This window comes from Ureibacillus yapensis (assembly GCF_003515775.1).
In the GTDB taxonomy this organism is placed as follows: Bacteria; Bacillota; Bacilli; order Bacillales_A; family Planococcaceae; genus Ureibacillus; species Ureibacillus yapensis.
This window is the reverse complement of record NZ_QWEI01000001.1, coordinates 230,687-288,357: the sequence shown is the minus strand read 5'-3', so window position 1 is coordinate 288,357 and position 57,671 is coordinate 230,687. Positions and strand designations below refer to the sequence as shown.

The window sequence follows — 57,671 nt, the reverse complement described above, 5'->3', positions numbered from 1 at the left end:
AGTTTCTCAATCTTGCATCGAATATTATATTACTCGGAATGGTTCGGTGGCAAAGAAGTGATGCGATTTGTCGCATTGATGGAGTATTCAAACTTGATTGTCTTGTTTTTTATGTTTTTTTATCCTCTGTATAGCCTATTCATATTGGAACTACAATATAAACTCCTAAAAATACCACTATTAATCATCGGCCTGATTCCGATTTTTTCTACGTTTTCCAGAAGCGGATATATAATTATTTTAATCTATTTACTTTCAATAGCGCTCCTTTATTTTTATAGAAAAATGAATTGTAATTTGTTTATTTCTTTCATTTCCTTTTTGTCTGCATGCTGTATCTTCATTTTTATGTATACAGGCTTTTCGCAGGAACTTTTTTCTGTGTTAAATGAATTATTGAGTGCTCGGGAAGGAAGTAATGATAGCAGAACTTTCTTAATAACAGAAAGTATACGTGTTACAATTGAAAATTCCCCAATTATTGGGATGGGAATAAAAACTACGTCGTCGATTGGCTATCCGCTTGGATCCCATTCAACTTTTGTCGGATTCTTTTATAAAGCTGGAATTATTGGGTTTATTCTGTCCCTTATAATTTTCACAATAATCGCTATAAAACTTTTAATCAGTAAAGGAAATTTAACACACAGTATTATGAAGTTATCATTATTGCTAATGATCCCGATGTTTATTGTTGAAGATATCGATGGATCGAACTGGTTAATTATCTTCTATTTTATATTTGCCTCCATTCTAATAAATAAAAAAAACACACATAAAAATTTTTGATTCGCAGATTTTTCATCTTAAAGAGTGGGGAGGAAGTTCTTGAATAAACGATTTATAGAGAAAGAGCTTTTTTTAGGAACTCAACTCGAGCTGGTTGATCGTATTGTTTCCAATACACAGAAAAAAATAAAAAAAGCCTACTATGCAATTAATGCCGACTGCATGCTTAAATATTGGAGCGACGAAGAATACCAAAAAATTATTAATATGCCAGCTCATATCACTTATGTCGATGGGATGGGTATTATTTTTGCACAGAAGTTTTTAAAACTTCCCATTGCGAGAGAACGCATTGCTACAACGGATTTATTTCCTGCATTAGTTAAACATCTTCAAAATCATAATAGCTTATTGAGGATTTTCTTATTAGGCGGCAAAAACGATACAGCTGAAATCGTCATTAAGAATTTTGGAACCAAATATCCCAATGTCAACTTTGTAGGAAGCCATCATGGCTATTTCGACAAAAATGAAGAAAGCAATCGTGTAATTCAATATATTAATTCCTTGAACGTGGATATTCTCTTTGTTGGATTCGGCAATCCAATACAAGAAAAATGGGTTAATAACTATTTTGATCAATTGAACGTAAGTACCATTATTACTTGTGGCGGGTTGTTTGACTATTACTCGAACAATGTAAAAAGAGCGCCCCTCATTTTGCAAAAAACCGGGCTTGAATGGTTTTATCGATTGCTGCAGGAACCAAAAAGATTATATAAAAGATACCTCTTTGGGAACTTCAATTTTATAAAAAATGTATTTTTAATAAAATTAAAATCTTCTCAAGAAAAAGTTATGGGAGATTATTAATGAAACTTTGTGATGTTCATATTGTCATATTATCAAGTATAAAGTGGGATTTTCTCTGGCAAAGGCATCAAATTTTTGCAAAATACCTGTCTGCTTATACAGAGGTTACCTTTGTAGAAACAACAGGGGTAAGAAATCCTTCTATTGGCAAGGCTCTTGAGCGACTGTCTCAAGGTATAGCAGGCAAGAGCGAATCTCCTGAACAATTTGAAGCAAATTCTTCCTTAAAAATTCTGCCGCCAATCGTTGCACCGCCAACCTTCAAATTTTATCGAAAATTAAATAAGCTAATTTTTATACCCAGGCTAGCAAAAAGAATAAAATCATTTTCCAATAAACCTATTTTGCTCATAACCTATCTACCTACAAGCACAGCATTGGAAATAATCGCACAATTGAAGCCAGTTAGAACTGTATATGATTGTGTCTTGAATTTCGAAAATTTCCCAAACGTCGTACACGATATTCAACAAACTGAAAATCAATTAATTGAAATCGCAGATGGTTTAATTGTAGATTCTATCCATCTTCATAAAAAACATAAAGCCAAGAGGGAAGATATTATCCAAATACCTGCAGCAGTTGATTTTAAGCACTTCAATAAAATTGATCGACAGGAAACATTAAATACAGCTGTTAAAAAAGTTGCCTATTTTGGAGGCATCGATCATTATCGAATGAATTGGGATATCTTAAAGCGAATTCTGTCTGAAAATATAACTGTAGAATTAATTGGTCCTGCCCCCGAAGGATTGCCATTTAAACATCCTAATTTAATTTACAGGGAGCCTATTTCACATAAAAAGCTGCCCTCGGCTTTAGAGAAAAGTGATGTATTAATACTTCCTTATAAAATTACCGAATTTACGAAAGGTACTTTCCCGGCAAAACTTTTTGAATGTTTTGCAACAGGAAAACCAATAGTAGCAACTGCACTCCCAGATATTGAAGTTTTCAAAGATGTGCTGGATATTGGGGAAGATCCGGATTCATTTATTCAAAGAGTGTTAGCCGCTCTACAGCAAGATATTGAAAATCCGAATAGAAAAATCCGGCGTATACAAATTGCGAGAGAGAACTCATGGGAAAACCGTTGCAGCTCATTAAAAATTACATTAGAACAATTTATACAGTAGTGAATAACAAATTTTAATATCGAACATGAAATTAAGAGTTTTTGATTTTTAATTTAAATAAAATAAATAAAAGAATAGATTTAATTAAGTCATAGAGATTCAATGCTTGGTTATTTTTAGCGGTTTTCAAGATTTTTAAAGCTTTTTTAAATTCTTTTTGCCTAAGGTAATAGCCATATAAAATGGTCATTTCAAATCCACAGATAGCTTTTTTAGATAAGAAAGGGCGATTTTCTTCTAACCATTTTAACGAGACATCAATATTCTTATAGCCTGCGCTTATTCGATCCTTGCGATCATCCACTTTCCAGATCGTTAGACTTTCTGGATAGAAGAGAAATTCAGCTTGATTTTTCAGCAATCTAAGACAAAAATCCCAATCTTGATGTTTCGTTAAAGTATTATTAAACAATGTTCTTTTTGCTAAATTTGAAGATACCATGTAGGTGCTTGTTTGAACGATATTCTTTTCGGAAAGTATATAATCCATGACATTTTTCGAAGGTGAAAATAGTTTATTTGTGCAATTCACTAATTTCGTATCCTTCTGCATATAAAGGTTTGTAAAACAAAACGCATGATTAATATTGTTCGCATTTTTTATCATGAATTTTAATTGTTTTTCTAATTTTTCTCTTGCCCATAAATCATCTGAGTCCAGGAAGGCTATGAATTCTCCTGTACTTTCAGTTATCCCTTTGTTTCTAGCTTCCTTGCCCTTTGTGTTTTGGTTCAACTTAATATATTTAATTCTCTGGTCACTTATGGAATTAACCATTTCAGAAGTATGATCTGTTGAAGCATCATCAACAATGAGCAATTCGAAATTTGTATAAGTTTGATTAAGTACAGATTGAATCGTATCAAGTATTATATTTCCCCTGTTAAAAGTGGGAATGATTACGCTTATAAGCGGCTTTTTAACCGTCAATTTATTTCCTTCCTTTTTGAAAAAATTTTTGATTGTGAATGGAAACGCCCCATCGACCCTTTCAATTCTAAGACAAATTGGTGAATTACACATTGTGCATGAAGAAGGATATCCTATTATATTGTTTGAAGTGGCGAATCATGTTAATGGAAAATACCATTATTTAGGGGTTTGGGAAGAATACTATTTGGTTGTGAGTAGAAAAAAATGAAAGTCAAAATACCGATCGTGAGGGAACAATTTGCAAAGGGGACTTTTAAAGGGATTTCAACTGGCAAAATGGATTTATAAAATGAGTTTTCCAATATTGGCGAAATTATCGCCCAAATTGTCTAGCAAGTTACTATTTTATAAAACCTTTGGAAAAAAACTTGATTTAAAGAATCCCAAAACATTTAATGAAAAATTGATGTGGTTAAAGCTAAATGAAAACGATGAATTAAAAACGAAATGTACAGATAAATTTTTGGTCAGAAAGTATATAAGTAAACTAGGGTACGGGCATTTATTAATAGATTTATGTAATGTTTACGAAAATATAGAAGATATAATTTTTGAGGAATTGCCTGAAAAGTTTGTGATGAAATGTACGCATGGGTCAGGGTTTAACATTATTTGTAAAAATAAAAGTGGATTGGATCAATCGAAAACAATTTCCCTTTTAAGTAAATGGATGAAAACGGATTTTTCTCTTTTAAATGCTGAACCCCATTATTCGAAAATTCAACGAAGAATACTCGTTGAAAAGTTTTTGGAAGGAAACGAGGGACAATTGCCAATAGACTATAAACTTCATTGTTTCCATGGAGAAGCAAAATTTATAGAACTAATAGTAGACCGTGAAACTGGATTAAAAAGTATCATGTTAAATTGTGACTGGCAGGTATTACCCTACACTGAACATAGTATTAAGCTGGAAGAAAAACTGAAAAAACCCGAAAAATTTGAAGAGATGATAGCAATAGCAGAGGAATTAAGTAAGGCTTTTTCATATGTGAGGGTGGATTTGTATTATACGGATAAAATTTATTTTGGAGAACTTACTTTTACACCGTCGGCTTGTTTGGAAACGGTAATATCCGAAGAAGCGGATTATCAAATAGGGCAATTGCTGGATTTATCAAAATCAACTTTACTTTAAAAATAAAATCTATTCTTTTTTAATGGGGTATCAAGGCTAGAGTTATAACTTGCCTGCAAAAAAATAAAAAGGATTTGGAATCATCGTACAGAAATTAATTGCTTTCAAAGATAAACTAAAATCAAGATTTATGAGGAATACTGGTTGGTTGTTGTTTGAGCAGATATTCAGGATGGCACTTTCTCTTGTTGTCACATCTTTGATGGCTAGATTTCTTGGAACCGAGGATTTTGGATTACTGAATTATAGCTTAGCTTATGTAATGATTTTTACTGCCGTAAGCAACTTAGGTATCGATAGTATTCTTGTAAATGAAATAATTAAAAATAAGGTTGAAGCCGGTAAAGTAATTGGTTCCACTATTGTCCTGCGATTAATTTCTTCAGTATCGTCCATTTTTTTGATTTATTTGATTGTAAAATATCTTAATCCGAATGATTTTACTTTATATACCCTTACAATCCTGCAGTCGATTTCATTAATTTTCACTGTGTTTGATTCAATTCAATATTGGTTTCAGGCAAATTTACAATCGAAATACATTGTGATCTCAAAGTCGATTGCTTTTTCAATTGTCTCTTTTTGGCGGTTATCACTAATTTTGTTTGAGAAAAGTATTTCTTATTTTGCGATTGCAACGGTTATTGAAGCGATTGTAATGAGTATCTTTATAGTAAGTTATTTTAAACGATTTAAAGGACCAAAACTTCAATTTTCCTTGGAAACAGCAAAACAATTGCTGATAAAAGGCTTCTACCACTTTATAGCTGCATTGCTTATTATGGCATACACGCAAATAGATAAAATTATGCTTGGAAAAATGGCAGGTGGTACAACAGTTGGCGTCTATACTGCCGCTATGACGATTTCAAGTTTGTGGATGTTCATTCCTTTAGCGCTTATTAATTCTGCCAGGCCGGTAATTATGGAAGCTAAGACTCAAAATGAAGATACCTATCTATTGAAAAATAAACAGCTTTATTGCTCAATCATTTGGCTGGGAATAATAGCTGCAGTAGTTATTTCATTGCTGGCTAAACCAATTATTCTTTTAATTTATGGTGAACAATTCATTGAATCTACAAAAATATTAGTTATTTTGATTTGGTCAAGAATATTTGCATTAGTCGGTACTGTAAAAGCTATTTGGCTGACAGTAGAAAGTTTAGCTCGATACCAAGTATATTTTGTAGGAATTGGAGCTTTTCTGAGCATTATACTCAATTTAATTTTTATACCTCGATATGGTGCTATGGGAGCGGCAATTGCAATTCTTGTGGCAGAAGCATTATCCACAATAGTAGCCTGTTTAGTATTTAAGCAGACTCAACCTTTATTTAAATTAATCCTTCATGCTTTCTTATTTAAAGGGGTCAAAAATCGAACATAATTTAGGATGCGGTAAAAAAGAATCGCTTAGTTTATTTTTTCTTAGGACTAAACTCTTTTAGAGAGAGAATAGTCCTGTAGAAATATATAGTTACAGCAAATAAATGGTATTAATATCAAATGATTGTTCATACACTAGAGCGTTATGTGTATGGTATGCCCATTATGTGAAAGTGTTTTTTGTTTTTTTAAAAATAAAAAATGAATAATCAGGAGCGAATTCTTAATGATTCTAGTGGTTGGTGGAGCAGGTTATATCGGGAGCCATCTTGTCAAGGACCTGGTCATGGAAGAGGATGTATTAGTACTAGACAATCTAATAACCGGCCATCGTGAGGCCATCGATCAGAAAGCTTTATTCATTCATGGAGATATTGGAGATCCCTTCGTTTTAAAAACTGTGTTCAAAAATTATCCCATTAAATCAGTAATGCATTTTGCTGCTTATAGTTTAGTAGGGGAATCAGTTCTAGATCCACAAAAATATTATGAAAATAATGTAGGCTCTACACTCAATCTATTAAATGCGATGTTAAAACATAACGTGAAAAATTTTATTTTTTCCTCTACTGCAGCAACTTACGGAATCCCAAATGTAGAACTGATCGATGAAACGATACCTGCCAATCCAATTAATCCTTATGGTAAATCAAAACTTATGATTGAAGAGATTCTTGCTGATTACGCAAGTGCATATGAAATGAAGTATACGATTTTAAGATATTTTAATGCTGCTGGTGCCCATGAGTCGGGTGAAATTGGAGAAAAGCATGTACCAGAAACACATCTCATCCCGCTTATCCTACAACACTTAGCTGGATTGAGAAAAAATATATCTGTATTTGGTACAGATTACGATACACCGGATGGTACTTGTATTCGGGATTATATCCATGTAACCGATCTGGCTAAAGCACATATTTCCGCATTGCACTCATTGCTGAATGGGTGGAACAAGTCAGCAGTTTATAATTTAGGTAATGGTCAAGGATTTTCTGTGAAAGAAGTAATTGAAACCTGCGAACAAGTGACGGGATTAAAGGCTGATGTTGTTTATTGTGAAAGACGTGCAGGAGACCCTGGCCGTCTTGTGGCATCTGCCGAAAAGATAAAGAGAGAGCTTGGTTGGGAAGCGGAGCGAAATTTAGAGCAAATCATACAAAGTGCTTGGAAGTGGCATCGAAATCAAAAATATTGACCCAATAAAAGAATAATGGTGAGGAAAGTCAAAAAAATCCTTCCTAAAAGAATAGTGGTAAATCATATTAGCAAGAATCAGCTTTATTCTTTATTTTTCAGCTGGGAGGCTTAATGAATGAAAGAAAAAAACAGTCTTCAGGAAATAATGAAAGTAATTAAAAAAAGACTCTTCCTCATTATTAGCGTGTTTGCAGTCATTACGGGAATCACTGCAGGGGTTAATTATTTTTTTCTTCCTGAAATCTATCAAGCACAGACACAAATTTTGGTGAATCAAAAAAATACAGATGAACCGGCTTTGTCTTGGGCAGAGAGTGAAGCCGATTTACAATTAATCGATACGTACAATGTTATTATTAAAAGTCCAGCCATTTTAAACAAGGTAATTGAAGAGCTGAAATTGAATTTAACATCTGCTGCTTTGTCTGAACAGATTACAGTGTCTAATGAAGAAAACTCAAAAGTTGTTAATATTTTTGTCGAAGATCCAAATGCAAAAAAAGCTGCAAAACTTGCTAATAAGGTTGCCGATGTCTTTAAAGAGGAAATCCCCACTTTGATGAGCGTGGATAATATCAATATTTTATCAAGTGCCAATTTAAGTGATGATCCAAAACCAGTAAAACCAAATAAATCGCTAAACATTGCCATATCGGCCATGATAGGTCTGTTGCTAGGAATTGGACTGGTATTTTTAATAGAAGTTATAGATACGACCATCAAGGATGAAAACGATATAGAAGCTATCTCCAAGATTCCCATAATTGGAGTTATCAGTTCTTTTGAAGCAGAAAAAATCCAAGCTTCGGAAAAGTTAACGAGGAGGAATAAATCTGTTTAAAAAGAAGGAACGGAAGGTAAACCTTGCCAAGATGCCACGCAGGCTGGTTACACTTTCAGATTCAAATTCATTTGTTTCTGAACAATTTCGAACAATCCGTGCCAACATTAATTTCTCTATGCCTGATCAAGAACTAAAAACCATCCTCGTCACTTCTTCCACTCCGGGAGAAGGAAAGTCAACAAATGCAGCAAACCTAGCAATTGTGTTTGCTCAAGAAGGGAGAAGAGTATTATTGGTGGATGCTGATTTACGGAAGCCTACGTTGCATTATACTTTTAACATCCAAAATACAATGGGTTTCTCCCATATATTGTTAGGTAAATTCTCTTTGTTAGATACGGTGCAAGAATCGCCAATTGTAGGATTAAATCTTCTTCCAAGCGGTACGATTCCTCCCAATCCATCCGAATTGCTTTTATCAAAAAATATGAATCATTTTTTAAAAGAGGTTAAAGAAAAATACGACATCATTATTTTTGATGCGCCTCCTCTTCTATCGATGTCGGATTCTCAAATATTGGGAAATAAATGTGATGGGACATTGTTAGTTGTTAATTCTGGTGTAACTAAAAAAGAAAGGTTTTTGAAATCTGAAGAAATACTCCTATCTTCAAATGCCAAAATTATTGGAGTAGTTTTAAATAACTATAAAATGCCAAAAGGTCAGTATTATTATTATTCCTATTAAATTGTTTAGATGGAACTCACATGAGCTCTTTCTTTATATCCCCGGCAACCTCAAAATATACTACAATTTTGAGAACTATATAAAATTATAAATTACATAACTGAATTGGCAGTGTCAATCAGCAATATGGTTTATACTAAATAATGGAATGTTTACCAGAGTAATTATTGCAGAGAATCAAGGAAGGTGCTTTATGGAAAAGGTTTATACAAAGTGGGTATCGAACTACTTGCCAGAAGATTTGAAAGAGGAATTAAATTCAATTGCAGACAACCACCATGAAATAGAAGACCGCTTCTACCAATACGTAGCTTTCGGCACCGGTGGTATGCGCGGCGTGCTGGGTGCCGGAACAAACCGTATGAATATTTTTACGATTCGCCGTGTTGCCGAGGGGCTGGCACGGTATATTGAAGAATGTGGAGAAGAAGCTAAAAGCCGCGGTGTTGTGCTGGCGTATGATACTCGGCATTTTTCACAGGAATTTGCGGTGGAGACGGCGAGAGTATTAGGGGCACATGGGATTACCTCATATATTTATAAGGAACCGCGCCCAACGCCACAGCTCTCTTTCACCGTTCGTGAATTAAATGCGTTTTCTGGCGTGGTGATTACAGCCAGCCACAATCCAAAACAATACAACGGATTCAAGGTGTATGGGGAAGATGGGGCACAGCTAGTTCCTTCTGCGGCAAAAGCAATTGTGGATGGGATGGAAACTATCGAGGATATTTTTGAAATTGGAGTAGCTGAAATTTCGGAACTGGAAAAGCAAGGCTTGGTCAAGTGGATTCTGGAGGAATTGGATGCTCTCTACTTGAAGAATCTCCTCACGTTAAAAGAAAATGAACAAATCGATACTGCGATGAAAATCATTTATACGTCTTTGCATGGTGCTGGATTGGTGCCTGTTGTTTCAGGCTTGAAGCAATTTGGATTTACCAATGTCCATGTGGTAGAGGAGCAAGCCGTGCAGGACGGTGCGTTTCCAACGGTTTCCTACCCAAACCCGGAGGAGCAGGCAGCGTTTCAGTTGGCAATGGAGCTTGGGGAGCGTGTAGGCGCGGATTTGTTGCTGGCAACCGACCCTGATGCAGACCGACTCGGAGTTGCCGTGCGTAATGGAGATGCCTATACCTTGCTATCAGGCAACCAACTTGGCGCATTGCTTTTGCATTATATTTTGCAGACAAATCTACAAAATGGAACATTGCCTTCAAATGGCGTGATGATTAAAACGATTGTAACGGCTGAACTTGGTGCAAAAATTGCCGCGCACCATAATATTGCTACCGTAAATACACTAACAGGCTTCAAATATATCGCTGAAAAAATCGAAGAATATGAAAAATCGCAGCAATATTCTTTCCTATTCGGCTATGAAGAAAGCTATGGCTATTTGATCAAAAGCTTTGCGCGCGATAAAGATGCCGTGCAGGTTGCCTTGAAAGTGGCGGAAATGGCTGCCTACTATGCGACAAAAGGTGAGAGTTTACTGGATGCATTGAACAATTTATTTGAAGAATATGGCTACCATAAAGAAGCGCTTGTTTCCCAAGTGTTCGAAGGAAAAGATGGCCAGGAGCAAATGAAAGTTATTTTAAATAATTACCGAGAAAACCCTCCTTCGGAAATAGCGAAAATTCCGGTTGCCCGGGTGGAAGATTACTTAACGGGCATGGTTACATTGGCGGATGGCATAACGGAAGAATTGACGCTGCCAAAAGAAAACGTAATAAAAATTGTATTGGAAAACGAAGCCTGGGTAGCCATTCGCCCTTCTGGAACCGAACCGAAATGCAAATATTATTTTGGCGTAGTGGCAGAGTCTGACGAAGAAGCAAATCGTTTATTGGAAGAAATGAAATCGGACATTCTTTAAAAGACAACAAATCGTCGTTTAACTTATCCGACTTCATATATGAATAACCCTTTTTCCCAATGGCCACAATGAGGGAAAAAGGGTTTGATTATGCTTGGAATCTGAAGGGAACTTTTTAAAAGGGATTTTTGTTGCATTTTTACTATCCATTCCTTTGTGGATGTCGATATTTGGATGGATTAAAATTATGTCAAGTATATTTCACCAAACCAGTCACTAGTTGCGACAATTGCGCTAGTGATTTTATTATGTTGCGACAATCGTCTCGGAACATGGTAGAATGAAATGACTAGTTTTGAAATTGTGAGAAAGAGTGATAGTGTTCATGAAAGTAATTTTTATCGGGGATATTGTGGGATCGATCGGTCGGGAAGCGGTCGAGAAATATTTGCCGCGTTTAAAGAAAAAGTATGCGGCGGACGTAGTAATTGCCAATGGTGAAAATGCAGCTGCTGGGCGCGGCATTACCCAAAAGATTTACCAACAGCTTCTGCAAGTGGGCGTCGATGTCATCACGATGGGAAATCATACGTGGGATAATAAGGATATATTCGAATTTATCGATGAAGCGGATTACTTGATTCGTCCAGCAAATTTTTCAGAGGAAGCACCCGGGAAAGGTATGGTGCAAATTTCGAAAAATGGTGTGACATTATCGGTTATTAATTTACATGGGCGCGTCTTCTTGCCGCCTCATGAAGATCCATTCGCCTATGCGGATCGCTTGGTGGAAGAGGCTCGTAAAATATCGCCGCTTGTTTTCGTTGATTTCCACGCCGAAGTGACGAGTGAAAAAATCGCTTTGGGCTGGCATTTGGACGGACGCGTTTCCGCAGTTGTCGGGACGCATACGCATGTCCAAACGGCAGACGCACGTATCTATCCTAAGGGTACAGCCTATATCACGGACGTTGGAATGACAGGACCATATGATGAAATCTTGGGAATGAAAAAAGAAAGCGTCATCTACAAATTCCAGACGAACATGCCATCTCGCTTTGAAGTGCCGAAAGAAGGCCGGGAAGTGTTGAGCGGCTTCTTTGTTGAGATTGACGATAAAACAGGAAAAGCGTTGCGATGCGAGCGGATTTATATAAATCACGATTACCCATTCATGGCGTAAATATAAGCGTATGGCCAAATCAAAAAATACTGATTTGGCCATTTTTTTATGCAGTCGCTTTAGGTTTGAAAAAGCAAGTTAGGGTTAATATAAAAAGCGGAGGTGAAATTTTTGTACAGAATCCTTTTATTGTCGCTTGTCTTTATATGTGTTTTTTTCAAGCCGGCATATGCCGAAAATTCTGAGCCCATCAAGATTTTATCGATCGGCAATTCTTTTTCCCAAGATATTCAAACTTACATCGATGAGATTGCTGCCTCCGCAGGCGTGGATGTGATTGTCGGGAATTTATACCGCAGCGGCGAATCGCTGGAAGGTCATTGGAAGCAGGCCTCCCAATCCAACAAAGCCTATCATTATGAAAAAAAGGTTATTTTTAATGGGGAATCTCAGGCTAGAACTCTTCATAATATTTCTTTAAAAGATGGGTTGGCTGATGAAAACTGGGATTACATAACCCTGCAGCAAACTTCAGGAAAATCGGGACTTTACCGGACCTATCAACCTTATTTGGGAAATTTGATCGACTATATTGGCTTGCACCAAAAAAATCCGAACGCACAATTGGCCATACATATGACTTGGGCTTATGCCAAAGATTCGTCTCATAAATCTTTCCCTTATTACGGAAAAAATCAGTGGAACATGTATCGTTCTATTGTTTCTACTTCCTTGCAAGCGATGAAGGAGCCTTCGATTTCGGTTATTCTTCCAACAGGCACCGCTATTCAAAATGCCCGTACGCATGCGACGTTAAACCGATTTGGCGATGAATTAACGGCAGATGGCTACCATTTGGGTCCTCTTGGCGACTACATCGGTGGAATGGTTTTGTTCGAAACATTTTTGGCAAAACCATATCACAAAGACATTTTTAAAGAGGTAAACTTTAAGCCCGCTGAAATTACAGATAAACAAGCCTATTTGGCGAAACTTGCCGCAAAAGAAGCGGTGAAAAATCCGTTTGATGTGACCAATATTGATCTTGTGAAATGAAGGGAAACGCCGTTTCAAGTGTAACTTAAAAATAATTGGCTTTCCCTGACAATATGGACATTATCCGATTCTAATTTGTTCTTTCCCAACATAAAATGTGATACGGACACTAAGTTGAAGTCCTTTGAATGAACGCCCAAATATAGAATGCTTCATTCAACATTTACTAATAAAGCTACATGGGGAGGAATAAATGTGGATTCATTAAAAGTATCATCTCGCTCTAATCCAAATTCTGTCGCAGGTGCGCTTGTTGCTGTTATCCGAGAGCAAGGGTATGCGGAAATGCAAGCTGTAGGTGCGGGTGCATTAAATCAGGCAGTAAAAGCAGTTGCAATTGCGCGCGGTTTCGTCGCACCAAGTGGCACGGACTTAATTTGTGCACCGGCGTTTGCGGATATTACCATTGCCGGTGAAGATCGGACGGCATTAAAATTGCTTGTTGAAAAAAGAACTCGATAAGTGCGTTCTGTAAGCCCTGATGAATTGGCGAGAGCTGGTTTGAAGGGCTTTTTTTATGCATAAAAAAAGCGGTCCAGTATTTCTGGCCGCCTATTTAAGAGTCTTATTCATTTATATTGATCTCTGTTATTTGGTAAGTACCTTCTTCCGTTAAGATAACGGTGTAATCTTTGTATCTGTCATAGTACTTATGTTCGTTAGCTGCATTATAAAAGTCAAATTGCTCGTTTGTGGAGACGATTGCATAATCTTCAAATATTTCCACATTGGTAACTGTATTTGATGTAAAGTCGAATTGAAAGCCTTGACCCGCAATCTCGGAAACATACTCTTCTAAGTCAATATAAGCATTGCTTCCAGGTTACAGCATATCCTGAATGTAATAAAAATCTTCGAAGTACAAGGCCTCTTCATAGTAATCGCGGAAAGATAAAATGAAATTCGTTAAAGTTTCCTCATCATAGCTGAATTCGTAGGACTCCCAATTTTCCTCTGAATAAGATTGATCCTCGGTCGAAATCTCTTTTTCATATGAATACTCTTCTGCACCATAAGAATCTTCATACTGATTTTCATTTGAAGAATAATTTTCATAATAATTATTCCAGAATTCTTCGTATTCATCAGAATAAGCTTCTTCTTCAGCGGAAGGATCCGAATAGAGGAATTCGTCATTAGAATTAAAGGCAGTTGCAACTTCCGTTTCATTCATCGGATTTGAAATCCAGCTGTTAATGAGTTCGGCGACTGTATATAAGGGAATTGAGAATCCGAAACTTGTATTTTTTGGTGTGTAAAGCAAAGAATTAATGCCAATCACTTTTCCTGTTTTTCCATCAAGTAGAGGGCCGCCGCTGCTTCCTAGGTCAATCTGCGCATCGATTTGGTAAAGTGCCTCATATACAAAATCATATTCGACATCTCGGTCCGTTCCTGTTAAATAGCCAATGGAAGCGGAGTTTTCAAGCCCTTGGGGACTTCCGATTGCAATTACTTCCGAGCCAATTTCCGATTGTTCAAGTTCAAGGGAGAAAGGCGAGGATTGGGCGTAGTTTTCAGCTTTTAACAGTGCCACATCCGAGTAAATGGAAATCCCGACGACCCGTGCCGGAGATTCCTGACCATTATGGTTTTTGACGATTACATCTGTATAACCGGCCACAACATGCGCATTGGTGACAATATAGCCGCCTTTTTCATACAGAAAACCGGAACCCAGCCCTTCTGCTGTCAGAACCGTGAATACTTTTGGCATCGATTCTTTAATAATTTGCGTTTTTTCTTTTTCGGCTTGCTTCGAGTTGCTTGTTGCAGGTGTGAAAACTTTCTTTACAGCCTCGGCAGCTTGTTGCGGTTTGGATTCTGCTTCCTGTTTTGCAATTTCTGCAGGGTGGGAAAGAACCTGGAAAATTCCGATACCCACAGCTCCTGCTGTTAGTAAAGTTGCAAAAATCCCGATAATTAACCAGATTCTTGCCGAACTTTTCTTTCTATTTTTTTGCTGTCCGCAAGAGGAACAAAATTGTGCGTTGTCCTCTAATTTAGATCCGCAATTTGAACAATACATTGTAATAACCCCATTTATTGATATCCATTATTTCCTAATATTTTAACAAATAAGTGGTAAAAATTAAATGGGTATTTGGTTGTTTTTAGGTATAAATGTTTAATTTTCTTTCGAATGAAAAAGGTCTAAAGTAATAATGTGGAAAAGGTATAGTGGTAGAGGAGGTACAAGAGTAAGAATTGCTACAAAATATCTCCATTAAAAGGTAGTATGCTAATAAATGAAATTCGATGGAATCTACCGTTCACGCTATGTTTTCCGTCAAAGGTCTGAAATTCATGAGATTGCCTTTTTTTCGATAGTTTATGGAAAATGTTCGTGTTAAACTTAATGATGGAAAAAAAGATAGAAAAACAGTTTTTAAGGAGTTGTTACTATGTTACATCAGCTTTCGTGGAAAGTCGGTGGGCAACAGGGTGAAGGTATTGAGAGTACTGGGGAAATGTTCTCAATGGCCATGAACCGTTTAGGTTACCACCTTTATGGCTATCGCCACTTCTCTTCACGCATTAAAGGCGGCCATACCAATAATAAAATTACTGTTCGACCAACGAAAGTCCGTGCAATTGCGGACGATTTAGATATATTAGTGGCATTTGACCAAGAAACAATCGAAGTGAACTATAAAGAATTGACGGAAAACAGCATCATTTTGGCGGATGCGAAGTTTAACCCGGAAAAACCGGAAGACTCAAAAGCGCCATTGTACATTGTGCCGTTTACGGAAATTGCAACAGAATTAGGGACATCCCTAATGAAAAACATGGTGGCGATTGGTGCCACAGCCGCATTATTAAATCTTAAAACGCCTGTTTTCCAAAGCGTCGTGGAAGAAATTTTCGGACGCAAAGGGGAAGAAGTGGTTAGAAAGAACATGGAAGCTATCCAAAAAGGCTATGATGCGATGAGCGACTTATTGGGTGACCGAGTGGGCGAGTGGGAACTTGCGCCTGCAGATGGTAAACGCCGCATGTACATGATCGGCAACGATGCGGTGGCTCTTGGCGCCCTTGCAGCGGGTGCTCGCTTCATGTCGGCTTATCCGATTACTCCGGCTTCCGAAATCATGGAATATTTAATTGCAAAGCTTCCGAAATTGGGAGGCGCCGTTATTCAAACGGAAGATGAAATTGCAGCAGCAACAATGGCGATTGGTGCAAACTTCGGTGGAGCTCGTTCATTTACGGCATCTGCAGGACCAGGTTTATCGCTTATGATGGAAGCGATCGGTCTTTCCGGCATGACGGAGCAGCCATTGGTCATCGTGGATACACAACGTGGGGGACCATCAACTGGTCTGCCAACAAAACAAGAGCAATCCGACTTGATGGCAATGCTTTACGGTACACATGGTGAAATACCGAAAGTGGTAATCGCGCCTTCTACATTGGAAGAAGCGTTCTTTGATACGATTCAGGCATTCAATATTGCCGAGGAATTGCAGCTTCCTGTCATACTGATGACTGACTTGCAATTATCGCTTGGTAAACAAACGACAGATCCATTTGATTACAGCAAAATTGAAATCCGCCGCGGCAAAATAGTGGATGACGTGCTTGAAGCACCTGAAAACAAAGATTACTTTAAACGTTATGAAAACACCGAAGACGGCATTTCGCCTCGCGTGTTCCCTGGTACGGAAAACGGCATCCACCATGTAACAGGTGTGGAGCATGATGAAACAGGAAAGCCAAACGAAGCACCGAAAAACCGTGAAGTGCAAATGGACAAGCGTTTCCGCAAGCTTGAAAAATTGAACTTCGATACACCGGTTTATGTAAATGCTCCTAACGAAGAAGCTGACGTGTTATTGGTTGGATTCAACTCAACGCGCGGGACGATTGAAGAAGTGCAAGAGCGCTTAACAACAGAAGGCTTGAAAGTCAATCATGCGCATGTTCGTCTGCTATTCCCATTCCCTTCACAGGAAATGGCGCCATTAGTGGCGAATGCGAAAAAAGTCATCGTTGTGGAAAATAACAAAACCTCTCAACTGGCGAATATCATGAAAATGAATATCGGCGGTCACGATAAAACATACAGCATCACGAAATATGACGGAACACCGTTCTTGCCTCGTGAGCTCACAAATAAAGTAAAGGAGCTGCTTGACTAATGGCAACATTTAAAGATTTTCGTAACTCAGTGAAACCGAACTGGTGCCCAGGCTGTGGTGACTTCTCTGTTCAAGCAGCGATTCAACGTGCTGCAGCGAACGTAGGCATCGAACCTCATGAATTGGCAGTTGTTGCGGGAATCGGCTGTTCAGGTCGTATTGCCGGTTACATCAATTCATACGGATTCCACGGGATTCATGGTCGCGCATTGCCGATTGCACAAGGCGTGAAAATGGCAAACCGTAACCTGAACGTAATCGCTTCTGGAGGTGACGGAGATGGATTTGCGATCGGTATGGCACACACTGTTCATGCGATCCGCCGCAACATCGATATCACTTACGTGGTAATGGACAACCAAATCTATGGATTAACAAAAGGTCAAACATCGCCTCGTTCAGCGCAAGGCTTTGTGACTAAATCTACGCCGGGCGGAGCAATCGAACCTTCATTAAAACCGTTGGAAGTGGCGTTATCATCAGGTGCGACTTTCGTTGCACAAGGATTCTCCACGGACATCAAGGAATTAACGGCCTTAATTGAAGCCGGCATCCAGCACAAAGGCTTCTCGTTCATCAACGTGTTCAGTCCGTGTGTTACTTACAACAAAATCAACACATACGAATGGTTCAAAGAGCACTTAACAAAACTATCCGATATCGAAGGCTATGATTCTTCCAATAGAGAACTAGCGATGCATACGGTTATGGACAAAGAAGGTCTTGTAACAGGCATTATTTATCAAGATACTGAAACAAAATCATACCAGGAAAAAGTACCAGGCTACTCGGAACAGCCTTTAGCTGACTTGGACATGAACTTGACTGAAGATCAATTCAATGAATTGGTGAAAGAGTTCCTATAAACGTTTAAGCTTCCATCCTTTTGGGGTGGGGGCTTTTTTGTGGGGGAAATTTGATTAACAATAAATTAACTTTATAACTATATTTTTACAATAACTTAACATTTAATATATAAATACTTTATAGTACTAAACTATGATGAAAGTACTACAGCATAGAGGAGTCGTTTGGGGTGGGTTTGAGACGTTATATCCAGGTTAAAGATCGATTGGTTGTGTTAATGATCGTTTGTATCATTTCAAATTGCATTTTGGCCATATTCAGTATGGACTATTTGCGCAAGATGGAAAATAATACGGAAGAAATGTATCAGGAGAAACTGTTGACCGTAAATGCCATTTCCGAAATAGAAAATTCAATACATATAGGTGAGGCTAACCGTGCAAATGAACTGCTATCTTCCTTAAATAAATTTGATTCAAAGATGGAATTTTACATATCAGAGTTAAGCTCAACTCTTGAAAGCGGCAATGATCGTGAAGTGCTATCACTTACGCAGGAAATGAAACAATATGTCATGGATCGGGCAGATAGTCAACTAGCTTCGCATAAAAAGGATATTTCTTTTGGCTACAAATTGTTGACCGGAGTGACGATATTCATTATTTTAGTTATTTTGTATTTCATCATCGGTGCAACGCGGTCGGTTAATTTGCCAACGCGCCAATTGAAGAAATTATTGAAACAAGCCCAGCAAGGGGATTTTACGCAAACTGCGAAGTATGATTCAAAGGATGAACTTGGGGAAGTCATGACAAGCTACAACCTGATGGCATCCGAAGTAAAAGAATTGCTCAAAACGGTGCAGCAAAGTGCGGCTTCCGTGGATGAAGCCAATGACCAATTGCAGCAAGCTTCCGAGAGGACGACGAAAGCATCCCTTCATATTTCACATGACGCACAGGATTTGACGAAAGCGACGGTTCGATCGGCAGAGCAATTAAACTTGAACACTCTTTCGCTGCAGGAAATTGCGCATGGCGTGGAAGTGATTTCGGAGCGAATTGATTTTATTGAGCAAAACATTCGGCAAACGGTGATGGAAGCAAATGCAGGGGTCCAATTTGTGAATGTTAACATTGAACAAATGAACGAGATTGAACAAGCGGTCAAAAGAGCAAATGATATGATGGGGATTTTGGTGAGCCACTCGAAGGAAATCGAGCAAGTGATCCAGATTATCAATTCGATTGCCGAGCAAACCAAATTATTGGCCTTGAATGCAGCAATTGAAGCAGCCCGTGCAGGGGAAGCCGGTAAAGGGTTTAGCGTGGTAGCAGGTGAGGTGCGCAAGCTTTCGGAGCAATCCGTGGACTCGACAAAAATTATTGAAGAAATCCTTAAGAAAATTCAGGCCGATTCAACTCAATCCGTTCAATTCATGGCAAGTGCAATAGATTCCGTCCAAACGGGGATAGATGCAACAAACCAAACAGCATCAAAGTTCCAGCAAATTGTGTCGGCTGTTAACGAAGTTGGTCCATATATTGGCGAAGTAGCCACGACAATCAGCTCGATTACCGAAAATACGAAAGATGTGGCCAACAATTCTTTACAATTGAGTCAAGTTTCTGAAGAAAACACGAAAATGATTGAACAGGTTTCCGCTTCCACGGCGGACCAGCTCGAAGCAACACGAGCGATGCACGACGAAATCCAGAAAATCACGAGAAACATCCGTTCTTTAACTTCCGCGATTAAGCGGTTCACGGTATAGGAAATATTAAAAATGCCGGTCTAGATTCCGGCTTTTTTTATTTGGTAATTTCGGGAACAAGTTTAGTCGAAAAACTGTCATACTTATATACGCAAAATTGACTTTTCAGTAGGAGGCAGCTAGTTTCCCGCTTTCAAATTTTTATTATAATAGCAGAAAAGGAGGAATTATATTGATCATAATGAAACGAAAGTTACCTTCTAAACTATTCGTCCTGGATGCGCTGAAACGACGGATTGATCACAACCATGACATGCATGAACTTGTAACTTCGCTCATGCGGCGCGCTGAAATTGGCTACCGCGGAGAGTTAAAGGTTGATCGACTCTGGCAGGAAATCACTGTGCCTTCAAATTCTTACCTCTTTCATAACTACGAAAGCCAAAATGATTTTGGCAATTCCCATCAAATCGACTCCCTCTTTATTTGTCCTCACTTCATTTTGATTCTTGAAATTAAAAATATCTCCGGTTTGATTTGGTACGAAAAAGAAAAATACCAATTTATGCGGAAAAAATTAACGGGGGAAATCGAGAGCTTTCAAAGCCCCTTCGAACAAGTACAGCGCCATGTGGATTTTATGGAACGAATTGTAGAACGTTTGGGACTTGAATTACCTCTTCATAAAGCTGTTGTAATCGCTGAAACCTCAACTGTTATCGGGAATGTGCCAGAAGAAATCCCCGTTTTCCATTCGATTGGGTTGCCTAGTGAGATAAAAAAGCTATTATTAAAGTATAACAGTCCGGCACTTTCGTCACCGCACTATGAAATGTTGGTAAACCAAATTCAAAAAATACATAAGCCGAGTATATATAAGCCGAAATTTGAAATTCCTCCTTTGCGAAAAGGGGCGATTTGTGAGTGTGGACGGGTGATGGAGTTTCATCACGGAAAATTTGTTTGTATTTGCGGGTTGAGATCGAAGGAGCCGCTTTATCAAGGATTACATGATTATAGATATCTTTTTGATGAATGGATTACGAATCAAGAGTTTCGGAAGTTCTTTTTGATAGAAAGTAGAGATGCAGCAAATAAATTACTAAAAAGAACGGAATTTTACTGTGAGGGCAACAACAAAGGAAGGCGTTATCTTATCCCGGAAGACGTTTGGCGGATAAATTGAAATAATTGGCGGATAAATTAAATTTTTGGCGGATATATCCTCAAAACTGACGGATATTTTATCAAAATTGGCGGTTATCCACTCGCCAGCCTCCAATTCCAGAAAAGAGGGATCAACTTGAATAAAATAATTGATTTTATTTCGGTTAAAGAGCAGAAGCAGAATGAGAAGTTGGATAAGGTGTTTCGCAAAGCGAATACGCTGAAGGATGTTCAGGAAATTGACAAACTGGTTGATGAGAAGTCGTTGGCTGTGAAGGATCACAAGTTGTTTCTCGCATTTTTGAAATACTTGGAACTGAAGGAGTTGGAGCCCCACATGATTTTCAAGGAAGTGCTGCAGCTGCCGAAGCATGAGTTTGAAGCGCGGCATCAGATGGATTGGCAGTCGGTGGTTCAGCTATGCTTTACTTTTCTGGCTATTTTAAAAGAGCATGATCCAAAGCAATATTTGGAATTTATTGTGTCCAATTGATTGTATTCAATTGAAAATATTATACAAATTTCATGCACCTTATTGTTCTTTCTACGCATTCTTCGCTATAATAATAAAATGGGATTCGAATGGATATACCCCATTTTGAAAGGAGTTTCTAGATTTCAATGAATGAGGAACAACGACTAGCAAGTCAGCAAGTTAATCAACCAAAACCTAAAAATACAAAGCCTGAAAAGGATTATAGTCAATACTTCGAGCGCGTCATTACAGCGCCTTCTCTAAAAGATGCGAAAAAACGCGGAAAAGAAGAAGTCAAATATCATAAAGATTTCAACATCGCTGAAGAATTTTTAGGCATGGGCAATGGTCGTAAATTTTTTATTCGCACATATGGATGCCAAATGAACGAGCATGATTCTGAAGTGATGGCCGGTATTTTCATGCAGCTTGGATATGACCCGACGGACAAAATCGAGGAAGCGGATGTGGTTCTGCTCAACACATGTGCCATCCGTGAAAATGCCGAAAACAAAGTCTTTGGCGAGCTCGGCTATTTAATGAAATATAAACGCTTAAATCCGGAAATGTTGATCGGCGTTTGCGGCTGTATGTCGCAAGAAGAGTCGGTTGTCAATAAAATCCTTACAACTTATCAGCATGTAGATATGGTGTTTGGTACGCATAATATTCACCGTTTGCCAAACATTTTAACAGAAGCATACATGTCAAAAGAAATGGTCATCGAAGTATGGTCAAAAGAAGGGGATGTTATTGAGAACCTTCCAAAACAACGCAATGGTGCAATCAAGGCTTGGGTCAACATCATGTACGGATGCGATAAATTCTGTACATATTGTATCGTTCCATATACGCGCGGGAAAGAACGCAGCCGTCGTCCGGATGAAATCATCCAGGAAGTGCGCGAATTGGCAGCACAGGGCTATCAGGAAATTATGCTGCTTGGGCAAAACGTCAACGCGTATGGAAAAGACTTCACGGATATCGAGTACCGTCTTGGTGATTTGATGGATGAGTTGCGCAAAATTGATATTCCGCGCATCCGTTTCACAACCAGCCACCCACGCGACTTTGATGATCACTTGATCGAAGTGTTGGCAAAAGGCGGCAACCTGGTTGAACATATTCACCTGCCAGTTCAATCCGGTTCCAATGAAATCCTGAAAATCATGGCGCGCAAATATACGCGTGAACATTTCCTTGAATTGGTTCGCAAAATCAAAGCAGCGATGCCGGATGTTGCGTTATCAACGGATATAATTGTCGGTTATCCAAATGAAACGGAAGAACAATTCCAGGAAACGCTGGATTTATACCGCGAAGTTGGATTTGAGATGGCCTTTACTTACATTTATTCACCACGAGAAGGCACGCCTGCAGCAAAAATGACGGACAATGTGCCGCTTGAAGTGAAGAAAGAACGCTTGCAACGCTTAAATGCGGTCGTTGAAGAATTCTCAGCGGCGGCTTTGAAAAAATTTGAAGGCCAAGTAGTTGAAGTATTGGTGGAAGGCAGCAGTAAAAAGCGCGATGACGTGTTAGCTGGCTACACTAGAAAAAATAAATTAGTCAACTTTGATGGACCAAAGGATTTAGTAGGAAAGCTTGTGAAAGTAAAAATACTCGAGGCGAAATCTTACTCACTGCGCGGTGAGTTTTTAGAGGTCGTCAATCGACATGAGGTGGAAGTAGGATGACAACGAAGCTTTATACAAAAGATGAAATCGTTGAAAAAGCAAAAGAAATTGCCCATATGATTGCGAACACGGAAGAAGTGGATTTTTTCAAGAAAGCGGAAGAGCAGATCAATGAAAACCAGTATGTTCGCGAAAAAATTGCCAGCTTGAAAACATTGCAAAAACAAGCGGTTAACTTCCAGCACCTTGGGAAAGAAAAAGCGTTGAAATTAGTTGAAGACAAGATTGCTAAAGTGGAAGAAGAAATCGATGAAGTACCGATTGTGCAACAATTCAAGCAATCGCAAATCGATGTAAATAACCTTTTGCAATTAGTTTCCAATGCCATTGCCAACAACGTAACGAATGAAATTATCGAAACAACTGGCGGCGACCTGTTGCGCGGCGAAACAGGATCCAAAGTTCGCAATAGCCAGCCAGGAAGCTGTTCTTAATATAAAACGATTCAAACCCCCGAACTGTCAACAGATTCGGGGGTTTTTTATGTGCGAAATAGCATACACAGTGAAGGGCAAAACATTTCCTGTGTTATATTGAATTTGCCTCTAACAGTTTGCTGAACCTCATACATAAAAAATACCATCCTATAGGTTTGTAAAATTTCTGTAACCTTGTTGTAATGTTTTTGTTAACTAATTAATTAAAGGGGTTTACCCATTTTTGTCGAATTTTAAACATGTAAGGGGGGAGAATTTTATGCAAGTAAAAGTTATTTCTAGTAATGATAAGAAAATTTTCCAAGATGAATTGCAGCAGTTTTTGACAATTATAGAAGGGCAAGAAATTGTAGACATTAAATTCTCGACTAGCAATGATCGAGGTCATGGGATCGAATATTCGGCGTTAATCCTTTATCATAATAAATATTAAGATAGAAAGTGTTTGCCTTCCGCCATGGGAAGGTTATTTTTTTGGAGAAATCAAGCTTTTGCATTGCCGCTAAGAACAGATTGGAAAAATTTTGTCACACTCTGGGCCCAACCTTAATACTATAAGGTGTCAGCAGCAGAGATTCGAAAATTCAAAGTACATTTATGCTTTCGGTTTTCTCGCCGGAATCCTGGCGTGAAATAGCGATTTGTATAACTGACGAAATGATGAATCTCTGACATTTCACCAATTAGGCATATGCCGCATATGATAGTTCGACATGATGTAAAAGGAGGAAAAAGGTTGAAACGTTTGCGTCAAATTGTGACAAAAGCGGTTGTCGCAAAAGGGAAGAAAAGGGTGGAAGCGAGTGAAGTGATTCGCCCGTCGTCTACGCCAACAAGTATTTTGGGATGCTGGGTAATCAACCATCACTATACGGCCAAAAAAGTGGGTAAACATGTTGAAATTACAGGTAAATTCGATGTGAACGTATGGTTTGCACATAACAGCAATACAAAAACGGCGGTTCATTCCGAAACTGTTCATTACAAAGATCGGATCAAATTGCATTACCGTGATCAAGATGTGATTGATTCCAACGACTGCCATGTGCGTGTCATGCAGCAGCCGAACTGTATTGAAGCGGTGATTAACCAAAATGGCGATTGCTTCGATGTTGTCATTGAACGTGAATTTGTTGTCGACGTGGTTGGCGAAACAAAAGTTGTGGTTTCGGTACACGAAGTAGATTATGAAGAAGAGTGGAGATATGAGGAAGAGGAAGAGTCATCTTCAAGCTCAAGTTCTAGTTCTTCATCGTCCTCTTCATCCTCATCTTCAAGCGACAACTTCAAATTTGACGATTCCTCATCATATAACTAATACAGCAAGAGCGCCCTCTACAATAAATTCGTAGATGAAAAGGCGCTCTTCTTTTTTTGTGGAATGGAAAGTTTTCGTTTTCAAAAAAGTAGGATTTCTCGTTTATAAGCAGTTTTTTGTTATACTAAAAGAAGAGACATTATGTATATTGCAAGTAGAGAGGTTTAACCAAAAATGACAACTTATACCCCAATGATGCAACAGTATTTAGCAATCAAATCTGAATATGAAGATGCATTTCTTTTTTATAGATTAGGCGATTTTTATGAATTGTTTTTTGACGATGCCATCAAAGCATCGCAAATTCTGGAAATTACTTTAACAGGCCGGGATGCTGGAACAAAAGAACGGATTCCGATGTGCGGCGTTCCGTTTCATTCGGCACAAGGCTATATTGAAACGCTCATTTCAAAAGGCTACAAAGTGGCAATCTGCGAACAAACAGAAGATCCCAAAAAGGCAAAAGGTGTCGTCAAACGCGAAGTCGTTCAGCTGATTACACCAGGGACGATTATGGAAGGCAAAACAATTGACGGCAAGTCGAACCATTTTATTGCTTGTGCGGAAAATTTGACTCCGAACAGCTTTGCTTTTGCTTATTTGGACGTTTCGACCGGTGAAGCGAATACATCCATTGTCGAAGGCGGAACGAAAACATTGCTGCAGCAATTGATTGCCTTTAACATTCGCGAGCTTGTGGTTACTGAGCAGCTGCAAATGCTATTGGCGGAACAGGCAGGCCAGTTGGGGATCGTTCTTTCCCTGGAAACGGAAGAAATGCCTGAGGAAAAGTCGGCGGAATATATCAATAACTTGCCTAATGAATTAAAAGGCGTTGGCAAAACATTGCTGCAGTATGTGGAACGAACGCAAATGCGCTCGCTTACCCATATTCAACCTTTTACATATACAGAAACAAAGGAACTATTGCGAATTGATACGAATTCAAAACGTAACCTGGAGCTTCTAGAATCGATTCGCGGCGGCGACCAAAAAGGCACGTTGCTATGGCTGCTGGATGAAACCGTCACGGCAATGGGTGGACGGAAATTGAAACAATGGCTGCACCAGCCTTTAGCGACGCGTTCTGTCATCGAAAACCGGCTCGCGATTGTGACAGATTTATTGGATGAATTTTTCGTTCGCAATGAGCTGCGGGAGTTGCTGAAAAAAGTATATGACCTGGAGCGTTTGGCTGGCCGTGTTGCTTTTGGAAATGTTGGTGGCCGTGATTTGGCGCAGCTGCGCGAATCATTGCGCCAAGTGCCGGCCATCAAGGCTCAGTTAATTGATTCAGGCAAATCGACGTTAGCGAACTTAGGCGAGAAAATTAATGAGTGCGCGGATATTGAGGAGCTTTTATCGAAAGCCATTTCGGATCATCCTCCGATTTCCATTAAGGAAGGCGATGTGATTCGGGAAGGATACAATGGAAATCTGGATGAATTGCGTTTTGCTTCTCGCAACGGGAAAGACTGGATTGCCCAATTAGAGCAAAAAGAGCGTGAAGTGACAGGCATCAAAAATCTGAAAATCGGCTATAACCGTGTTTTTGGCTATTATATTGAAATCACCAAGTCCCAGATTGCCAATGCTGATTTATCGCGCTATGAACGAAAACAAACGCTTGCCAATGCGGAACGTTATATTACCGAAGAACTGAAGGAAAAAGAAGCGATTATTTTAAATGCCGAAGAACAAAGTTTGGCACTCGAATATGATTTATTTGTTGAGTTGCGTGAACGTTTAAAAGCGTACATTCCGCGTGTTCAGGCATTGGCCTCCGAGATTAGCGAGCTGGATGTTTATATGAGCTTTGCAGTTGTTTCCGAGAAATATCGATTTGTGAAGCCAACGTTCCATGAAGGGCGCGCATTAAAGATTATCGGCGGGCGCCACCCGGTTGTTGAAAAAATGCTGAATAAACAAATGTATGTGCCAAACGATTGTGTTTTGCCGGATAATCAAAACATGATGCTGATTACGGGGCCGAACATGTCCGGGAAAAGTACCTACATGCGCCAAGTCGCGTTAATTGTCGTGTTGGCGCAAATGGGATGTTATGTGCCGGCGGATGAAGCCGTGCTGCCGATTACCGATCAGATATTCACTCGAATTGGAGCGGCGGATGATCTTGTTGCCGGCCAATCAACGTTCATGGTGGAAATGCTGGAATCCCAGCATGCGATTACAAACGCAACAGCGAATAGTTTATTGCTGTTTGATGAAATCGGGCGCGGAACGTCCACATATGACGGAATGGCCCTAGCGCAGTCGATGATGGAATTTATTCACGATCATATTGGTGCGAACACGTTATTTTCAACGCATTATCACGAACTGACGTCGTTGGAAGAAGAGTTGGAACGCCTTCAAAATGTGCATGTGAGTGCAACCGAAAAAGATGGCAAGGTCGTGTTCCTTCACAAAGTTCGACAAGGCGCAGCAGACAAAAGCTATGGCGTGCATGTGGCACAGCTAGCCGAAATGCCGGAAGCCATTATTGAGCGCGCAAGAGTGCTGCTCGAGGAATTTGAATCGAAGAGCGGCGAAGCGGAAACTGCAGCAGCTGAGCCAGTGGAAGATGCGCTGCAACTGTCATTCTTTGAAGAGGAAGAAAATGTTGGAGTGGCCGAACCAAGTTTGACTGGTGCTGAACAAGAAGTTTTGGAACGACTCCAAAAAATGAATATTATGGGTACATCTCCAATTCAGGCAATCAATGTGCTATATGAATTGCAGCAGGCTTTGTTGAGTAAGAAATAGAGAGTGGAATATTGAGAGCAGTTTAGAAGTGTCGGGATTAATTCGAAAAGTATCGGAATTCTCGAGCAATGTGACGGGATTCTCGGGAAAAGCGACGGGATTTTCGCGATTGGCGGATATTTTGTGAAAAGTGGCGGATATTTCAACAAAGTTGGCGGATAAATCCCGAAAACTGGCGGATATCTCATCCAAACTGGCGGATATCCGCCTCCACAAACTAGAAATAAGAAAAAGGAGGTTCTTCAATTGGGAAAAATTCAAATTATGGATGAATGGTTATCGAACAAGATTGCAGCCGGGGAAGTGGTGGAACGCCCATCTTCAGTTGTAAAAGAACTCGTTGAAAACGCCATTGATGCAGGAAGCACATCAATTGAAGTTTTTCTCGAAGAAGCGGGGTTAACCTCCATACAAGTGACGGATAACGGAAGCGGGATGGATGAAGAAGATGCATTGAAATCTTTTTCTCGGCATGCCACTTCGAAAATTTCAAATGAGCCGGACCTTTTCCGCATTCGGACATTAGGTTTCCGCGGGGAAGCGCTGGCCTCCATTGCGTCGGTCTCCAAAGTGACATTGAAAACTTCGGATGGCGAAAATAACGGCCTGGAAATCAGAATGGATGGGGGACATCTAATTTCTAAAAAGCCCACTGCGTTTCGCAGAGGAACCGATATTACGATCGCCCAATTATTTTACAACACACCTGCTCGGTTGAAATATTTAAAGACTATCCAAACAGAGCTTGGCCATTCCATTGATTATATGAATCGTCTCGCGCTTGCTTACCCGGAGATTGCCTTCAAGCTTGTCCATAATGGGGGCACACTTCTTCAGACGAACGGAAGAGGCAATGTCCAGCAGGTAATCGCGGCAATCTACGGGGTGCAAAATGCGAAAAAAATGATTCCTTTTAGCGCTGAATCCAAAGATTATAAAGTGCACGGCTTTGCGAGCTTGCCGGAAGTTACGCGGGCGAATAAAAACTATATGTCCATCTTTGTGAACGGGCGGTGGGTTAAGCACTACCTATTGCAAAAAGCGATTGTGGATGCCTACCATACGTATTTGCCGATTGAACGCTATCCGATTGTGGTGCTCTATGTTGAGGGAGATCCTTATTTAACCGATGTGAACGTGCATCCGGCGAAATTGCAAATTCGCTTGAGCAAAGAACAGGAACTGCTGCCGCTCGTGCAGGAAGCAATTAACAAAGCCATTCGCGCGAGCATCCATGTGCCGGTAGCCGAAAAGAAAGAAAAGCCGGTGCGCATTCCAAGTGAGCAGATGAATATTTGGAAGCAGCCCGCTCCTTCATTTAACGAAAATAAAATCAATCAAATTGTGGAAAAGTTAAGTGTTGAGAGTTCGGTGGTAAAAGAACAACAAGAAAGTGCGGTGGCTGTTTCGGAGGAAGTGGAAACGCCGACCGAGCTTGAACTGGAATGGGCGCCGCCAGCAGCGGAAGAAAGCAAACTGGAGCCTGTCGTCGTGCAGCAAGAAGAACCGGTTGAAGCAACCGAGAAAAAAGAACCGTTTCCGGAGCTTGAAATCGTCGGGCAGATTCACGGTACGTATATTGTGGCGCAAATGGAAGACGGCTTTTATTTAATCGACCAGCATGCTGCCCAGGAACGAATCAAATATGAATATTTCCGTGAAAAAGTCGGTGAGGTGAACGCCAATGAACGGCAGTCGCTCTTGTTGCCGATCACGTTCCATTATTCTGCGGATGAAGCGCTGATTTTGAAAGAAAATTTGCATGCTTTGGAAGAAGTGGGTGTGTTTTTGGAGGACTTTGGACAATCTTCTTTTGTAGTGCGCGAATATCCAACTTGGTTTCCGAAAAATTTTGAACAGGAAATTATCGAGGAATTGATTGAACAAGTATTAAAGTCACGTAAAGTGGATGTAAAAAAACTTCGCGAAGAAGCAGCCATTATGATGAGCTGCAAAAAATCAATTAAAGCCAATTACTATTTGACAAAGGAACAAATGGCTGTCTTGCTAAATGACTTGCGCAAAGCTGATAATCCATTCACGTGTCCGCACGGAAGACCAGTGATGATTCACTTCTCAACGTATGAAGTGGAAAAGATGTTTAAGCGGGTTATGTAGAGATCGAAGGAAGTTTGCATAAATAGGGCGTTAATTTGCGGTTTTGCATGGGCTATTTGCGAAAAAGGCAATTTAATTTGCGAAAAATGATGCTCTATTTGCGACTTTCAATTGTCAATTTGCGAAATTCACTAATCTATTGGCGAGTCCAAAGTTACCTAACCTAGTGCAAGGGGGAAATCAGAATGTTTTCATTTAAAGAGCGTCCGAACATATTAAACACGTTAAACAGTTATACATTTGATGTACTTGTGATCGGAGGGGGCATCACCGGTGCAGGGATTGCGCTGGATGCGGCTTCCCGCGGGCTATCGGTGGCGCTTGTGGAGATGCAGGATTTTGCGGCCGGGACGTCCAGCCGTTCCACGAAGCTGATTCATGGCGGGCTTCGCTACCTTAAACAACTGGAAGTAGGGCTTGTGGCGGAGGTCGGCCGTGAGCGGGAGATTGTCTATGAAAATGCCGTGCATGTGACGCAGCCGGAATGGATGATGTTGCCGCTCTACGAAGAGGGAACGCTGGGCAGGATGACGACGCGCGCGGCACTGATGCTTTACGACCGGCTGGCAGGAGTGAAGAAAGAGGAACGCCGACGGATGCTGTCAAAGCAAGAGACGCTGGAAAAAGTACCTTTCTTGAAAGAAGAAGGCTTGCTTGGTGCGGGGTATTATGTGGAATATAAAACCGATGATGCACGACTTACGTTGGAGGTTCTGAAAAAAGCGGTTGAATATCGGGCGGTTTGCCTTAATTACGCAAGAGTGACTGATTTTGTCTATCAAAAGAAAAAACTCATCGGGGCAAGCGTTCGCGATGAGATTTCAGGAGAACACATCACCATTCATGCCCATCAGATCATCAATGCAACAGGTCCTTGGGTCGATGAAGTGCTGAAAATGGATAAACAATTGAACTCCAAAAATATTCGCCACACAAAAGGGGTTCATGTTGTCATCGATGAAACGAAACTTCCGCTAAAACAAGCGGTTTACTTTGATACCGAAGATGGGCGCATGGTGTTTGCCATACCTCGCGATCATAAAACATATGTTGGTACAACGGATACTTTTTATGATGAAGATCCAATTCAGCCAACTGCTTCAAAAGAAGATGTAGACTATTTGCTGAACGCAATCCATGCGATTTTCCCGAATGTCAACGTTACGGCAAGCGATGTTGAATCCACTTGGGCAGGCGTACGGCCATTAATTTACGAAGAAGGAAAAGACCCTTCTGAAATTTCGCGCAAAGATGAACTTTGGGTTGCGCCAAGCGGCCTCCTCACAATAGCTGGGGGGAAATTAACGGGTTACCGTCAAATGGCTGAAACCATTGTTGACAAAGTCGTCAAACGGAATAAATTCAAGCATGCTACCAAATGCATAACAAAAGAGCTGTCCTTATCAGGTGCCCGTGGGCTTAACTCGGTCAATTTTGGCGATTATGTTGCAAATAAATCAAGAGCAGGCATCGACATGGGCATTTCTTATCACGAAGCCCAAAGACTTGTTCGCAAATACGGAACAAATGTTGATATTGTGTTCCAATATTTAAAAACGATGGATCGAAGCGAACAGGCGATTCCTTTGGCCCTTTACGCAGAACTGCTTTATGCGATTTATTATGAGATGGCGATGACGCCTTGTGATTTCTTTATTCGACGAACAGGCGCACTATATTTCGATATTGAACTTGTCGAGCAATATAAAGCGCAAATCCTTGAGATAATGGGCAATATTTTGGGTTATTCTGAAAGTGAGAAGATTTTTTACCGTATGCAATTAGAGCAATTCATTGATGAAGCAAAAAATCCAATGAAATAGGGTGAATGCACTTGGTAGAGCTTGCAGAAATCATGACAATGGAAGATGGGCATCAGGTATATGTTCGCATGTTTCATCCGATTGGAAAGCCAATAGGGCATTTTCATATTATGCATGGCATGGCGGAGCATAGCGGCCGGTATATCGAGTTTGCCCACGCCCTGATGGAGCTTGGTTACTTTGTGACGGCCCACGATCATCGGGGACATGGCGAAACAGCAAGATTAAACGGCCAGCTCGGCCATTTGGGAGACGAAAAAGGCTTTTATCGCCTGGTGGAAGATGCTTTCGAAATCATCCAGCATTACAACGCATTGAAACAATTGCCGGAAACCATTCTTTTTGGACATAGTATGGGTTCGTTTGTGGCAAGAAGGTTTATGCAGCTTTATAGCGGGCATATTGACCGGTGTATTTTATGTGGAACAGGAGCGACAACGGCACTGCATCTGCTCGGCAATCTACTCTCCCGTTCCCTTTGTACGTTTCGCGGCAAGGATATGCCCAGTCAGCTAATGAATGATTTGAGCTTTGGAAGTTTCAGCAGAAGCGTGTTGAATTCGAGAACGATTTATGATTGGCTTTGTACAAATGACGAAGAAGTCGAAAAATATATAAACGATCCTTACTGCGGTTTTGTACCGACCAATCAATATTTTGCGGATGTAACAGAAGGTTTATTATTAATTAACAAAAAAGAAGAAATCCAAAGAATCCGAAAAGATTTGCCTGTTTTATTGATCAGCGGCACCGAAGATCCGGTTGGGTTGAATGGGGCAGGTGTGTTTAAAATCGGAAAAGAAATGCATGACGCAGGTCTCGAAGATGTTGTTGTCTACCTTTTCGAAGGAATGCGCCATGAAATTTTAAAAGAAAAAAATAAAGAGCATGTGTATCATGTGATTGCACGGTGGTTGAATAGATGAAGAAAGAAAAAATTGAAGTTGTCGCGATTGTCGGTCCGACAGCTTCAGGAAAAACAGCATTAAGCATCAGGATGGCCAAAGAGTTTAATGGCGAAATCATTAACGGCGATTCGATGCAGATTTATAAGGGGCTTGATATTGGCACGGCAAAAGTTACGGAAGAAGAAATGGAAGGAATTCCGCATCATTTACTGAGCTTTAAAGAGCCAACGGAAAGTTTTTCGGTGGCGGACTACCAAACGCTGGTTCGCGAGAAAATCGCCGAAATCCAGTCTCGCGGCAAACTTCCCATTATTGTGGGAGGTACCGGTTTATATGTACAAGCCGTCTTATATGATTTCCAGTTCACCAAAGAAGAAGTGGATGAGGTAGAGCGACAAAAATATTACGAGGAACTGGCGAAAATCGGTCCGGATGCGATGCATGCAAAATTGGCGGAGCTTGATCCGGAAACCGCCAAAACCATCCATCCCAACAATACGCGCCGGGTTATTCGAGCGCTCGAAATGGTGGAGCTCCACGGGGTGTCCAAAGCGAGTGAAGAGCATAACCGGGGTGATGTGCCACTGTACAACCATCTGATTATCGGAATGGATATGGACCGGGAAAAATTATATGAGCGCATCGATTTGCGAGTGGATTTGATGATGGAAAAAGGCTTGCTGGAAGAAGTAAAGGGACTATATAATCGCGGGATTCGCGGCGTGCAATCCGTACAGGCAATCGGTTATAAAGAGCTGTATGCTTATTTGGATGGATTGGTGACGCTTGAGGAAGCCGTTCTGCAGTTAAAGCAAAATTCAAGACGGTATGCCAAACGCCAATTAACCTACTTCCGCAACAAGATGGATGTCAAATGGATTGGACAAGAGTTTGACAAGATCGAAAAATATTCCAAATTATTTGAATTTCAAGAAGGAAAATGATTTCCAACCGCCGAATACATTATAGTGGTAAAAAGAAAATAAAGAGGTGTATACGGAGTGAAGTCAATTAACCTACAAGATACTTTTTTGAACAACCTTAGAAAAAACAATATGTTTGTGACCGTATTCTTATTGAACGGGTTCCAATTAAAAGGTCTTGTGAAATCATATGATAATTTTACGGTTTTGCTAGAAGTGGATGGAAAACAGCATTTAATCTACAAACATGCCATTTCCACATTTTCACCAGCCAAAAATGTTTCGATCTCTTCCGAAAACGAAGAGCGATAAATACCGAATCGGCGAAGTGCGGTTGCTTGCCGATTTTTTTGCGGTTCATTTATACTAGTAGGGAACATCTTTGTATATCGGTTTGTACAGGGGACTTTTAGGAGGTATTTTACAATGAAAACAATGACAACAGACGAACTAATTAATCTGCTCGATGCCAATGAAGATTTAAATATTATCGATGTGCGCGAAGATTTCGAAGTAGAAGAAGGCGTGATTCCTGGAGCTGTCCATATTCCGCTAGGTTCCATTCCAGAGCGCGCCGGCGAATTGGACAAATCAAAAGAATATATCATGGTTTGCAAAGGCGGCGTTCGCAGCGCAAATGCGGGCGAGTACCTAGAGTCCCAAGGCTTCCAAGTCGTGAATCTTGAAGGCGGCATGATGGCCTACGATGGAGAGCTTGAATTTAAGTAAGCTTATTTGAGGAACTGCTGCGGAAATGGACAAAATGGTTAGAAATCCAGATGTATTTGGCTGGAATCCGACAATTTTGATGAAATTCCCGATACTTTTCTCATAAATCCAGACAAATAAAACACGCACCTATATGAGTTTAATTCTACTCATTTAGGTGCGTTTTAATTATTTCTTAAACGATCTAACAGGTAATCTCCAGCCCCTTGTATAAGATAAAACTCGCAGAATCACGATGATAATAAATAGTGTATAGTAGAAAAAGTCCCCATTTATGAAATCTAGTCCAATGAGGAAGCCGGCGCCAGCTGCCCAAACGGCATAAACCTCCTCGTGAACGATCATTGGTTTTCTTCGCGCCAAGACATCACGGATCATTCCCCCACCGGTACCGGTTAGAACAGCCGCCCCAATCACGGCCTCAATCGGAAGCCCCAGCGACACGGCATAAATTGCACCTTGAATGGCAAAAGCCGACAAACCAACAGCGTCGGTTACTTGTCCCCAGCTGCTCCATTGCTTGAACAAGTGATTTGGCATTAAGAAAAAAAGTGTAATCGCACCGAAGGCGATTTGAAACAGCAATTCTTGGTTCCATAAAGTAGTAGGCGGCAAGCCAATTAATAGGTTGCGTACAGCGCCCCCACCAAATGCGGTGACCATTCCCAATAAATACACACCAAACAAGTCGCATTCTTCTTCCATGGCGACAATTGCACCTGAAATCGCAAAGGCAATTGTCCCAATAATATTCAAAAATTCCCACGCCATGTTTATTGCCTCCTAAACGCCCTATACCAAATTGAGAATAGCAGTTTTAAAAGATTCCGTAAAGAAAATGCAAATCGGAGGGCAACCTTTCTCATGTTTCCTGACATAGTAATTTCTATTTTGAAAACCATGAAAGAATTGTTAAGATAAGAAAGGAAATGATTGAACAGTAAACGCAAGTCCTTTTTGCGTTTTTATAGAACGGAGTATGAAACATGACATTTGCATCAATTTTAAAACCCGAAACTTTGCAATTAGCACAAAAAATAGAAGAGAAAATACAGCCCTACCATCGGAAAGTGGAAGAAATGGCTTTCTTCAATCAACAAAAAGTATTGGCTGCTTTCCGTAAAAATCAGGTCAGCGATTTTCATCTTCATCCATCAAACGGCTACGGCTATGATGACGAAGGACGCGATAATTTAGAGCGCGTCTATGCGGAAACCTTTGGGGCGGAAGCGGCGATTGTGCGCAGCCAGATTATTTCTGGTACGCACGCGATTACATTGAGTCTATTTGGCGTCTTAAGACCTGGTGATGAGCTTGTTTACATCACGGGAAAACCATATGATACCCTTCAGTCAATTGTCGATGGCGGGGACAAAGATACCGGTTCGTTAAAAGACTTTCATATCGGCTATGCGCATGTTGATTTGCTGGATGACCGTGATATTGATTGGGAAGGGGTAAAAGCGGCGGTCAATGAACGCACTAAAATGGTGGCGATTCAGCGTTCGAAAGGCTATGCAACACGTCCTTCTTTTTCAATAGAAGAGATTCAGGAAATGTGCAAAAAGATTCGTGAGATTAAATCGGATGTAATCATTTTTGTTGATAATTGCTACGGAGAATTTGTGGAGGCTATGGAACCTACCGAAGTGGGCGCGGATTTGATGGCGGGTTCTTTAATCAAAAACCCGGGCGGCGGCTTGGCAAAAATCGGCGGCTACATTGCCGGGCGAGCGGAATTGGTGGAACGATGCGCCTACCGCATGACTTCACCGGGGATTGGCGCGGAAGCAGGGGCTTCATTGAATACATTAGCGGATTTTTATCAAGGCTTCTTTTTGGCTCCACATGTTGTGGCGCAAAGCTTGAAAGGCGCGATTTTCACGGCAGCCATGCTGGAAGAACTGGGGATGCGCACATACCCGCATTATGCGGCTCATCGCACGGATTTAATTCAATCGGTTTCGTTTAATACGCCAGAGCAGATGATCTCATTTTGTCAGGAAATCCAGGCAGCATCGCCAATTAATGCGCATTATGCGCCGGTTCCTGCCTACATGCCGGGCTACGAAGATGACGTAATTATGGCTGCAGGCACGTTTGTGCAAGGATCAAGCATTGAATTGACGGCAGATGGTCCCATCCGTCCGCCATATACTGCCTATGTGCAAGGCGGCTTGACTTATGAACATGTCAAATTTGCGATTTGCAGCGCGGTGCAGAAAATCAGGCAATAGTTAGAGTGGGTAGCGATGTTTATCCCGCTTAACTCTGTGAGATATTCGCCCATCTCCAAAAAATACAACCCAAACCAAATTTTTATTAATAACATATACTATTGAAAAATATAGTAAAGTAAATCTTTGAAAGATTGGGGTTGGGTATGGGGCACAGAAAACATGGGAACTACGACCTCATCATCATGTATTTTGTCGGTATGTGGGTACTGACCATTATTGGGCTTTTGGTGGCAATTTTGCTTCCTATTTCCATCATTATTCTGTTGTCAATTATAGGAATTGGATTGATTGTCATCACGTTTTGGCTGCGGATCGGGAACTTGCTAATCTTTTTCATTCCGCTGTTGATGGGCGTTTTCGCCTTTCTTGTACTCATCATCTTCATTGAATGGCTTGGGGCTGCGTTGATTGTTTCGGTGTTTGTCGGAACGGTCGTTATTTTCCTGACTGTTGCTTTTTTAAGTATAAAACTGATTGAATATGGCACTTCAGAAGCCATCATGTATGCAATTACAATATTGATTGTGTTCGTTGTGTTTGCATTCATCTATATTTTCATTCCGGTGAGCAGTCCATTTTTCCTTGTTGTGGCGGGAATATTTGTTTTGGCATTTGCCCTGTATACGGTGTATGAAATCGATAATATCCGTTCCAAGTATGTAAAGGAAAATGAAGTATTGTTTTTTGCGCTTCGATTATATTTGAATTTAGCATATATTGTCTTGAGCTTGATTGTCTCATCGAGAAAAAGGTAAGGTGCCGCTGTTTGGCACCTTTTTTTGGCTGCTTTTGGCTTCATTTTTCTATTGATGTTAGTTTTCCTCACACAGAATTGACAACCTATCTAACTCCAGTTAAAATAACATCAAGGGAGGGGAATTAAATGAGTAGTGAAAGAAGAGCTAGTGAGTTAAGAAGATCCATGCCGCTATTGCCAATTAGTACGGTTATGCAATTAACTGAACTATCGGCGCGCCAAATTCGCTATTATGAAGAACATGATTTAATTCAGCCGCACCGGACGGAAGGCAACAGAAGAATGTTTTCCTTGAATGACGTGGATACGCTATTGGAAATCAAAGATATGCTCGAACAAGGCGTAAACATGGCAGGCATCAAAAAATTGTTTGAAATGAAAAAGAACCCGGCTGTACAAGCTGCCAAAGCAAAGGAAGAAGTTTCGGATGCACAGCTTCGCCGCATTATGCGGGAAGAGATGCTGAACAGTGGACGCCATCAAAGAACGTCCTTGCGTCAAGCGGATTTATCGCGTTTTTATCAATAAACGCGTTGATTAAATAAAATTTTATGGCATGTGCTATAGGAAAAAGTAGGAGTGTGGAATACTGTGAGTAAATATACGAAAGAAGATATTAAACGTCTCGTTCAAGAAAAAGGTGTAAAATATATTCGATTACAATTTACAGACATCTTAGGAACAATTAAAAACGTAGAAATTCCAGTAAGTCAATTAGACAAAGCACTAGACAACAAAATGATGTTCGACGGTTCTTCGATTGAAGGATTTGTTCGTATCGAAGAATCCGATATGTACTTGTATCCTGATCTTGACACATTCATGGTATTCCCGTGGACTACGGAGAACGGAAAAGTCGCGCGTTTCATTTGCGATATTTATACTTCTTGGGGTGAGCCGTTTGCAGGCGATCCACGCAACAACTTAAAACGTGTTTTAAGTGAAATGGAAGAGTTAGGTTTCACGCATTTCAACCTTGGACCGGAGCCGGAGTTCTTCCTGTTTAAATTGGATGCGAAAGGCGAACCGACTTTGGAAGTAAACGACCATGGCGGGTATTTTGACTTAGCGCCAACAGATCTTGGCGAAAACTGCCGCCGCGATATCGTGCTTGAGCTTGAAGAGATGGGCTTTGAAATCGAAGCATCCCACCATGAAGTAGCACCAGGCCAACACGAAATCGACTTTAAATATGCAAACGCGATTGAAGCGTGCGACAACATCCAAACATTCAAGCTGGTTGTAAAAACAATCGCACGTAAACACGGATTGCATGCAACGTTCATGCCAAAACCGTTATTCGGTGAAGCAGGTTCAGGTATGCACTGTAATGTTTCTTTATTCAAAGGAAAAGAAAATGCGTTTTATGATCAAACGACAGAGCTTGGTCTATCCGAAACAGCGATGCAATTCATGGCAGGCGTATTGGAGCACGTTCAAGGCTTTACAGCGATCACAAACCCGACTGTAAACTCTTACAAACGTTTGGTTCCTGGCTATGAAGCGCCTTGTTACGTAGCATGGTCGGCTCAAAACCGTTCACCATTAATTCGTGTACCGGCTTCCCGCGGATTATCGACGCGTATTGAAGTGCGTTCGGTAGACCCTTCTGCGAATCCTTACTTAGCATTAGCAGTGATTTTAGAATCTGGGTTGGACGGCATTCGCAAACAATTGACGCCGCCGCCGGCAATCAACCGCAACATCTACATCATGAGCGAAGAAGAACGCAAAGCAAACGGCATCGACAACTTGCCGCCGTCACTTGACGATGCACTTGTGGCCCTTGCAAACGATGAAGTGGTGAAGAGCGCATTAGGAAAACACATCTATGCCAACTTCAAAGAAGCGAAAGAAATCGAATTCGACATGTTCCGCACAGTCGTGCACCCTTGGGAACGCGAGCAGTATTTGAAAATGTACTAAGAAGTACGTACTTGATACAAAATAAAAGCCCATTCCATTTCGCCAGGTATAATGGTGAGTGGAATGGGCTTTCTTTATGATATTGGATGTATTCTTCAAACAATTCGTCTTGATTCCAATAATGTGAGGCGTTTTTCTAATTCTTCGATCTTTCTTTGCTGTTTTTGAATGAGTTCTGATTGCTGCTGGACAAGTTCTTTTAGTTCCTTGTATTGATTGGTGTCATAATCTTCGGAAAGATGCGTGGTCGAAGAATTAGAACTCCGTGTTTGATTAGTTCCTTTAATGGTAACGGGATAGGACTGCCCAGTGACTAATTCAATCGATTCGGTGATTAATTCGGTATAATACTTCTGTAACCAATCGGCTGCAAAACTATTTGGTGCAATGACAACCACAGTGTTGTCATCCGTCAACTCCCCCGATGTGGCCTTTAACCAAGTTTCAAAGCTTGCTTTCGAAATCTGTTTCTCAATCCGTTGCAACACTTGACTCCATTGATCCATCAAAACTCATCTCCTAATAAAATTGCAATTAATAGGGCAGGGCATTATTGCGTTTCTTTCCATGTTAGCACATTTTCAAGCTCCGTAATCAAAGCCCCATTCTCTTTATCGAAAATCTGAATCAGCACCCGCGACATATTTTCATAGCTTTCATGCGGCTGAAGTTTCAACAAAATATACGAATCGGACTCATTATGCTTCTCAAATGTCATCGTCGACTTCTCGATTTTAGGCTCCCTATAGCCGATGGACTGGATTGCTTCTGTTCTTTCGTTGAATGTATAGTTTTCAGCAGCGGCGAATGCTTGGTTTAGTTCGGTTTGGGCGGTTTTGGTTGCTGCGGCGATTTCTTCTTCGGAAAACGAAACTGTTTTATCTGCAAAATCATAGAACATTGTTAGGGCGCCACCGATGAGTAAGAGGATAATAATGACTATAGCTATAATTTTGGTTGTTGATTTGTCATGTTGTTCAAGTATTTTCATAAAATTCATCCTCTAAATATAGGTTGTGAAATATCTTCAATTGAAAATATTGTAATGAGAGTAAAACCTATAAAGTTGCATCAATTAATTTATATAATTCTTAATTGGGATATTTATCTAAATATCCTTTTTGCTCCATTAATGGATAATTCAATTTATAAAAGAATAATAATTTTAAATTGATAAATTGTTACCAGTATTATTGGTGTTTTAATTTTCTATTTGTATTTTATTATCTATTAAAAGAGAAGAATTATTATCAATATACTCTTCAACCTCAATTTCAACTTCTTTTTCTATTGTTTCATAATCTTTTACCGTTTCGTATATATCGCGTTCTTCAGTCTCAATTAATTCTATATAATTTTCAGTTCCTTTAATATGACCACTTTTTAAATTAAGAGTATCGGAAATAATTGATCCTTCAAATATATCTTGGTTTCCAACCTGTATTGTTATTTCACTATTAGGAGCAATAATATTACCTTCAAAAGTTGTATGTGCTTTGTTAAATATTACTGATACTTCAGGATTCTCTATATATAAATTACCCTTAAAGTTGATCTTCGGAAAGTCCAAATCACTATCGCCAAGATAGTACAAATTTAATTTACCTAAAGCCCCATATATCCCCTCTTTCTCCTTATCCTTATCTGAAAAAGTTAAGTTATTCTTAACGATAATCGTTAGACTACCTTGACCATTAATCTCCAAGTCGGTTAATTGAGAAAAATCAAGAGAATCCATAACAATAACATGATTATCGCTTATATTTTCTGGAAGCTTACTATCTCCAATATTATTTGCCAAGGTTTTTATAGTTTCAAAATTAATATCATCCAAACCTATTTGAGAAGTACAAATATTAGATGCATGATTCTTGGAGTCAACTAAACTATTTGTATCCACACAACCATCAATTATAATATTACCTTCTCCATTATCTACAGTTACATTATTAGCTTTTACAACTAGTTCATCTTTTGTTATTAATTTCTTTGAGATAACAATTTTTTCTGTCCCTATAAGTACTTTTCGTTCTTTTTCAACCTGTTCAGATTTCCTCTCCTTTTTGGTTATCGGAACTTTTGTTAAATTGGTAGAAGGGTTTAAGGACAATTCAATTTCTTGACTTACTTGTCGTTCTTTCTCGTCTATTTTACCTCTAGATGTTATCTTATATATTATTTTAGTTAAACCTGAACTAAGAGTTGTATCATTACAGTCTGTTAAGTTTGAATTTAAACCTACTTTCGTGCATGTAACTTCAATTTTTGCATTTGGTTTATTTCCGTTATTTTTTTCAAAGTTTTCAAAAATAATACCGTGAAATGAATTGGTATCTAAATTGGTTAATACATTATTTAAAAATCTATTATTAAGTTCGATAAGATAGGAATTTTCATCTATTATTCCGTTATTAAGTTCTTGAAGTGTGTGTGTGCGTGCTTCCGATAAAGCTTGTTGAATTATAATGTTTTTATTCGAGATATCTAAGCTAGCTTTAGCTTCTATCAACCCCGCTTCAGCAATATAATAAACAGCTTGATCGATTCTTTCATTTGATGAAACATCCATTGTTTTTCCTGAAATTGTAAATATGCTTAGTCCTAAAACAGAGAGAAGTGCTAAAGTAAAAAGTGCAATTAACATTGAGTAACCAATTTCATTTTTACATAAAATTTTTTTCAATGTACTCTACTCCTTAAACTTATTTTTGTAGAAATAGGGTCTGAGTTTTCAGCTTTAATTACAATAGTGATCTCAGAAACCTCTCCACTATTTATTACTGTAGGATTAAAAACAGTAACATTTTCCAAAATAGTTGTTCCAACCTTTTTTAATATTTTTGCTTCTGAGACATAAACGAAGTTTGAATATTTTGTTCCATTTTCATCTAATTTCAAAGTTAAAGTTGATGTATTATTATCAAAAGTTACTTCCGTAGCTTTACGAATATCTTTTGTGAACAATTTTAAACCATATGAAATGTCAAAAAGGTCCTGGTTTTTATCCATTTGATTACCGTATTGTTCCTGCCCATTTTTTATAACACTGAATAACAAGAGCACGACCATCCCCAAAATTAAGATAGTAGCTAATACTTCAATGAGGGTTATTCCATATTGATTTGTGTGTTGATTTTTAGCTTTCATCTTATGTTCCCCACTCTAAAGTATTTTCCATTTGTGCTTTCATCGTGCCATTTTTTTTATCGTAAATTTGAATCAAAACTCTAGTTAAATTTGTTGACGCTATTGTTTTAGGGGTGACTTTTAGAATAATATAAGCACTTTCTTGTTTTTCATAATAATACTCCTCAATACCATTCTCATTTTTTGATTTTATGAAATGAAAATTAGGAAAAATATTAGCTTCAAAATTACCTATCGGAAAAGGATTTTTTGCCGAATAAGCATATAATTCTTCTATTTCTGTCTGCGCTATATAGGTTGCATCGATAATTTCCTCAGAAGTTTTTGTGGTTTTCGCAGATTGTACTAACATTGTAAAAAAACTTAATAAAATAATCGATAAAATAACGATTGAAGCTACGACTTCAACCAAAGAAAGACCTGATTGGTTTAATCGATTTGTAAATTTTATTTTTATCATAAAAGCACCTACTTTTCACCTGATTTCTGAAAGGATACATTTTATTAATCCCTTGATGTTGTTAAAAATGATCATTGAGACTAAAGGGTTAGTCCTCTTTAAAGGTATTATATAAACAACACACTCAACCAACCTTTATGGGTTATTAAAAATATTTTAATAATCTAAAGGTTATAGAATGATTTGTTAATTTCATATAATAATATATCTTTTGGTAAAAAAGATATATACATTTCTTGAAAATTTGTGTAACTTATAAATGTATTAGAAATAAGGAAGCATTTCTTATATTTTTTAGGTTTTTATAAAGATTTATACAATTTTTTTATTACTTTTAGTTTAATATAGTACAATGTAATTTGACAGAATATATTTTACTTTTATAGAAGTACTTACTATATTAACTTACAATATATGTTAAAATATGATGACAAAGAAGTAGTTTAAAAGATTTATTAAATAGAAAATTTTTTAGCTGGTAGCTCGAGGTGATTATAGTGCCATATAATAGAAAGCTAACATTATACATAGTTCTAACTACGTTGTTCATATACATATGTACGCCCGGGAATACCCTGCAAACTGCCTATGCCGATGAGACTGACAATGAATCGACAATTGCAGGGGTGTCTGTAGGTGGTCTTGATGAGAATGAAATGAAGACCGCGTTGCAAACGGTAATTGATGCATGGGTTGGGGAACGGATTGTCGTAAGTGGAGGTGGGCAAGAAGTCTTGATAGACCCTTCGCAAATTTCCTTCAACGTAGAGGCATCTGTCGCACAGTATGAAGAGACTGTGGACAAGCCTTGGTTTGCTTTTTGGGAATCGGAAAGAGTCGTTCATTTGCCATTGCAAGTCACTTTGCTAGAAGACGCAACGAATGCGATTTCCAAAATAAATACTTGGGATCAAGAGGCTACAATCCAGGCGGTTACTACACAAATATCTTATTTAAAAGAACATGAAATCGAAGCTATTTTAAAGGATCTTTCACAGGTGGAAAATGAGCGTTTGGCACTTGTGATTAAAGAGCTGCCTGATGGTGCAGTGGATTTGGAAAATATTGCCGAATTGCTGGATGACACTATCTTATATCCCGGTGAAACTTTTTCGTTTATCGAAAAAGTAGGGAAAACAACAGCCGATCGGGAAGCGAAAAATTTTGTTGCTTCGCTTTTATATGAAGCTGTTTTGCATACGGAATTTGAAATTTTGGAACGCCGCTCTCAAGAACAGGTACCTGCTTATTCGGAAGCTGGCATGGATGCGGCCATCAATATTCAATATCGCGAGGACCTACAATTCCTGAATAGTTCAAAAAGTGTAGCCAAAATCAATGCTGAAGTAGATGATTCGCAATTTAAAGTGGAAATTTATTCTGATACAAAAAGTAAAGATGTACTCGTACATATATTAAAAGAAGATATTTCTCCTCGCATTATTCATCGATATTCAGAAGAATTGCCAGTTGGGGGAGAACAGTTGATTCAAGAAGAGCAAAAAGGGATGCGCGCGGTTGTCACACGTAGCATCACTGTAAATGGCAATACAACCGAAGAATCAATTAGTCGGGATTATTATGCCCCGCAAAATCGAATTGTGTTAGTGTCGACCCAACAGCCTGTTAGCGGAATTCCTGAATCTTCCGTTACCGGTAATCCTCCCGAAAATGAAACGGAAGAACCAAGCATGGAAACGAATCAAGATTCCGGTGACGAGACAAATCAAACGCAGAATCCAGAATATGACCCAGACACGCAACTGGATTTAGATAATAATGATTTGCCGGACATCCCGCTGAACGAAGATGAAAACGCGTTGCCGGAAGGAAGTTACTATGATAAAGGTGGAAACATCGTTATTCCATAGAAAGGGGCGTCTATCTTATGAGAATTCAAACGCGTAAACGGCTGGGGGACCTGTTGGTAGAAGCGGGTGTTATTACAAATGAACAGCTTGATTATGCCTTATCCAATAAAAGCCGTGATGAAAAACTGGGTGATTTCCTCATTCGAGAAAACTACCTAACCGAACAGCAATTGATCGAAGTCCTGGAGTTTCAATTAGGCGTTCCGCATATTAACTTGAATCAATATTCCATTGAGCCTGAGTTACTGCAATTGGTACCTGCCGAACTTGCCAAGCGTGCCAACATCATGCCCGTTCGCCGCGATAAAAATAAATTGTTTATCGCTATGGCCGATCCTATGGACTATTTCGCGATTGAAGAAGTTCGAATGGCAACTGGCTGCCAAATTGAAACAAGCATTGCAGCAAAGGATGATTTATACCGGACCATCACTAAATACTACGATTTACAGGAATCGATGGAAGCAGCACTTTCTGACCTTGGTATCGCTGTAACTGAAGAACAACCAACAGAAATTACGGATGAAGAATCACCCATTGTTCGACTGGTGAACCAAATCATTGCCAATGGCGTTGCGCAGCGTGCGAGTGATATTCACTTTGACCCGCAGGAAACTGATTTCCGAGTCCGCTATCGGGTGGATGGACAGCTGAGAACGGAACGTTCATTGCCTAAGCATATGCAAAACATGTTAACTGCACGTGTGAAAATTATGGGTGGCTTGAATATTACCGAAAACCGTATTCCACAAGATGGCCGTATTAAAACAACTGTGAATTTTAAACCGATTGATATTCGTCTTTCTACATTACCAACGATTTTTGGTGAAAAAATCGTTATGCGTATTTTGGATTTAAGTAATACAGCAACAGACGTAGACAAGCTGGGGTTATCTGAACAAAACGAGGAGCTTTTTCGAAAAATGATATCTCGTCCAAATGGCATTGTCCTACTTACGGGGCCAACAGGATCGGGTAAATCCACTACGTTATATGCCGCACTGTCCCATTTGAATAAGGAAGGCGTCAACATTATTACTGTTGAAGACCCGGTGGAATATCAGCTGGAGGGCATAAACCAAATTCAAGTAAAAGAAGAAGTTGGCTTAACGTTTGCTGCGGGATTGCGTTCGATTCTCCGGCAAGACCCGGATATTGTCATGATTGGGGAAATTCGGGATCTCGAAACGGCTGAAATTGCAACCCGTGCCTCCTTAACAGGGCATTTAGTATTAAGTACACTGCATACCAATAGTGCGGTTGAGTCAATATCAAGACTGCATGATATGGGCATCGAACCGTTCTTGATTTCATCTTCGTTAGTAGGCGTTGTGGCACAGCGGCTTGTTCGACGAGTTTGCCGTGATTGTGGAAGAACTGTACCTGCCAATGAGCGGGAAAAAGAGATTTTTGCGCAAGTTGGCATGACTGTCGAAAAGGTTCAGCGTGGAAACGGCTGTCCGGCATGCAACAATACCGGCTATCGCGGACGAATTGCGATACATGAAATCTTGCCGATCGACCGCACGCTGAAAGAGTTTATCCTCCAACGGCAAAGCGTCAACTCAATCAGAACTTATATGAAAGAAGCAGGTTACCGCACTTTGGTCCAAGATGGATTTATGAAAGTGCTGGATGGACTTACGACAACCGAAGAAGTGTTGCACGTAGCAACCGTTGAATAGGAAGTGAAAAAATGTTTAGTATACGTTCACTATTAGAAAGAGCATATGAAGAGAAAGCATCTGATTTGCATATTACAGTAGGAATTCCACCAGTCTATCGTATCAATGGGAAACTGCAGCAATACGGTGATGTGGCAGTTGCGCCTGAAGATGCACTTGCCTTGGTAAAGGAAGTTATACCAGAATATAAGGTGGACGAATATTACGAGAAAGGTGAGACGGATTTTAACTTTTCGTTAGGTGATTTATGCCGATTTCGTGTAAATGCATATCATCAACAAAATGCCGGTGCAATCGCATTCCGTTTAATCCCGTCCAAAATACCGACCATTGAGTCGTTGGGTATGCCAAACGTACTTTATGATTTAGCTGATAAACCACAAGGACTCATTTTAGTAACCGGTCCCACGGGTTCAGGTAAATCAACTACTTTGGCTGCGATGCTGGATTATATTAATGAAACAAAATCAAAACATATTATTACGTTGGAAGATCCGATTGAATACTTGCATCATCATAAAAAATCTATCGTGAATCAACGTGAAATCGGCATTGACACACAGGATTTTGCGAGCGGGTTGCGTGCTTCACTCCGTCAAGACCCAGATGTGATTTTAGTGGGGGAGATGCGTGACCTGGAGACGATTTCGACAGCCATTACGGCTGCGGAAACAGGACATTTGGTGTTCGCGACATTGCACACATCAAGCGCGCCTACAACGATTGACCGAATTATTGACGTGTTCCCGCCGCATCAACAGGGGCAAATACGTATTCAACTGGCGAACGTCTTGCAAGGGATTATATCGCAAAGATTGTTTGCTCGAAAAGATACATTTGGGCGTATTGCTGCAACGGAAGTGCTAGTTGCGGTTCCTTCGGTGACGAACTTGATCCGCAATGAAAAAGTCCACCAAATCCCAAGTGTCATGCAGACAAGCAGGGCGCTGGGAATGCATACACTGGATTCTTCGATTCAAATGCTCATGTCATCAGGAAAGGTTTCAATGGAAGAAGCCCGTCCTTTCCTGGAGGACTATAGTATATGAATGTTGGTGAGTTAATTGACGGTTTATAAATATATTGGACGCACAAAACAAGGCACACCCAAAAAAGGCATTGTCGACGCTGCGAATAAACAAGCGGCGATTGCAAAGCTGCGCTCACAAGGAGTTAACCCGCGCGAGGTAACGGAATCTACCAGTCTGCTTCACAAGGATTTAAATCTGGGCGGGGGAAAGGTTAAAAACCAGGACTTTGTTATCTATTGCCGGCAGTTTGCTACATTGATTCGCGCGGGCGTTTCCATCGTGGAATCCACTCATATCCTGGCACAACAATCAAAAAGCAAGCCGCTGAAAAAAGCGTTGGATGCGATTGAAGAGGATATTCGGTCAGGGGTCCCTTTTTCAGATGCCACTTTAAAGCATCCAAAAGTCTTTCCTTTATTGTTTTCGAACATGATGCGATCCGGTGAAGCTACAGGGAATATCGACGACACATTGGAACGCTTGGCGAATTCATTTGAAAAGCAATATAACTTGAAGAAAAAAGTGCAGTCGACGATGACGTATCCGGCGATTTTGTTTGTTTTAACCATGGTGGTAGCCGTCTTCATGATGGTTTTCGTCGTTCCCTCATTCGTGGAATCGTTTGAATCAATGGGAGCAGAGCTACCGTGGATGACGGTTGTAATTATTGCAATCAGCGGTTGGCTGCAAAAGTTTTGGTGGGTTGTTCTCTTGCTGGTTATTGCGTTAGTGGTAGGTTTTCAATTGTTATATAAAGGAAATAAAGAATTTAACTATGCAGTACATTATGCGCTGCTCAGAATGCCGATTTTCGGTCCATTACTGCAAAAGTCGGCGATCTCTCGGATGATGGGAACCTTATCTTCTTTGTTCAGCAGTGCTGTACCGATTTTGCAGTCTTTAGCCATTGTTGAAAAAGTAGTGGGCAATCCGGTCATGAGTAAAGTGGTAGTGGAAGCTAGGGAAAGTCTTGAAAAAGGTAATAGTTTATCAGAACCGCTGGAAAATAGCTGGCTTTTCCCGCCGCTAGTTACATCGATGACAAGAATTGGGGAATCGACTGGTTCGCTGGATTATATGCTGGAGAAGGTAGCGCAGTTTTATGACGCAGAAGTGGAGAGGTCGGTTGATACTTTAAAGTCGCTGATTGAACCATTAATGATTTTATTCTTAGCGGGAATTGTAGGAATTATTGTAGCAGCGATTTTCTTGCCGATGTTTAGTTTGTATGAACAAATGTAGAAAAAGGGATTTAGGAGAAAGGGAGTTTTGCAGGGAGGTGAGAATGGAATGCTAAAAACGTCCATGCAAATTTTTAAATAATTAATTTATTAAAACAATGAAAATGGGAGGTTTTAATATGTTTAAAACTATGAAAAAACGTATTAAAAATGAAAAAGGTTTAACATTGATAGAATTATTAGCAGTAATTGTAATCTTAGCAATTGTTTCGGCAATTGCAATTCCTGCAATCGGGAATATAATTGATAATTCTCGATATAATGCTGTTAAAGCAGATGCTATTAATGTGATAAATGCAGCACAGTTATATTATACTGATAATCCAACAGAAACTACAGCGGTAAATGTTACAAAACTAAAAAGTGAAAAGTATCTTGAGTCTGCTGGTAAAATTCCAGTTGCATCAACTGTATCTACTACAAATCCAAGAGAATTAACAACAATTGCAATAACTTATACTAGTGGTAAAACTGTTACATTTGGTGCTGCTTCTATAGATGAAATAAACGCAGATAATCAAAAAGGTAGCGCAGATGGTAATAAAACAATTTCTGGCAGCTAACTTAGTTTAATTCCCTAAAAGACAACTAAATTTTGTTAGTTGTCTCATTAGGAAATTAAAATCACTAAGGATATGATTTTACATTATCCAACAAAGGAGCCCTTGCGATGTTCAAAAAGAAAAAAACCTCCCACGTTTCCATCGAAATCAATGATTACGTACTTCGCGCACTTGTTTTAAAGGGCCCTGATTTGACTCAAGCTAAGTTGTATGAGGTTCCGTTACCGAATGAGGTAATTGAGGAAGCTACGGTCAAGGATGAGATGGCGTTGTTTGAGATTTTCAAAGAAAACGCTTCCCAGTGGGGCGGAAAACGACAGAATGTTCGTTTTTTTGTTCCGGATCCGACCGTGCTGTTGAAATCGTTTGAGTATCCACGTGATGTGGAAGCCGATAAACTCAAAGAATATGTTCAAATGGAGCTTGGGCATAGCATTCATTTGCCTTTCCAGGATCCTTTGATTGATGTATACGACCCAACGGAAGGCGACGGACAGGCGATGCTGTTTGCCGCTTCGTCGGAAGAAGTCAACAAATACATTAACTTGTTCCTGGATATTCATATGGAACCGCAAGCTGCAGATATCCGCGCTTTGTGCAATTTGCGCTTGATTGAACATCTGGAATTGCTAAGTGAAGACAAAACCTATCTCATTGCCAATTGGCTGATTAATGAATTATCCATTTGTATTTATTCGAATGGCCATGTGGATTTCCTGCGTTACCAGCAAATCCCGACAAACATCAATCAATGGCACGCAAAGCCGGCAAAGGAAAATGAAGTAACCTTTACATACGATGGGGACTTGGAAGATTACCGCATGACCATTATGGATCAAATTCTCGAACTTGACCGGATTATGAACTTCTTCCGCTTCTCCTTGCATAAAGGGGAAAAGTCCGTTGATGAAATTGTTGTGATGGGGGATAACCCGCTGCTTGATACCATCTTTTCTACCTTGCAGGAAACGTTGCCCGTTCCCATCAAGATTGTTGATGACGGGCTAATTGAAGAACATTACCCAGGATTTCAGGCAAAACATGCATCCTTGCTTGGGTTGGCGTTAAAGGAGATTCATTAATGGTACCAGATATTAACCTCATACCCAGAGAAGAACGAACCCAGCAAAGCTCCAAACTGCTTAATCTATTACTGGCGATTCTTGTACTATTAATCTTGTCGTTGCTGGTATGGCAATATTTTAGTGCTCGCGCAGATGTTACTCGATTGGGAAATGAAGAAGCCAATTTGATTGCTCAACGCGATCAACTTTCAGCAAATGTGAATTCGTTGCAGCCGGAAAATCAAGGGAGCATGCAGCAATCCCTGCAATTTGTCGAGACTGTTTCCTACCCTGTAACACAGTTAATTTACGAAATTCAAGGATTGCAGCCAAGCAATTCCCATTTACGAAGCTATACGTTCAGTCCTGAAAGTGTTACTGTTTTATTGGATTTTGAAACGCTCAGTGATGCGGCAACCTATGTTTCGCGTTTGTCGAACAGTGCCTATTTTACGGATGGGCAAGTAAACTCCGTGACAAACTCCGACTTGGGAGGGGAACTTGAATCGGAAAATGAGATCGATTTTGATGTCGTTCCAAGGCAGTCCGTTGAAATTACCCTTTTACTGGATAGAGCCTATTTAACTGCTGGAGGTGTTCAATAATGAAACTCTCCGGAAACAAAAATACTTCTGCTTTGTTGCTAATCGTTTTGGTAGCGGCTTTATTATTTGCGCTTTATTATTATGTGGTGCTGCCGAAAAAAGACCAGGCTGCCTCGCTTGAAAGCTCAAAGGCGGCATTGCAAACCGAAATCGCGACTTTACAGGAACAACAGGCTCTAATGGAAGCACAAGCATCCTTGCCTCAAGAGTCGAATATAACGACACTGCGCAAAAAATTGCCGGCATCCCGTGAAATCGATCAGTTATTATTAAATCTCGAAGAAATTGAATATATCACCCAATCTCGGATTCTTTCAATCGGATTTAACAGTTATGATACGCTTGTCTCCGAATCTGGCATAGTACCAGTACCAGAGGAAGAGGTTGCAACGGAAGAAGCGGCAGAAGGCCAAAATGATGCAGTGGAAGAAGAAACCATGGTAGACGGAGAATCGGTTGAAGTGGAAACTCCGGTATCGCAAATCGCCGCCGAAACGCTGCCGCCGGAACTGAAATTAATTACGTTCAATCTTGAAATTGCCGCCTCTGAATACGAAGATTTACTGCAATTTATCGAGGAAATTGAAAATCTTGAGCGCATTATGCACATTGATAGCATCAGCTACACGCTTCCTGGTGAAGAAGAGGCATTTATGGAAGAAGCTGAGGCTTTAAATGCTTCCGTTCAAGTAACGACTTTTTATTATGAAGGCGAGTCTTAAAGAATGGCGCTTGTCGGGTTTCGTTTTTACGGACCCGACTCTTTTAGCTTTAAATTCAAAATAGTAGGAAAGGAGAATCAAAATGGAGATTGTTTATACGATTTTTGCTTTTATATTTGGGCTTGTCTTTGGTTCTTTTTTCAATGTTGTTGGGTTAAGGGTGCCGAAAAAAGAGTCTATCTCAACCCCTCCTTCGCATTGTACGAACTGCCAGCGCCGGTTAACGCTGCCTGATTTAATCCCCGTTTTTTCATATCTTTTTTTGCGCGGCAAATGCAGAAGCTGCGGCGTGAAAATTTCACCGATTTACTTACTGACCGAGCTTGTGACAGGAATCTTATTTGCTTTTTCCGTTTATCATTTGGGGATCACCGTTGAAACAGCGGTAGCCTTATTGTTCATTTCTTTATTGATGATTATAGTCGTATCCGATTTTGCATATATGTTAATCCCCGATAAAGTTTTGCTCTTCTTTTTGCCTCTATTGATCGTCGGACGAATCTTCTCCCCGCTGCAGCCATGGTGGGATAGCATTGTTGGTGCGGTTGTCGGGTTTGGAATCTTATACTTGATTGCCGTTGTCTCAAGAGGCGGCATGGGTGGGGGAGATATTAAACTCTTCTTTCTAATTGGTCTTGTACTCGGGACGATGAATACGCTATTAACCCTATTTTTGGCTTCCTTTATCGGCATGATTGCTGGGATTATAGTTCTGAAAATCCGCAACCAAGGAAGAAAAACACCCGTTCCTTTTGGTCCGTCCATCGCATTGGCCGCCATCATCGTTTATTTCTACGGTGACAGTTTGCTAAATTGGTATTCCGGTCTATTTTTCTAATCCTCCACATATTAAAGGTATAAACAATTTATCTAGATTGTGGGGGTTCAGTGCATGAAACCAATCATCGGCATTACGATGACAACGAATAACGGGCAATATTGCATCAATGAGGCTTATGTAAAATCGATTCTTCAGGCAGGCGGAATTCCGGTTAATCTACCTTTTGGCATTGAACAAGATGCAGAACAGCTGCTTGACGGGCTGGATGGACTGCTGTTAACAGGAGGCGTCGATGTACATCCGCACCTTTTTAACGAAGAGCCGCATCTTTATATTGGCCATATTATGGTCGAACGGGATGAAGTAGAGCTGAGGTTACTGGAAGTAGCGCTAAAGAAGAGAATGCCGATTTTTGGAATTTGCCGCGGCATTCAGGTGCTGAATATTGCGTTGGGAGGAAACCTTTATCAGGATATTAATTCGCAATATGAGAAAACACCCATTCTTCATACTCAAAAAGCAATAAGAAAAGAAGCTTCGCATTATATAACAATCGAGAGAAATAGTAAGTTATATAACATAGTAGGGCAAGAGAAGATTGCCGTAAACTCAATTCATCACCAAGCGCTAAAAAAAGTGGCGGAAGTGTTTGAAGTAACAGCACAGGCAAGCGATGGCATTATTGAAGCCATTGAAATGAAAGATTATCCATATTGTGTGGGTGTTCAATGGCATCCCGAGGAAATGGCAGCAGCACAGGACGAAAATGCGAAAAAATTATTCGCATCCTTTATTGATGCATGTAGCGGAAAATCTTCGTTATCCCAATGAGAGACCAAGAACTGAAAACGCCAGAAAAGAATGTGGCTCATACTACAATGGGGGTCACATTCTTTTCTTTTTCCCAAGTTCGAGTTTAGAGCCCTTCATCGGTTGCTTAAATGTGCCTTTTACTATATTCATCAACTAGAAAATAATAGAGTAAAATAGCCTTTTTACTCCCGAAATAGAATATAATGTAAATACAGCTTTGGTAGAGGAGAATATCAAACTAATAAGGGGTAATGATAAAATGAAAGCGAATAAGCTAGTTTTTGATCATTTAGTTGATATTAATCCACGTACTGGCGTGATTAAATTTAATGGGAAGCGAATGGGTCTTATTGCAACCGAATCCATCGGGTTTTTAAGACGGGATTTAATTCGCATTTTGGGAACCGAGCGTGCAAAGTCCGTATTGATGCGCCATGGCATGACGAGCGGTTATAGTGCAGCGCAATCCGTCAAGAAAGCTTTCCCATGGCGCTGTAAAGAAGAGCTTATTTTGGCAGGTCCTGCACTGCATACATTGGAGGGGCTTGTCATGGTAGAACCAAGTGAAATTCAAATTGATGGTGACTCGCTTTATATGCAAGGAACTTGGTTTTACTCCTATGAGTACGAAGAGCATGTAAAGCATTTTGGATTTAGCAATGAAAGCGTTTGCTGGAACCTGGTGGGTTATGTGAAAGGTTTTTTATCCAATGTATTCGGAGATGAGGTTATTGTTTATGAGGAAACCTGCAAAGGAAAAGGGGACTATCAGTGTACATTTGTAGCTTGTTCTTCCCATCTAGCTCCACCGGAACATTCGAATTCCCTGCACCATTTTGAGGAAGACTGTCTGCTATCGGAATTTGATGAGAAGTTTCATCAACTAGAACAAGCACAATCCGTGATACAGCGTGCGGATCGTCTCAACGAAAAGTTAACCAATGCACTGTTAAGCGAACAAAACTTGGCCTCACTTTTAAACTACATGAGTGACGAATTGGGAATTAGTGTGCTGGTTGAACGAAACAGAATAAGAAGGCCTATTGAATTTATCTTTAAGGAAACTGTCCATGAAAAAATCTATGCAGCATATAGCAATGGAGAACAGCTGCCCGAACAAGGTTTTGTTGAAGTATTTCCTATTAAAAGTGAACAGGCTTATTATGGCAAGCTTGTACTCATCGGCCAGGGAATTTTAAAGGATGAGGAACGTCTGATTGCCGGGCGCTGCATCTCGCCTTTTTTATGGTACTTCAATACACAATATAAAGTGGCTGAAAGAACATGGCGAAAAAAGGTGAATTTGTTCGAACAGATTATTGGAGGAAAGGGAAACAGCGGCACCCTTAAATTGAATCCAAATATTCTGGATGTTGATATCCATCAACAAAATAGAGTCTTAATGATCAAAAGTGATATCGAAAATGTCTATACGCTTTATTTGTTTATTGAAAAGCTACTAGTAACAGATATTTTTATTAAAGAAAATTATGTTGTCATTTTAGCATCAGAGCTAGAAAAGCCCATTCAACAGACGGCAGAGGATATACTGAATGCCCTCATTGAGATGTTTCCGCAAAACAGCTTTTATATTGGCGTTGGTCAACAAGGCAATTCCTTGGAAACATTGGCAACAAGCTATGAAGATGCAATGAAATTGTGCAATTTCTTGGTTCATTGTTCATCCAAGCGGCAACAAATTGCTTATTATGAACAACTGAAACATGTTTTGTTGTTTTTGAAAACATCCGAACCCACTCAATTGATTGTTTATTACCAGAATGTAATTGGCAAATTAATTGACCATGATATACACAATGAGGCGCAGCTGTTATTGACGCTTCAAACTTTTTTCGATTGTAACGGCAATATCAATAAAACTGCACAGCAATTGAATTTATCGATACCTGGGCTGCGATATAGAATGGAAAAAATCGAATCGCTTGTAGATGCGGATTTGAAGTCTGGGGATGGCAGATTCCAGTGCCAGCTTGCTTTACAATTCTATTATGCGGTACAAGCCATCAAATAAATGAAAGGTATTATCGAACTCGTTTTTTCGATAATACCTTTTTTAATGCTTTACAAAAGAACCTACTTTATGGTTTGTATAGTAGTTGCCCAAAAGACTATATGTTTTATAAATTAACTGAAAATTCAAAATAGAGTAATATAAAATTATCCTTTAACAGTTGATTAGTAGGGGATGGGGGATACTCACGGAAAGGGGAGTTGAATAGTGGATGTTCAGCAAGCAACAAAACCATTAACCGGGCAAGAATATCTGGACAGTCTGAGAGACAATCGGGAAATTTGGCTGGATGGCGAGCGAGTAAAGGATGTTACGACACATCCGGCATTTCGAAATTCCGCTCGTTCCATTGCACGGTTGTACGATGCTCTGCATGAGGAGAAGTACAAAGACGTTTTGACAACTGAGACCGATACGGGCAGCGGCGGCTATACATTTAAGTATTTTAAAGCGGCCAAAAGTGCACAAGACCTGATTGAGGCGCGCGATGCAATCGTTCAGTGGTCAAAGTTTACTTATGGACAAATGGGGCGAACACCGGATTATAAAGCATCTTTTTTAGCCACGCTTGGCGGGAATGCCGAATACTATGCACCGTATTCCGATAATGCGCGGCGATGGTACAAGGAAGCACAAGAGCGAAATTGGTTTTTCAATCACGCGATTGTGAATCCGCCGGTTGATCGCAATAAAGAAGTGCATGAAGTAGGCGATGTTTTCATTCGCGTCGAAAAAGAAACGGATCAAGGGTTAATTGTAAGCGGTTCAAAAATGGTGGCAACAGGTTCGGCAATTACCAACTATAATTTCGTTGGGACATATGGGCTGCCGATTCAACAGAAAGAGTTTGCTGTCGTATTTATCGCACCCATGGATGCACCTGGCGTGAAATTGATTAGCCGAGCTTCTTTTGAATTGAAATCAGCGGTAATGGGGACACCGTTTGATTATCCATTAAGCAGCCGTTTTGATGAAAATGACGCTGTACTGGTGTTTGATAAAGCGTTGATTCCGTGGGAGAACGTATTAATCTACGAAGATATGAAAAAAACAACTTCCTTCTTCGTTGAGAGCGGCTTTATTAACCGATTTACGTTCCAAGGGGTTTCACGGTTGGCGGTAAAACTGGACTTTATCATCGGCGTATTAATGAAAGCGCTTCAAACAGCAGGGACCGATCAATTCCGAGGCGTGCAAGCACAAGTTGGCGAAATTTTGGCATGGCGCCACATGTTTTGGTCGTTAAGTGATGCGATGGCTTTAAATCCGATAAAGCTGGACAATGGTACCGTCATTCCGAACCTTAATGGTGGGTTGGCATACCGCGTGTTTTTGCAGGAGGGCTGGCCAAAAATCAAAGGAATCATTCAACAGATTGTTGCAGGCAACCTCATTGTACAGCCATCCAGTGCGCGTGATTTCTTGAATCCCGAGTTCCGTCCGACGCTGGACAAATTATACCGCGGCTCTAATGGAATTGATGCGGAAAGCAAGATTAAAATCGTTAAGTTATTGTGGGATGCCATTGGTACTGATTTTGGCGGCCGCAGTGAACTTTATGAACGCAACTATGCAGGCAACCAAGATGATATTCGTTTGCAAACATTATTTGCCGCTCAAGGCAGCGGGAAGGCAGACGAGTTCATGGCATTCGCGGAAGAATGTATGAACGACTACGACTTGCATGGCTGGAAAGGCGACACTTGGGTTAATCCGCAAGATGTTAGCTACTATAACAATCAAAAATAAATGAAAAGGGGACATGAAAATGAGTTTATATGATGTTGCACAACTGGCTCACGTCGAGCTATATACACCAAAGTTGAAGGAGTCTGTTGAGTTCTTTACAAAAATTATGGGTCTTCAAGTTACGGTAGAAGCTGGTGAATCAGTTTATCTTCGTGCGTATGAAGATTTTTACCATCATACTTTAAAACTAACTGCTGGCCCGGAACCAGGGTTGGGTCATGTGGCATGGCGCGCAAGTTCTCCTGAAGCATTGGAACGCCGGGTAAAAGAACTTGAAGAGAGTGGCCAAGGGAAAGGATGGATTGATGGGGACTTGGGACATGGACGCGCCTATCAGTTCACAACACCAGATGGACATCTACAGGAGATTCTTTGGGAAGTGGAATATTACAATCCGCCGGAAGATCAAAAAACATTGCTAAAAAGTCGTCCGCAAAAGCGTCCAATGCAAGGGGTGCCGGCACGTCGCCTAGATCACGTTAACTTAATGTGCAGTGAAGTTACGCCTAACAAAGAATTTATGGCTGAACGTTTAGGCTTCAAGCTTCGCGAGCGTATCGTTGTAGGCGAAGAAAGGGAACTAGGGGCATGGATGAGTGTCAGTCCGCTAGTACATGAAGTAGCTCTTATGCAAGATCAAACAGGAAACAAAGGTCGTTTCCATCATATCGCATTTTGGTATGGATACCCGCAGCATCTAATGGATTTAGCGGATTTGTTGGTGGAAAACGGCATTAAAATTGAAGCGGGCCCAGGAAAACATGGCGTGAGCCAGGCTTACTTTATGTACGTATTTGAGCCGGGCGGAAACCGCGTAGAATTATTCGGCGATTCGGGCTACTTAATCTTTGACCCGGATTGGAAACCGATCACTTGGCGCGAAGAGGATTTACAAGAAGCGATTATCTGGTATGGTTCTCCACTGCCTGAAGAGTACTTCTTATACGGAACGCCAGACCGCAAAGTAGGAGAGCCTGTAGTCTAAGTTTCTCGTGATAAGCATAACGACTTTAATAGAAAAGCGA

General features: G+C 40.1%; 53 protein-coding genes and 1 pseudogene (1 of these 54 cut by a window edge). 45 read left to right on the top strand and 9 right to left on the bottom strand.

The window, feature by feature from the left end:
- The 3 genes in view from D1B33_RS18855 to D1B33_RS01390 are tightly spaced (at most 39 nt apart) and all read left to right on the top strand, a layout consistent with a single transcriptional unit that may run on beyond the window.
- On the top strand, positions 1–789 hold the 3' portion of the coding sequence (locus D1B33_RS18855) for an O-antigen ligase family protein (protein ID WP_407656700.1). It extends 39 nt beyond the left edge of the window; the window shows 789 of its 828 coding nt (coding positions 40–828); its start codon lies off the left edge, out of view; it ends in the stop codon at positions 787–789.
- A 39-nt stretch (positions 790–828) separates the two neighbouring features.
- Positions 829–1,602 carry a WecB/TagA/CpsF family glycosyltransferase gene (locus tag D1B33_RS01395; RefSeq protein WP_118874540.1) on the top strand — a complete coding sequence of 258 codons (774 nt, stop codon included), beginning with the start codon at positions 829–831 and terminating at the stop codon, positions 1,600–1,602.
- Positions 1,602–2,738, top strand: a complete 1,137-nt coding sequence (locus D1B33_RS01390) for a glycosyltransferase (RefSeq protein WP_118874539.1) — start codon at positions 1,602–1,604, stop codon at positions 2,736–2,738. Before D1B33_RS01395 ends, D1B33_RS01390 begins: the two co-directional genes overlap by 1 nt.
- Positions 2,739–2,769: 31 nt before the next feature.
- On the opposite strand, the gene D1B33_RS01385 is transcribed toward D1B33_RS01390, so the two are convergent.
- The gene (locus D1B33_RS01385) at positions 2,770–3,669 is read right to left on the bottom strand and encodes a glycosyltransferase family 2 protein (RefSeq protein WP_158582899.1); all 900 of its coding nucleotides are present in this window, start codon (positions 3,667–3,669) and stop codon (positions 2,770–2,772) included.
- Between the two features lie 241 nt (positions 3,670–3,910).
- Here D1B33_RS01385 and D1B33_RS01380 point away from each other — a divergent pair, with 241 nt between their 5' ends.
- The 9 genes from D1B33_RS01380 (at position 3,911) to D1B33_RS01340 (ending at position 13,394) form a co-directional block, all read left to right on the top strand.
- Positions 3,911–4,810 (top strand): ATP-grasp fold amidoligase family protein, encoded by a 900-nt coding sequence (locus D1B33_RS01380; RefSeq protein ID WP_118874537.1) that lies wholly within the window; start codon positions 3,911–3,913, stop codon positions 4,808–4,810.
- Positions 4,811–4,940: 130 nt separating this feature from the next.
- Positions 4,941–6,200 carry a flippase gene (locus tag D1B33_RS01375; protein ID WP_118874536.1) on the top strand — a complete coding sequence of 420 codons (1,260 nt, stop codon included), beginning with the start codon at positions 4,941–4,943 and terminating at the stop codon, positions 6,198–6,200.
- Positions 6,201–6,425: 225 nt separating this feature from the next.
- On the top strand, positions 6,426–7,397 hold the full coding sequence (galE, locus tag D1B33_RS01370) for a UDP-glucose 4-epimerase GalE (protein ID WP_118874535.1): 972 nt from the start codon (positions 6,426–6,428) through the stop codon (positions 7,395–7,397).
- Positions 7,398–7,514: 117 nt separating this feature from the next.
- Positions 7,515–8,240: a YveK family protein gene (locus D1B33_RS01365; protein WP_118874534.1), complete on the top strand. Its 726-nt coding sequence runs from the start codon at positions 7,515–7,517 to the stop codon at positions 8,238–8,240.
- A gap of 31 nt (positions 8,241–8,271) precedes the next feature.
- The gene (locus D1B33_RS01360; protein WP_199677334.1) at positions 8,272–8,931 is read left to right on the top strand and encodes a CpsD/CapB family tyrosine-protein kinase; all 660 of its coding nucleotides are present in this window, start codon (positions 8,272–8,274) and stop codon (positions 8,929–8,931) included.
- Between the two features lie 193 nt (positions 8,932–9,124).
- Positions 9,125–10,813 carry a phospho-sugar mutase gene (locus D1B33_RS01355; RefSeq protein ID WP_118874532.1) on the top strand — a complete coding sequence of 563 codons (1,689 nt, stop codon included), beginning with the start codon at positions 9,125–9,127 and terminating at the stop codon, positions 10,811–10,813.
- 325 nt (positions 10,814–11,138) lie between these two features.
- Positions 11,139–11,936 (top strand): TIGR00282 family metallophosphoesterase, encoded by a 798-nt coding sequence (locus tag D1B33_RS01350; RefSeq protein WP_118874531.1) that lies wholly within the window; start codon positions 11,139–11,141, stop codon positions 11,934–11,936.
- Positions 11,937–12,047: 111 nt separating this feature from the next.
- Entirely contained in the window at positions 12,048–12,932 is an 885-nt protein-coding gene (locus tag D1B33_RS01345) for a DUF4886 domain-containing protein (protein WP_158582897.1), read from the top strand.
- 195 nt (positions 12,933–13,127) lie between these two features.
- On the top strand, positions 13,128–13,394 hold the full coding sequence (locus D1B33_RS01340) for a stage V sporulation protein S (RefSeq protein WP_118874529.1): 267 nt from the start codon (positions 13,128–13,130) through the stop codon (positions 13,392–13,394).
- Between the two features lie 103 nt (positions 13,395–13,497).
- Here D1B33_RS01340 and D1B33_RS18850 read toward each other — a convergent pair.
- Together D1B33_RS18850 and D1B33_RS01335 are read right to left on the bottom strand one after the other, a co-directional pair.
- Positions 13,498–13,743, bottom strand: a pseudogene (locus D1B33_RS18850) (TcaA NTF2-like domain-containing protein); the annotation flags it as partial.
- 12 nt (positions 13,744–13,755) lie between these two features.
- Positions 13,756–14,961, bottom strand: a complete 1,206-nt coding sequence (locus D1B33_RS01335) for a trypsin-like peptidase domain-containing protein (protein WP_118874528.1) — start codon at positions 14,959–14,961, stop codon at positions 13,756–13,758.
- 376 nt (positions 14,962–15,337) lie between these two features.
- Between D1B33_RS01335 and D1B33_RS01330 the strand changes: the two genes are divergently transcribed.
- From D1B33_RS01330 to D1B33_RS01255, 16 genes are all read left to right on the top strand, one after another.
- Entirely contained in the window at positions 15,338–17,077 is a 1,740-nt protein-coding gene (locus D1B33_RS01330) for a 2-oxoacid:acceptor oxidoreductase subunit alpha (protein ID WP_118874527.1), read from the top strand.
- Positions 17,077–17,943: a 2-oxoacid:ferredoxin oxidoreductase subunit beta gene (locus D1B33_RS01325; protein ID WP_118874526.1), complete on the top strand. Its 867-nt coding sequence runs from the start codon at positions 17,077–17,079 to the stop codon at positions 17,941–17,943. Before D1B33_RS01330 ends, D1B33_RS01325 begins: the two co-directional genes overlap by 1 nt.
- Positions 17,944–18,113: 170 nt before the next feature.
- Positions 18,114–19,658, top strand: coding sequence for a methyl-accepting chemotaxis protein (locus D1B33_RS01320; RefSeq protein ID WP_118874525.1), 1,545 nt, complete (start codon positions 18,114–18,116; stop codon positions 19,656–19,658).
- Positions 19,659–19,839: 181 nt separating this feature from the next.
- A complete protein-coding gene (locus D1B33_RS01315; RefSeq protein ID WP_233549382.1) occupies positions 19,840–20,784 on the top strand; it encodes a nuclease-related domain-containing protein in 945 nt (314 codons plus the stop codon).
- 117 nt (positions 20,785–20,901) lie between these two features.
- Positions 20,902–21,258, top strand: a complete 357-nt coding sequence (locus D1B33_RS01310) for a hypothetical protein (protein WP_118874523.1) — start codon at positions 20,902–20,904, stop codon at positions 21,256–21,258.
- Positions 21,259–21,386: 128 nt separating this feature from the next.
- On the top strand, positions 21,387–22,937 hold the full coding sequence (gene miaB, locus D1B33_RS01305; protein ID WP_118874522.1) for a tRNA (N6-isopentenyl adenosine(37)-C2)-methylthiotransferase MiaB: 1,551 nt from the start codon (positions 21,387–21,389) through the stop codon (positions 22,935–22,937).
- Positions 22,934–23,371: a YlbF/YmcA family competence regulator gene (locus tag D1B33_RS01300; RefSeq protein ID WP_118874521.1), complete on the top strand. Its 438-nt coding sequence runs from the start codon at positions 22,934–22,936 to the stop codon at positions 23,369–23,371. Before miaB ends, D1B33_RS01300 begins: the two co-directional genes overlap by 4 nt.
- 262 nt (positions 23,372–23,633) lie before the next feature.
- Positions 23,634–23,807, top strand: a complete 174-nt coding sequence (locus tag D1B33_RS01295; RefSeq protein ID WP_118874520.1) for a sporulation protein Cse60 — start codon at positions 23,634–23,636, stop codon at positions 23,805–23,807.
- 303 nt (positions 23,808–24,110) lie between these two features.
- On the top strand, positions 24,111–24,692 hold the full coding sequence (gene cotE / locus D1B33_RS01290) for an outer spore coat protein CotE (RefSeq protein WP_118874519.1): 582 nt from the start codon (positions 24,111–24,113) through the stop codon (positions 24,690–24,692).
- Positions 24,693–24,866: 174 nt separating this feature from the next.
- A complete protein-coding gene (mutS, locus tag D1B33_RS01285; RefSeq protein WP_118874518.1) occupies positions 24,867–27,458 on the top strand; it encodes a DNA mismatch repair protein MutS in 2,592 nt (863 codons plus the stop codon).
- Between the two features lie 246 nt (positions 27,459–27,704).
- Positions 27,705–29,576 (top strand): DNA mismatch repair endonuclease MutL, encoded by a 1,872-nt coding sequence (gene mutL, locus D1B33_RS01280; RefSeq protein WP_118874517.1) that lies wholly within the window; start codon positions 27,705–27,707, stop codon positions 29,574–29,576.
- Positions 29,577–29,761: 185 nt separating this feature from the next.
- Positions 29,762–31,399 (top strand): glycerol-3-phosphate dehydrogenase/oxidase, encoded by a 1,638-nt coding sequence (locus tag D1B33_RS01275; RefSeq protein WP_118874516.1) that lies wholly within the window; start codon positions 29,762–29,764, stop codon positions 31,397–31,399.
- 11 nt (positions 31,400–31,410) lie between these two features.
- A complete protein-coding gene (locus D1B33_RS01270; protein WP_233549355.1) occupies positions 31,411–32,325 on the top strand; it encodes an alpha/beta fold hydrolase in 915 nt (304 codons plus the stop codon).
- On the top strand, positions 32,322–33,251 hold the full coding sequence (gene miaA, locus D1B33_RS01265) for a tRNA (adenosine(37)-N6)-dimethylallyltransferase MiaA (protein WP_118874515.1): 930 nt from the start codon (positions 32,322–32,324) through the stop codon (positions 33,249–33,251). Before D1B33_RS01270 ends, miaA begins: the two co-directional genes overlap by 4 nt.
- A 57-nt stretch (positions 33,252–33,308) precedes the next feature.
- Positions 33,309–33,542: an RNA chaperone Hfq gene (gene hfq, locus D1B33_RS01260; protein ID WP_118874514.1), complete on the top strand. Its 234-nt coding sequence runs from the start codon at positions 33,309–33,311 to the stop codon at positions 33,540–33,542.
- A gap of 114 nt (positions 33,543–33,656) precedes the next feature.
- Positions 33,657–33,959: a rhodanese-like domain-containing protein gene (locus tag D1B33_RS01255; protein ID WP_118874513.1), complete on the top strand. Its 303-nt coding sequence runs from the start codon at positions 33,657–33,659 to the stop codon at positions 33,957–33,959.
- A gap of 168 nt (positions 33,960–34,127) precedes the next feature.
- Here the strand turns inward: D1B33_RS01255 and D1B33_RS01250 are convergent, their stop codons facing one another.
- Positions 34,128–34,730: a trimeric intracellular cation channel family protein gene (locus D1B33_RS01250; RefSeq protein ID WP_118874512.1), complete on the bottom strand. Its 603-nt coding sequence runs from the start codon at positions 34,728–34,730 to the stop codon at positions 34,128–34,130.
- A 215-nt stretch (positions 34,731–34,945) separates the two neighbouring features.
- On the opposite strand from D1B33_RS01250, the gene D1B33_RS01245 reads away from it, so the two are divergent.
- The 4 genes from D1B33_RS01245 to glnA all read left to right on the top strand — a co-directional run bounded on the left by D1B33_RS01245 (position 34,946) and on the right by glnA (position 38,882).
- Complete coding sequence (locus D1B33_RS01245) at positions 34,946–36,196, top strand: methionine gamma-lyase family protein (protein ID WP_118874511.1); 1,251 nt, start codon at positions 34,946–34,948, stop codon at positions 36,194–36,196.
- 146 nt (positions 36,197–36,342) lie between these two features.
- The gene (locus D1B33_RS01240) at positions 36,343–36,954 is read left to right on the top strand and encodes a Bax inhibitor-1 family protein (RefSeq protein ID WP_118874510.1); all 612 of its coding nucleotides are present in this window, start codon (positions 36,343–36,345) and stop codon (positions 36,952–36,954) included.
- A 128-nt stretch (positions 36,955–37,082) separates the two neighbouring features.
- Complete coding sequence (locus D1B33_RS01235) at positions 37,083–37,484, top strand: MerR family transcriptional regulator (RefSeq protein ID WP_118874509.1); 402 nt, start codon at positions 37,083–37,085, stop codon at positions 37,482–37,484.
- Between the two features lie 63 nt (positions 37,485–37,547).
- Positions 37,548–38,882, top strand: coding sequence for a type I glutamate--ammonia ligase (glnA, locus tag D1B33_RS01230; protein ID WP_118874508.1), 1,335 nt, complete (start codon positions 37,548–37,550; stop codon positions 38,880–38,882).
- Positions 38,883–38,977: 95 nt separating this feature from the next.
- Here glnA and D1B33_RS01225 read toward each other — a convergent pair whose 3' ends face one another.
- From D1B33_RS01225 to D1B33_RS01205, 5 genes are all read right to left on the bottom strand, one after another.
- Positions 38,978–39,388 carry a DnaA N-terminal domain-containing protein gene (locus D1B33_RS01225; RefSeq protein WP_118874507.1) on the bottom strand — a complete coding sequence of 137 codons (411 nt, stop codon included), beginning with the start codon at positions 39,386–39,388 and terminating at the stop codon, positions 38,978–38,980.
- Positions 39,389–39,432: 44 nt separating this feature from the next.
- Positions 39,433–39,873, bottom strand: a complete 441-nt coding sequence (locus D1B33_RS01220) for a hypothetical protein (RefSeq protein WP_118874506.1) — start codon at positions 39,871–39,873, stop codon at positions 39,433–39,435.
- Between the two features lie 210 nt (positions 39,874–40,083).
- Positions 40,084–41,565 carry a pilus assembly PilX N-terminal domain-containing protein gene (locus D1B33_RS01215; protein ID WP_118874505.1) on the bottom strand — a complete coding sequence of 494 codons (1,482 nt, stop codon included), beginning with the start codon at positions 41,563–41,565 and terminating at the stop codon, positions 40,084–40,086.
- Positions 41,562–42,029, bottom strand: a complete 468-nt coding sequence (locus tag D1B33_RS01210; RefSeq protein ID WP_118874504.1) for a type II secretion system protein — start codon at positions 42,027–42,029, stop codon at positions 41,562–41,564. The genes D1B33_RS01215 and D1B33_RS01210 overlap by 4 nt, the downstream gene beginning before the upstream one ends.
- A 1-nt stretch (position 42,030) precedes the next feature.
- Complete coding sequence (locus D1B33_RS01205) at positions 42,031–42,489, bottom strand: type IV pilus modification PilV family protein (RefSeq protein WP_118874503.1); 459 nt, start codon at positions 42,487–42,489, stop codon at positions 42,031–42,033.
- Between the two features lie 497 nt (positions 42,490–42,986).
- Between D1B33_RS01205 and D1B33_RS01200 the strand changes: the two genes are divergently transcribed.
- From D1B33_RS01200 to D1B33_RS01140, 13 genes are all read left to right on the top strand, one after another.
- Complete coding sequence (locus tag D1B33_RS01200) at positions 42,987–44,360, top strand: VanW family protein (RefSeq protein ID WP_158582896.1); 1,374 nt, start codon at positions 42,987–42,989, stop codon at positions 44,358–44,360.
- A 17-nt stretch (positions 44,361–44,377) separates the two neighbouring features.
- A complete protein-coding gene (locus D1B33_RS01195) occupies positions 44,378–46,045 on the top strand; it encodes a GspE/PulE family protein (protein ID WP_118874501.1) in 1,668 nt (555 codons plus the stop codon).
- 11 nt (positions 46,046–46,056) lie between these two features.
- Positions 46,057–47,094 (top strand): type IV pilus twitching motility protein PilT, encoded by a 1,038-nt coding sequence (locus tag D1B33_RS01190; protein ID WP_118874500.1) that lies wholly within the window; start codon positions 46,057–46,059, stop codon positions 47,092–47,094.
- Positions 47,095–47,109: 15 nt separating this feature from the next.
- Positions 47,110–48,318 (top strand): type II secretion system F family protein, encoded by a 1,209-nt coding sequence (locus tag D1B33_RS01185; RefSeq protein ID WP_118874499.1) that lies wholly within the window; start codon positions 47,110–47,112, stop codon positions 48,316–48,318.
- Positions 48,319–48,436: 118 nt separating this feature from the next.
- Complete coding sequence (locus D1B33_RS01180) at positions 48,437–48,880, top strand: type II secretion system protein (protein WP_199677332.1); 444 nt, start codon at positions 48,437–48,439, stop codon at positions 48,878–48,880.
- A gap of 107 nt (positions 48,881–48,987) precedes the next feature.
- Positions 48,988–49,962, top strand: coding sequence for a type IV pilus biogenesis protein PilM (pilM, locus tag D1B33_RS01175; RefSeq protein WP_118874498.1), 975 nt, complete (start codon positions 48,988–48,990; stop codon positions 49,960–49,962).
- Positions 49,962–50,549, top strand: a complete 588-nt coding sequence (locus D1B33_RS01170; protein ID WP_118874497.1) for a malate synthase — start codon at positions 49,962–49,964, stop codon at positions 50,547–50,549. Before pilM ends, D1B33_RS01170 begins: the two co-directional genes overlap by 1 nt.
- Positions 50,549–51,271: a type 4a pilus biogenesis protein PilO gene (gene pilO / locus D1B33_RS01165; RefSeq protein ID WP_233549354.1), complete on the top strand. Its 723-nt coding sequence runs from the start codon at positions 50,549–50,551 to the stop codon at positions 51,269–51,271. The genes D1B33_RS01170 and pilO overlap by 1 nt, the downstream gene beginning before the upstream one ends.
- Positions 51,272–51,353: 82 nt before the next feature.
- Positions 51,354–52,109, top strand: a complete 756-nt coding sequence (locus D1B33_RS01160) for a prepilin peptidase (protein ID WP_118874495.1) — start codon at positions 51,354–51,356, stop codon at positions 52,107–52,109.
- 39 nt (positions 52,110–52,148) lie between these two features.
- Positions 52,149–52,883, top strand: coding sequence for a gamma-glutamyl-gamma-aminobutyrate hydrolase family protein (locus D1B33_RS01155; RefSeq protein ID WP_325049386.1), 735 nt, complete (start codon positions 52,149–52,151; stop codon positions 52,881–52,883).
- Between the two features lie 241 nt (positions 52,884–53,124).
- Positions 53,125–54,897 carry a XylR N-terminal domain-containing protein gene (locus D1B33_RS01150; protein WP_118874493.1) on the top strand — a complete coding sequence of 591 codons (1,773 nt, stop codon included), beginning with the start codon at positions 53,125–53,127 and terminating at the stop codon, positions 54,895–54,897.
- Between the two features lie 207 nt (positions 54,898–55,104).
- The gene (locus D1B33_RS01145) at positions 55,105–56,646 is read left to right on the top strand and encodes a 4-hydroxyphenylacetate 3-hydroxylase N-terminal domain-containing protein (RefSeq protein WP_325049385.1); all 1,542 of its coding nucleotides are present in this window, start codon (positions 55,105–55,107) and stop codon (positions 56,644–56,646) included.
- A 19-nt stretch (positions 56,647–56,665) separates the two neighbouring features.
- Positions 56,666–57,631 carry a catechol 2,3-dioxygenase gene (locus D1B33_RS01140; RefSeq protein ID WP_199677331.1) on the top strand — a complete coding sequence of 322 codons (966 nt, stop codon included), beginning with the start codon at positions 56,666–56,668 and terminating at the stop codon, positions 57,629–57,631.
- Positions 57,632–57,671: the final 40 nt, after the last annotated feature.

Coding starts and splice junctions, on each gene's coding strand:
- D1B33_RS01390 (WP_118874539.1), top strand. CDS start 1,602: ATGAAACTTTGTGATGTTCATATTGTCATATTATCAAGTATAAAGTGG.
- D1B33_RS01375 (WP_118874536.1), top strand. CDS start 4,941: ATGAGGAATACTGGTTGGTTGTTGTTTGAGCAGATATTCAGGATGGCA.
- galE (WP_118874535.1), top strand. CDS start 6,426: ATGATTCTAGTGGTTGGTGGAGCAGGTTATATCGGGAGCCATCTTGTC.
- D1B33_RS01365 (WP_118874534.1), top strand. CDS start 7,515: ATGAAAGAAAAAAACAGTCTTCAGGAAATAATGAAAGTAATTAAAAAA.
- D1B33_RS01360 (WP_199677334.1), top strand. CDS start 8,272: ATGCCACGCAGGCTGGTTACACTTTCAGATTCAAATTCATTTGTTTCT.
- D1B33_RS01355 (WP_118874532.1), top strand. CDS start 9,125: ATGGAAAAGGTTTATACAAAGTGGGTATCGAACTACTTGCCAGAAGAT.
- D1B33_RS01350 (WP_118874531.1), top strand. CDS start 11,139: ATGAAAGTAATTTTTATCGGGGATATTGTGGGATCGATCGGTCGGGAA.
- D1B33_RS01335 (WP_118874528.1), bottom strand. CDS start 14,961: ATGTATTGTTCAAATTGCGGATCTAAATTAGAGGACAACGCACAATTT.
- D1B33_RS01330 (WP_118874527.1), top strand. CDS start 15,338: ATGTTACATCAGCTTTCGTGGAAAGTCGGTGGGCAACAGGGTGAAGGT.
- D1B33_RS01325 (WP_118874526.1), top strand. CDS start 17,077: ATGGCAACATTTAAAGATTTTCGTAACTCAGTGAAACCGAACTGGTGC.
- D1B33_RS01315 (WP_233549382.1), top strand. CDS start 19,840: ATGAAACGAAAGTTACCTTCTAAACTATTCGTCCTGGATGCGCTGAAA.
- miaB (WP_118874522.1), top strand. CDS start 21,387: ATGAATGAGGAACAACGACTAGCAAGTCAGCAAGTTAATCAACCAAAA.
- D1B33_RS01300 (WP_118874521.1), top strand. CDS start 22,934: ATGACAACGAAGCTTTATACAAAAGATGAAATCGTTGAAAAAGCAAAA.
- D1B33_RS01295 (WP_118874520.1), top strand. CDS start 23,634: ATGCAAGTAAAAGTTATTTCTAGTAATGATAAGAAAATTTTCCAAGAT.
- mutS (WP_118874518.1), top strand. CDS start 24,867: ATGACAACTTATACCCCAATGATGCAACAGTATTTAGCAATCAAATCT.
- D1B33_RS01275 (WP_118874516.1), top strand. CDS start 29,762: ATGTTTTCATTTAAAGAGCGTCCGAACATATTAAACACGTTAAACAGT.
- miaA (WP_118874515.1), top strand. CDS start 32,322: ATGAAGAAAGAAAAAATTGAAGTTGTCGCGATTGTCGGTCCGACAGCT.
- D1B33_RS01255 (WP_118874513.1), top strand. CDS start 33,657: ATGAAAACAATGACAACAGACGAACTAATTAATCTGCTCGATGCCAAT.
- D1B33_RS01250 (WP_118874512.1), bottom strand. CDS start 34,730: ATGGCGTGGGAATTTTTGAATATTATTGGGACAATTGCCTTTGCGATT.
- D1B33_RS01245 (WP_118874511.1), top strand. CDS start 34,946: ATGACATTTGCATCAATTTTAAAACCCGAAACTTTGCAATTAGCACAA.
- D1B33_RS01240 (WP_118874510.1), top strand. CDS start 36,343: ATGGGGCACAGAAAACATGGGAACTACGACCTCATCATCATGTATTTT.
- D1B33_RS01235 (WP_118874509.1), top strand. CDS start 37,083: ATGAGTAGTGAAAGAAGAGCTAGTGAGTTAAGAAGATCCATGCCGCTA.
- D1B33_RS01225 (WP_118874507.1), bottom strand. CDS start 39,388: ATGGATCAATGGAGTCAAGTGTTGCAACGGATTGAGAAACAGATTTCG.
- D1B33_RS01220 (WP_118874506.1), bottom strand. CDS start 39,873: ATGAAAATACTTGAACAACATGACAAATCAACAACCAAAATTATAGCT.
- D1B33_RS01210 (WP_118874504.1), bottom strand. CDS start 42,029: ATGAAAGCTAAAAATCAACACACAAATCAATATGGAATAACCCTCATT.
- D1B33_RS01205 (WP_118874503.1), bottom strand. CDS start 42,489: ATGATAAAAATAAAATTTACAAATCGATTAAACCAATCAGGTCTTTCT.
- D1B33_RS01195 (WP_118874501.1), top strand. CDS start 44,378: ATGAGAATTCAAACGCGTAAACGGCTGGGGGACCTGTTGGTAGAAGCG.
- D1B33_RS01190 (WP_118874500.1), top strand. CDS start 46,057: ATGTTTAGTATACGTTCACTATTAGAAAGAGCATATGAAGAGAAAGCA.
- D1B33_RS01180 (WP_199677332.1), top strand. CDS start 48,437: ATGTTTAAAACTATGAAAAAACGTATTAAAAATGAAAAAGGTTTAACA.
- pilM (WP_118874498.1), top strand. CDS start 48,988: ATGTTCAAAAAGAAAAAAACCTCCCACGTTTCCATCGAAATCAATGAT.
- D1B33_RS01170 (WP_118874497.1), top strand. CDS start 49,962: ATGGTACCAGATATTAACCTCATACCCAGAGAAGAACGAACCCAGCAA.
- pilO (WP_233549354.1), top strand. CDS start 50,549: ATGAAACTCTCCGGAAACAAAAATACTTCTGCTTTGTTGCTAATCGTT.
- D1B33_RS01160 (WP_118874495.1), top strand. CDS start 51,354: ATGGAGATTGTTTATACGATTTTTGCTTTTATATTTGGGCTTGTCTTT.
- D1B33_RS01150 (WP_118874493.1), top strand. CDS start 53,125: ATGAAAGCGAATAAGCTAGTTTTTGATCATTTAGTTGATATTAATCCA.
- D1B33_RS01140 (WP_199677331.1), top strand. CDS start 56,666: ATGAGTTTATATGATGTTGCACAACTGGCTCACGTCGAGCTATATACA.